Here is a 50,957-nt window from a genome sequence, read left to right as displayed (position 1 = left end):
GGCGGATCTGCGGCAGGCGGTGCTGCGCGATGCCTGCGCTCAGGCGCAGGCTCTGTGGATCGTAGATCGAGAGCAGCGGCTTACCCGGCGTCGCCATTTCGCCGAGTTCGCTCAGTCGCTCGGCGACGACGCCGCCAATCGGCGCGCGCACTGTCGCGTGGCTGACACCGGCGCTCGCCTGTTTGTGCGTTGCCGACGCGGCGTCGAACTCGGCCTTCGCCTTGTCGAGCGCGGCCTGACTGATGAAGCCCTGGCGCTGCAGTCTGAGCAGCCGCTCGTGGTTGGCCCGCGCGTTGACATACGCCGCGGTCGCCGCCGCCGCCGCCTCGCTCGCTTCGCGCGCGTCGATGCGCATCAGCAGCTCGCCCTTGCGCACGCTCTGGCCGGCATCGACATGGACTTCGACCAGCCGGCCGGAGACCTGCGCCGCGACGGTCGCCTGACGCGCCGCCTCGACAAGCGCGTCCGCCGGCAGCGTCGCCTCGACTGCCTTGGTCTGTACGACGTAGTCGTTCGTCGACTGGCTCGACTGGCTGTAGGCAGCGGCTGACGCAGCCACCACGCCGCCGGCGAAGAGCAGGCGGCCGACGCTGACGAGTCGGCGGAAGCGTAGGTAGACGATTCGCCGAGTCATCGGGCTGGAGATGGCTGGAGTGTCGTTTCGCATGAATATTAGTATATACTAATAAAGCGTCTCAGGCAAGTCGGTCGCCAGGCAGAAAATGTCTCTTGACGCGCAGGTAGCTTGAATGAGACAAAGTCGGGATACGTCGACCTGGAGGCCCGCCATGAAACCTGTCTCCCTCCCGCTTCTCTTCCTTGCCGCGCTGCTGGCGGCAGCCTGTTCGAGCACGCCGACGCCGGAGGCCGCGGACAGCGAACTGCGTCCGGCGAAAACCGCGCCCGGCGAGATCGCGCCGACCGGTTGGCGCGGTCGCAAGTTTGCCGTGGCCACCGCGCATCCGCTGGCCAGCGAAGCCGGCCAGCAAATTCTGTACGCCGGAGGTTCCGCGGTCGACGCCGCGATTGCCGCGCAAATGGTCCTCACCCTGGTCGAACCGCAGTCGAGCGGTATTGGCGGCGGCGCTTTTCTTCTGCACGACGACGGGCGCCGCACGCTGGCCTACGACGGTCGCGAAACAGCGCCGGCGGCGGCCAGCGAGAAGCTCTTCCTGAAGCCCGACGGGCAGCCGATGGCTTTTCACGAAGCGATCATCGGCGGCCGCGCAGTCGGCGTTCCGGGCACGCTGCGCATGCTCGAAATGGCGCATGCCGAGTACGGCAGGCTTTCCTGGGGAAGCCTGTTCGGGCCGGCGATCGCGCTCGCCGAGGGCGGTTTCCCTGTCAGCCGACGTTTGCACGAGCAATTGCGCAGCGACCCGTATCTGGCGCGCGACCCGAGCGCCGCGGCGTATTTCTACGGCGCCGACGGCCAGCCGCGGGCAGTCGGCAGCATCCTGCGCAATCCGGAGCTGGCGGAAGTCCTGCGGCGCATCGCGAGCGAAGGCGCACGCGCGCTGCACGAAGGCGAAATCGCCCAGGCGATCGTCGACAAGGTCCAGAAGCACGCCAACCCGGGCCGCCTCAGCCTGGCCGATCTGGCTGGCTATCAGGCGAAAAAGCGGACGCCGCTCTGCCACCGCTATTCGCCGAAGGAAGTCGATCCCCCGCGCACCTACCGCATTTGCGGTTTTCCGCCACCCAGTTCGGGTGGCATCGCGATCGCCCAGATCCTCGGCATCCTCGAGCAGACCGCAGCCGCCAGTCTGAAAGCGGAGGACCCGCTGTGGCTGCACTATTACACCGAGGCCGCGCGCCTCGCCTTCGCCGACCGCGCGCAGTACGTCGCCGATCCGGACTTCGTCAGAGCGCCGGCCGATGGCTGGCAGTCCCTGATCAACCCGGATTACCTGTTCGCGCGGGCGCAACTGATCGGCGAGCAAAGCATGCGCGTCGCGCCGCCGGGGCAACCGCGCGGGGCGATGCTGAGCTACGCGCCGATGCCCGAACAGTTCGAGCACGGCACTTCGCACCTGAGCGTCGTCGACGCCTACGGCAACGCGCTGGCGATGACGACGACGATCGAGGACGCCTTCGGCGCACGTCAGATGGTCAGGGGTTTTCTCCTCAACAACGAATTGAGCGACTTTTCCTTTGCCCCGAGCGACGCCAATGGCGTAGCGATTGCCAACCGCGTCGAGCCCGGCAAGCGCCCGCGTTCGTCGATGAGTCCGACGCTGGTTTTCGATGACGATAGCGGCGATCTCGTGCTCAGCGGCGGCTCGCCGGGCGGCGCGCTGATCATTCACTACACGGCCAAGCTGCTCTATGCCACGCTCAACTGGGGCTTCCCGCTGCAGCAGGCGATCGACCTGCCCAACTTCGGCTCGCTGAACGGACCGACCCTGCTCGAGGAAAAGCGTTTCCCGCCGTCGACCACTGAGGCGCTGCAGGCGCGCGGCCACGAGGTCAAGGAGATCGGCATGGTCAGCGGTCTGCAGGCAATACGCCGGCATCGTGCCGGTGTCCTTTCAGGTGGTGCCGACTTGCGGCGCGAGGGCCGGGTCGCCGGTGAGTAGGCCGAACACGCTGGGGTCAGCCGCGCGCTCGCCCGACGTTCGGTGTCGGCGGCGGAGCCTGATCGCCTGTCTGATGGTCGCCGCCGTCCTGTCCGGATGCGCCAGCGATGGCAGCTTCGAATCGCGACCGTCGCCACCGGTTCGCCCGGCGCCCTCGTCGACGCTGCCACTGCCTTCGCCGCTGCCTTTGCCACCACGCGAAACGGCGAAGCCACTGCCGGTGCCGCAGCCCTTGCCGCCGGCGCGCGCGCCGCTGGTGCTGCTGCCTGCCGATTCTGGTGAGGCACGTGCCCTGGTCAGCCGCCTGCTGCCCGCCAGCGTGGGCGAGCGCTCGGCTTGGGCGGCCGACATCGCTACCGCCTTTGACGCCTTGCAGTTGCCGTTGATACCGGAAAAGCTGTGTGCGGCGATGGCCGTCATCGAGCAGGAATCGGGCTTCGTCGCCGACCCGCCGGTCGCTGGTCTGGGTCGCATCGTCGGGCGGGAGATCGAACGACGACGCACGAGCTATGGGATCCCCAAGCTGGTCGTCGAGCTTGCCCTGCTCAAGCCTTCACCCGACGGACGCAGCTACAAGGCGCGTATCGACGCGCTGCGTACCGAAAAGCAGATGAATGCGCTGTTCGACGACATGATCTCCGAGTTGCCTTTCGGCAAGACCTTGTTCTCGGGCTACAACCCGGTGCGCACCGGCGGCCCGATGCAGGTCAGCATAGAATTCGCCGAGGAGCAGATGCGCCGCCGGCCCTATCCGTATCGGCGTAGCGGCAGCGTACGTGACGAGGTGTTCACGCGGCGCGGCGGCGTCTACTTCGGCATTGCCTTCCTGCTCGATTATCCGACGACCTACCGGCAGATGCTGCATCGTTTTGCCGACTTCAACGCGGGGCGTTACGCCAGCCGCAATGCTGCGTTTCAGGCCGTCGTTGCGCGACTGGCTGGCCGTCCGCTCGAACTCGACGGCGATCTGCTGCGCTACCAGGATGGTCAGCCGTCCGCCGAAAGCAGCGCTACGCAGCGCGCCGTGCTTGCCTTGCGCACGCGCCTGGGGCTGAGCGAGGCGGCCATCGGGCGCGACCTCCTGCTGGAAAAGACGCTGGCCTTCGAACAGAGTGCGCTCTACCAGCGCGTCTATCTGCTCGCCGACACGAGCGGCGGCGAACTGGCGGCGCGTGAGATGCTGCCGCGGATTGCCCTGAAGAGCCCGAAGATCACCCGTCCGCTGACCACCGAGTGGTTCGCTCGCCGGGTCGACACGCGCTATCGCAACTGTCTGGCGAGGGCCTAGGCGGGCCGCCCGAGCGCCGCTTGCCAGCGGCCAGCAAGCCGTGCAGCGAGCAGTCAGAAGGAAAAGGCCGCGCTCGCGCGCGGCTTTTTCCTTCCCTGTCGAGAACCTCTGCCGGCCGACGGAAGGATGTCGGCCGGGATTGTGCGCTTTAGTGGAACTGCTCTTCTTCGGTCGAACCGGTCAACGCGGTGACCGACGATGCGCCACCCTGGATGACCGTCGTCACTTCGTCGAAATACCCGGTGCCGACTTCCTGCTGGTGTGAAACGAAGGTGTAGCCCCGCTCGCGCGCGGCGAACTCGGGTTCCTGCACCTTCTCGACGTAGGCGGTCATGCCGCGTGCCACGTAGTCCTGCGCCAGATCGAACATGTGGTACCACATGTTGTGGATGCCGGCAAGCGTGATGAACTGGTACTTGTAGCCCATTGCGCCGAGTTCGCGCTGGAACTTGGCGATCGTCGCGTCGTCCAGATTCTTCTTCCAGTTGAACGATGGCGAGCAGTTGTAGGCGAGCAGTTTGCCCGGATAGGCGCTGCGCACCGCCTCGGCGAACTTGCGCGCGAACTCGAGGTCGGGTGTACCGGTTTCACACCAGACCATGTCGGCGTATTCGGCGTAGGCGACGGCACGCGAAATCGCCTGCTGCAGACCTTTGCGCGTCTTGTAGAAGCCTTCCGAGGTGCGCTCGCCGGTGACGAAAGGCTGATCGTTGCTGTCGCAGTCGGAAGTGAGAAGGTCAGCCGCTTCGGCGTCGGTGCGGGCAATGACCAGCGTCGGCACGCCGCAGACGTCGGCAGCGAAACGCGCAGCGATCAGCTTCTGCACGGCCTCCTGCGTCGGCACCAGGACCTTGCCGCCCATGTGACCGCACTTCTTGACCGAGGCGAGCTGGTCTTCCCAGTGCACCCCTGCGGCGCCGGCGCGAATCATCGCCTTCATCAGCTCGAACGCGTTGAGCACACCGCCAAAACCGGCTTCCGCGTCGCCGACGATCGGCGCAAAGTAGTCGATATAGCCCGGGTCGCCAGGGTTCACGCCTTTCGAGAACTGGATTTCGTCGGCGCGGCGGAACGAGTTGTTGATCCGCTCGACCACTTTCGGTACCGAATCGACCGGATAGAGCGACTGGTCAGGATACATCGCGGCGTACGAGTTGTTGTCGGCGGCGACCTGCCAGCCTGACAGGTAGATCGCCTTGACGCCCGCTTTCACCTGCTGCATCGCCTGACCACCGGTCAGCGCACCGAGGCAGTTGACGTAGGGTTCGTTATTGACGAGATGCCACAGCTTTTCGGCACCGCGCCGGGCCACGGTGTACTCGATTGGGAAGGAGCCGCGCAGACGGACGACATCGGCAGCGGAATAGCCACGTTTGATTCCCTTCCAGCGGGGATTCTCGGCCCAGTCTTTCTCCAGCTCGGCGATCTGCTGCTCTCTAGTACTCATGGTTTACCTCTCCAAAGATAACGAAGTGCGGTTGGGACTATGGTGACACCCATGCGTCAAACAACCAGCCTTGGCGCGTACTGCGCGGGTGACCAATGGCGAGAAGTATAGAGGGCTTTCTCCACGCAATCAACAGTCTTATATAAGACATAAGAGATATTTTTTATACCAAGAAAACATGCTCTTACTCGTTTCTTTTCGTATTGCGAAAAGGGAAGCTCGTCTGTGAAATTTCCACTCCGACAGTGCAGCCAGCATTCAGCGCCAGCCGGGCGCGCTGTACCCGCTTCCCCGCTGGCTGCCGGCCGGCGCCACCAGGCCGGGCGTGCCGCGCGGTTGCCGCTGGCTGACGAACCACTGTGCCGGGCGCGATGACCGCGGGCGAACGCGGGCTTGTCGTAGTGGATCCATTCAGCGCAGGCGAGCAAATGCCGTCAAGTGTGGAGTAATTGACGCGTGCAGCGGCAGATTGCAGATACTCTGCAGGCATTCGGTGAGGGCTGACGCAGGCGTCCAAACGACGTTGCTTGGCGGGCGATTTCCACTATACTGTCACGCTCTGCATGATATGCCCATAGAACAGGTGCTCGCCGTGCTGGCGGGACAGGCAGCGTGATTCGCTGGCGGCCGAGCACGAATGACGATAAGGAGAGAGTGATGTTGACACGCCTGTGTACAGTGCTGGGCGCCGGACTGCGCTGGGTTGCGGTGGGCGTCTGCGGGGTGCTGCTGGCTGGCTGTGCGAGCTCGTTGCCGCCAGCGCCGACCAGCGCGGCGTCGCCGGACTATCGTTACATCATCGGACCTGGCGACAGCGTCAATATCATCGTCTGGCGTAACCCGGAACTCTCGATGACCGTCCCGGTGCGGCCTGATGGGCTGATTGCAGCACCGCTGATCGAGGATCTGCAGGCAATGGGCAAGACGCCGACAGCTCTGGCGCGGGATATGGAGAAGGCGCTCGGCACCTTCATTCGCGACCCGGTGGTGACCGTTGTGGTGACCAGCTTCATCGGCACGCAAAGCGAGCAGATCAGGGTTCTGGGCGAAGCCTCGAAGCCGCAGACACTTCCCTATCGGCAGAACATGACCTTGCTTGACGTGATGATCGCCGTCGGCGGTCTGACCGATTTTGCCGATGGCAACGGCGCCAAGCTGCTGCGCAGCGCCGAGGGGAATACTCAGTACAGCGTCCGCCTGGCGGATCTGATCCGGCGCGGCGACATTTCTGCAAACGTGGATATGCGACCGGGTGATGTGCTGATCATCCCACAGAGCTGGTTCTGATCTGCCGGCTGCCTCTTGCTCCGTCTGGTCGGACTGTTGCTGGCTTGTGCAGTACGGCACGAGGCGGCAGCGGGTTCCTTTGTCACATCTTCTTGTTAGAGTCTGAATCCGATGGATGAACTGCTTCGACAAGCGACTGCAATGCTGCGCGGCATGTGGAAGCGCCGCTGGCTCGGAGTGGGCGTCGCCTGGATTGTCAGTGTGGCTAGTGTGGCCTTGGTTCTGCTCATGCCGGACAAGTACGAGGCCTCGGCGCGCATTTATGTTGACACGCAATCGATCTTGCGGCCGCTGATGTCTGGCTTGGTGACGCAGCCAAACTTCGATCAGCAGATCATGATGTTGAGCCGCACGCTGATCTCGCGGCCGAATGTCGACAAGCTTATCCGGATGGCCGATCTCGACCTCAAGGTCCAGACCAAGGCCGAACGCGATACGCTGGCAGAGGATCTGATGTCTGCCTTGAAGATTCAGAACACGACGCGCGACAACATCTACACGATCGTCTTCCGCGATAGTAATCCGCAGCAGGCGAAGCGCGTGGTGCAGTCGCTGGTCTCGATTTTCGTCGAGTCCAACCTTGGCGACACGCGGCGTGACGCCGAATCGGCCAAGAAGTTTCTCGAGGAACAGATCAAGACGTACGAGAAGAAGCTGGAAGAGGCCGAGTCGCGTCTGAAGGAATTCAAGTTGCGCAACCTCAACCTGCAGGGGTCCGAAGGCAAAGACCATCTGACCCGAATGGGCGAGCTTGGCGGTTTGCTCGAACAGGCACGGCTCGAGTTGCGCGAAGCGCAGGAGTCGCGCGACGCGCTGAAGCACCAGATCGTCGGTGAAGATCCGGTCGTCCAGTCCGATACCGTCGCTCCCGAATCGGTCGCCGGTGTTTCGGTGCCCGAGATCGACGGGCGCATCGACGCCATGCGGCGTAACCTGGATGCCATGCTGCAGCGCTTTACCGACCAGCATCCGGATGTGGTCAGCACGCGCCGGCTGATCAAGGAACTCGAGGAGCAGAAGCAGCAGGAGATCATTGCCCGCCGCAAGACGGCGTTGAGCAGTCCGTCAACAGCCGCCAGCAGCAATCCGGTTTATCAGCAACTGAAAGTTGCCCTGTCGGAAACGGAAGCCCGAGTCGCCGCCTTGCAGACCCGGGTAAGCGAATATCAGTCGCGTTACGATCGGATGAAAGCGTCGATCAATCTGGTTCCACAGATCGAAGCCGAGTTTGCCCAGCTCAACCGCGATTACGACATCAACAAGAAGAATTACGAGCAACTGGTGCAGCGCCGTGAATCGGCGACCATGGGTAGCGAAATGGACAGCACGGCGGGTGTCGACTTCCGCCTGATCGACCCGCCACGCGTCTCGCCGAAACCGGTGGCGCCGAATCGCACCTTGTTGCTGCCGCTGACACTTCTACTGTCGCTCGCCGCTGGCATTCTCTCCACTTTTGCCGCCAGCCAGATCCGCCCGGTCTTCTTCGACTCGCGTTCGCTGCGCGAGGAGTGCGGCTTGCCGCTGCTGGGAACCGTTTCGATGCTGATCAACGAGGACAGCAAGCGCCGCGAGAAGCGGGATCTGCTTCGTTTCCTCGGGGCTTGCGTGGCGCTCGTTGCGATTTACGGAGCGGGACTGGTCGTCCTGTTCGTGTTTTCCATCCGTAGTGTCTGAGGAAAATCCATGAGCCTCATCGAACAAGCGGCCAAGCGCCTGGAACAACTGCGACGGGCGGGAGTGGATATCCCGCAGTCGGTTGCCGACGCGGCGCCGGCGCCGGCGCCGGTGCAAGCTGACTCGACAGTGGACGCAGCCGTCGCCTTGCCAGGTGCCGGGGCAGAGTCACCCGCCGTGACGCCGCGTCCCGCAGCGGTCGACAGCACGCCAGCTTTGGCCGTCGCCAGCGTGCCACCGGGGGCAATGGTTTCCCGCCGGGTCGACCTCGACTTGGCGGCGCTCGCCGCCGTCGGCCTGATCAGTCCCGATGCGCCACGCTCCCGCCTGGCCGATCAGTATCGCGTGATCAAGCGACCCTTGATCGCCAACGCCATGGGTAGGGGAGCTGCGCCGATCAGGCGCGGCAACCTGATCATGGTCACCAGCGCATTGCCCGGCGAAGGCAAGAGCTTTACGGCGATCAATCTGGCGATGAGCATTGCCATGGAACTGGACAACACGGTGATGCTCGTTGACGCCGATGTACCCAAACCATCCGTACTCAAGATGCTCAATTTGAACGCATCGGCCGGCCTGCTCGACGTGTTGACGCATGAAACCAGCACCTTGTCCGACGTACTCCTGAGGACCAACGTCGAAAAGCTGACGCTCCTGCCGAGCGGTACGCAACACCAGCGCGCCACCGAGTTCCTTGCCAGCGATGCGATGATCGCCTTGCTCGACGAAATGGCCAATCGCTACCCGGACCGCATCATCATTTTCGATTCGCCGCCGTTACTGATGACCACCGAGGCGCGCGTCCTGGCCACCCATATGGGACAGGTCGTCATCGTTGTCAGGGCCGAGAGCACGATCAAGAGCGACGTCAAACACGCCCTGGCTGCCATTGATTCATGCCCGGTCAAGCTCCTGCTCCTCAACCAGGCGCGCGCTACGACGCAGGATGGCTACGGTTACGGTTATGGCTACGGCTACGGGTATGGTTATGGTTATGGCTCCGAGCGCAGCTGATCCTATGCGTGGCGACAAGCGCAGCGCTGGAGAGCCTCATTTCCCAAGCGAGGCCGCGCGTCCTCGCCAGCCGAGACCGCTGCTGGCGGCGTGCGCCTGGCGTGCGGGCGCCCTTCTCTGGGCGGCAGCTTTCCCGACGTACGCCGAGAACTGGCACGTGACGCCGACGCTGGCCGTCAGCGCGACGCTCAGCGACAACGTCTTTCTCTCACCCGGCGGCAACCGGACGAGCGACCTGGTGACCAGCCTGACGCCCGGGATTTTGATCGATGGTAAGGGCGCGCGCGGCAAACTTCGCCTCAGCTACGCGCTGACGCAAAACCTCTATGTGCGCGAGTCGTCGGCGAACAATCACAGGAACGCGCTGAATGCTGTTGGCATGCTCGAAGCCATTGAGGATTGGCTGTTCATCGACGCCATGGGAAACATCTCGCAGCAGTATCTGACCCCGCTCGGAGCCGTCTCCCCAGGCAGCAACGTGAACGTGAACGCCAACCAGACGGAAACCTCGACCTATAGCGTGTCGCCGTATATTCGCGGTCAGATCTTCTCGTCGATGGATTACCTGCTGCGTTACAAGGCAGGTATCACCCGGTCGCAGTCGGGCCAGGGCGACATGGACTCCAGCGAGTGGCAAGGAAAGCTCTCCGGTAATACCCGCTGGGGACCTCTGGATTGGGCGATCGACGTGAGCCGCGAGACAACGGACTACACACGAGGCAGGAATCTCGAGGCAACGCGCTATGCGCTGACTCTGCTCTATCGGCTGAGCCCGCAGTGGCAGGTGTGGCTGAGCAATGGCAGGGAATCCAACAACTATGTCAGCCAGGAGCAGGAGAGCAACACTACCGGCAGTTATGGTTTTGTGTGGACACCCGACCCGCGCAGCAAGCTCGCCGCGAGCAAGACCAGGCGATTCTTCGGCGACGGCTATTCCGTCGAGTTCAGCCACCGCATGCCGCGCTCGCTGTGGACCTACAGTGCAACGCGCGATGTGTCGTTTCAGCCGTCGAACGCGACCAGCACCAGCGTCGGCTCGAACTACGACGCGATTTATTCGCTCGTGGCCGCGATCAATCCGGGAATGGCGCCCGATGCCATTCGTGCGCAGGTCATCCAGTTCCTGCAAAGCCGAGGCTTGCCGGTTGATGGCAGTGTCGTCAATGGCTACCTGAGCAACACCGCCAATCTGCAGAAGCGGCAGCAGTTCTCGGTGGCACTGCTCGGCGCGCGCAATACGGTTACGCTGACGGCAACCCAAAGCGAACAGCAGTCCCTGGGTGTGGTGAGCGGCGCTACGGGAAGCGCGGCCAGCGCGGACGGAACGCGGCAACGCGGAGTAGGCCTCAGTTGGGCGCACCAGTTGTCGGGCCTGTCCGCCCTGTCTCTCCTGCTCAGCCAGCAGCACAGCACGAGTTTTGTTGCCGGTTCGCCGGAGACTACGACACGAGCTGCGTATTTGTTTCTGACCACGCAGATTTCGCCGAAGACGAGCGCCAGCGTCGGCTTGCGCCGGACCGTTGGGAGCGGCGTTGGCGGCTACACTGAGAGTGCCCTCAGTGGCGGACTCTCGCACAGTTTTTGATCGTTTGCCATGTACGAATCCTTCTACGGCTTGACCAGCAAGCCTTTTCAGCTGAATCCTGATCCCTCGTTCTACTACGCCAGCAAGCAGCACCGGCGCGCGATGGCCTACCTCGAATACGGCTTGAGCCAGAACGAAGGGTTCATCGTCGTGACCGGCGAGGTCGGGGCGGGTAAGACGACGATCGTGCGCGGCCTGCTCAACGATCTGGATCAGACCAAGGTTGTTGCCGGGCAGCTCGTCACGACTCAGCTTGGTGCCGAAGACACCTTGCGCATGGTCGCTGCCGCATTTGGCGTGCCGACGAAGAATGCCGGCAAGTCCGACATGCTGCTCTCGCTGGAAGCTTACCTGATCGACGTCACGCGCCAGGGAAAACGTTGCCTGCTGGTGGTTGACGAGGCGCAGAACCTTACTCCGCGGGCGGTCGAAGAACTGCGTATGCTGTCGAACTTCCAGTTTGGCACGCAGGCGCTGCTGCAGAGCTTCCTGATTGGTCAGCCTGAGTTCCGCAAGATCATGCAAAGCCACGAAATGGTCCAGTTGCGCCAGCGCGTGATCGCCGCGTGCCACATTGGACCGATGGACCGCGAGGAGACGCAGGCGTATATCGAACACCGGCTCCGCTGCGCCGGTTCGACCGGTCTGCCGCGCTTCGACAGCGAGGCCTACGATGCGATCTTTCAGGCCAGCGGCGGCGTACCGCGGCGGATCAACGCGCACTGCGATCGGCTTCTGCTTTCCGGCTACCTGAACGGAAAGAGCGAATTCTCGCGTACTGATGTCGAAGAAGTGGCGCGCGAGATCAAGGAAGAGACGCAATCCAGCGTGTCGATGGTGGCGAGCCGGGTGGGCGATGGTGAGCATGCCGCGATGAGCATGCAGTTGAGCGACAGCAACGTCCTCGAAGTCGACCTGTCGCGCCTTTCGCTCGACGCGAGTACTGCCGATCAGGCCTCACGCGTCATCGCCGACATGAAGAGCGGGCAGGCTGAACAGCGCATGATTCGCATCGAGCGCGGCATTCTCCGTCTGGAACGTAACAATGCAGCGCTTCTCTCCTTGCTTCAGCAGCTCATAGACGCTGTCCGGGCAAGGCAACAATAGGCTGAAAAGGAGTTCTCCGGTGGCAGACAAGGAATGGCCCAGCGCTCTGGGACCGGTCGCCTGCATTGTTGGCGCACGGCCGAATTTCATGAAGATGGCCCCGATCCTGCGCGCTTTCAGTGCGCATTGCCCGGTTGTCCCGACGCTGCTCGTCCATACCGGCCAGCACTACGACAAGGACATGAACGATCGGCTGTTCGTCGACCTGCGTCTGCCGCATCCCGATATCAACCTCGAGGTCGGCTCGGGAACGCATGCGGTGCAGACGGCGGAGGTCATGCGCCGCTTCGAGCCCCTGCTCGACGAGTACCGACCGTCATGCGTGCTGGTCGTTGGCGACGTCAATTCGACGCTTGCCTGCGCGCTGGTCTGCGCCAAGAAGCTGGTGCCGGTCGTGCACGTCGAAGCGGGGCTGCGCAGCCATGATCGGGCGATGCCGGAAGAAATCAACCGGGTACTGACCGACCAACTTGCTGACCGCCTGTATACGACGGAGCGCAGCGCACACGACAACCTGGCGCGCGAAGGGGTCGCGGCGGAACGCGTGTCATTTGTCGGCAACGTGATGATCGACTCCCTGCTCGCCAACCGGGAGTTCGCTCATCCACCTGCGCAAACCCTGCGGCAGGCCGGATTTGACCCGGCCCTCATCGGCGCTGCGCAGGGTTATGGCGTCGTCACGCTGCATCGTCCGTCGAACGTCGATCAGGTCGAAACGCTGGCGCCCTTGCTCGCCGTGCTCAGTGAGACCGCGCAGCGCATTCCCTTGGTCATGGCGCTGCATCCGCGGACGCGCGGCAACATCGAACGATTCGGCTTGGCGCATCTGTTAAGCAGCCCGCGTGTCGTTCTGCTGCCGCCGCAAGGCTACCTCGAGATGCTCGGTCTACTCGCCGGTGCTCGCCTGGTCCTGTCGGATTCAGGTGGCCTGCAAGAGGAAACGACGGCGCTGGGCGTTCCCTGTCTGACCTTGCGGGCGAATACCGAGCGGCCGATTACCGTCGACCAGGGAACCAACACGCTCGTCGGCAGCGACCCGCTGGCGATTCGTCAGGGTGTAGATCAGATTCTGAGCGGCGCCGGCAAGAGCGGCCGTCTTCCCGAGCTGTGGGATGGCCGCGCGGCTGAGCGGATCGCCGCCGATCTGGCGCGCTGGCTCCTCGCGCGACATTCGGCAAGTCAGCACTGATCGCGGCAGTCATTGCACGATGGCGGATCAAGCGATCACCAACGCCTTGACGATCGATGTCGAGGACTACTTTCAGGTCTCGGCGCTAGCCCCCTACATTGCCCGCAGCGAGTGGGAGGCGCGCGAATGCCGGGTCGAGCGCAACGTCGAGCGCATTCTGGCCATGCTCAACGAGCAAGGAACCAAAGCGACCTTCTTCACCCTGGGCTGGATTGCCGAGCGCTACCCGCAGCTCGTCCGCCGCATCGTCGCCGACGGCCACGAACTGGCTAGCCATGGTTATGGGCACGAGCGCGCGAGCGATCTGAGCCCGGCCGAATTCGCGGCCGACATCGGCTCGGCCAAGCGCTTGCTGGAAGACCTCTCTGGTCAGGAGGTCAAAGGCTACCGAGCGCCGAGTTTTTCGATCGGCGAGCAGAACCTGTGGGCGTTCGACTGCCTTGAGCGCGCTGGTTATCGCTACAGCTCGAGCATCTACCCGATTCGCCACGACCACTACGGCATGCCCGACGCGCCGCGCTTCGCGCATCGCGTCCGCGCCGGGTTGATCGAGCTACCGGTCACCACAGCGCGCTTTTTCGAACGAAACTGGCCGGCCAGCGGCGGCGGCTATTTCCGCCTGCTGCCCTATGCCCTTTCGCGCTGGCTGCTCCGGCGGGTCAACGCGATTGACCGGCAACCGGCAATCTTCTACTTCCATCCCTGGGAGATCGATGCGCGACAGCCACGCGTTGCCGGCATCGACGCCAAGACACGCTTTCGCCACTACATCAATCTGCACCATATGGAAGGCCGCCTGCAGCGACTCCTGACAGATTTTCAGTGGGGGCGGGTAGACCAGGTGTTTCTCCCCACCGATACGGTAGCGCCGGGAGCTTGTCGGTGACCAGCGGGCAAGCCACCGGCGAAGCGGCTTCTGGATTGGCGCCACTGCATCTCAGGGAATTGCGTGCAGACGATGCGGCGACCGCGGCGCGCTGGGACGCCTTCGTCGACTCCTGTCCCCAGGCGACGTTCTTCCACAAGGCGGGCTGGCAGAGGATCGTCGGTGAGGTCTTCAAGCACCGGACGCATTTTCTTTTTGCCGAGCGGGCTGGCGTCATCGAAGGCGTTCTGCCCCTGGCTCAGGTGAAGAGTCTGCTGTTCGGCAATTCGCTCGTCTCGCTGCCGTTTGCCATGTACGGTGGAATCGCCGCGCTCAGCCAGGAGGCGGTGGAACTGCTCGAGCAGGAAGCGCAGACGCGCGCGCGCCGCCTACGGGTAGACCATCTGGAAATGCGCAACGTCGGTCAGCGTCATGCCGATTGGCCGACGCAGGATCTCTATGTGCGCTTCCGCAAGGAGATTGCCAAAGAAGTTGACGCGAACATGCTGGCCATTCCTCGCAAGCAACGCGCCATGGTCCGCAAGGGAATCAAGAACGGCTTGCGCAGCGAGCTTGACCCCGATATCGACCGCTTCTTCGCCCTTTATGCCGACAACGTTCATCGACATGGCACGCCGGCGTTCCCGCGTCGTTACTTCCAGGCCCTGCGCGAGGTCTTCGCGGCCGACTGCGAGGTGCTCACCGTCGTTGACCCGACGCAGCGGCCACTAAGCAGCGTCTTGAGCTTCTACTTCCGCGACGAGGTGCTGCCGTATTCGGCGGGGGACGAGCTTTCCGCGCGTGAGCTTGCGGCGAACGATTTCAAGTATTGGGAGCTCATGCGCCGCGCCTGCGAACGCGGCGTGAAGGTCTTCGACTACGGTCGAAGCAAGCGCGGCACCGGATCCTTTGCTTTCAAGAAGAACTGGGGGTTTGAACCGCAAGCCCTGCATTATGAGTACTGCCTCTACCGGCGCGACTCGATTCCCCAGAACAACCCGTCAAACGCCAAGTACAGACTGCTCATCGAGACCTGGCGGAAGTTGCCGATCGGCCTTGCCAACCGGCTCGGACCCTTCATCGTGCGCAACCTCGGATGACTCGGCGAGCGTGCCGGGGCCAATGCCGCAAGCGAGCGAAAACCAGGATGAGCGACCGAGTCAGATCAACGAAAGCCTTCCCATGAATCACATCGTTGCAAGTCGGACAATGCAGGCTGACGATCATCAGTGGCGCTTGGTCCTGCCCGTGTTCTTCATCGTCACGATACTGATTCTGCTCATTTTTCGCCACACGTTCCTGGGCATGGCGGGTATCTGGGCGCGCTCCGACACCTACGCGCATGGTTTTGTCGTGCTGCCCATCACGCTCTGGCTGATCTGGCGCAAGCGCTCCGAGATTGCCCTGCTGACGCCTCGGCCGAGCTACTCTGCATGGCTGCTCCTCGCCGGCGTTGGTTTCTTCTGGCTGCTCGGCGACCTGGCAGCGGTGAATTCGTTCACCCAGTTTGCCGCCGTCGGGATGCTCGTCCTGTCCGTTCCCGCTGTACTCGGCTGGCCGGTGGCACGTGCGCTTGCCTTTGCCTTGCTATTCCTCTTCTTCGCGGTACCGCTGGGCGATTTTGCCATGCCGAAGCTGATGGACTGGACCGCCGCGATGACCATTTTCGGCTTACGCCTCACCGGCATACCGGTGCACGCCGAAGGCCTGCGTTTCGTCATTCCAAGCGGTAGCTGGTCGGTGGTCGAGGCCTGCAGCGGCGTGCGCTACCTGATTGCGTCGATCACCGTCGGCACACTCTTCGCCTATCTGACGTATCACTCGCTGAAGCGGCGCATCATCTTCGTGCTGGCGTCGATCATCGTTCCCGTCGTCGCCAACTGGCTGCGCGCCTACATGATCGTCATGATCGGTCATTTGTCGAGCAACCGACTGGCGGTTGGCGTCGACCACGTAGTTTACGGTTGGCTCTTCTTCGGGGTCGTCATGATGGCGATGTTCTGGGTCGGTGGGCGCTGGCGCGAGGACCATCTGCCGCGCCCGGCCAAGCGGCGTCCAGAAGTATCCACCAGTGGTTCAGCCAGCGTTCCGCTGCTGCTCATCGGTGCAGTGGCAACCGTCGTGGTTTCGGCCCTCGGACCCCTGGTCAGGTGGCAACTCGATGACCGTCACTCGGATCCGATCAGCCGACTCGCGCCGCTTCCGTCCATTCCCGGCTGGCAGCCTGCGCCGGAGGGTGCCGTGAATTGGCAACCCAGTTACTCGGGGACCAATGCCCAGACACACTTGGCTTTCGCGAAAGAGGGGCGTGTCGCCGGACTCTTCCTGGGCTATTACCGTCAGCAGAACAACCAGCGTAAACTGGTCACCTCGACCAACGGCCTGGTGCGCAGCGACGATCGGCTCTGGGTGAGGACGGCCGGTGGGGTGCAGCGCATCAGCTTCGACCACCAGGAGCTAAAGGTGCGCTCGGCACAGTTGCGCAGCGGCTTGCACACGCGCCTGACTGTCTGGCAGTGGTACTGGGTTGACGGACGGTGGACAGCGAGCGATTCCCTGGCCAAGGCTTACATGGCCCTCGCTCGCCTGATGGGAAAAGGCGATGACTCGGCCGTCGTGATTCTCTACGCAGCGCACGAGCAAGCTGTGGAGGCGCCAGCGATACTCGATGACTTCGCAGCAGCGGCTGCTGCGCCGATCAGGGATGCGCTGCGGCAGACAGCGGAGAACCGATGAGCAAAGCAGCGAAGGATCGACGTCCGCTGATTGCCCACGTCGTTTTTCGCTTCGATGTCGGCGGTCTCGAGAACGGGGTGGTCAATCTGCTCAATCGTTTGCCGCCCGAAGCGTTTCGGCACGTGATCATTGCGCTGACCGACATCACCGATTTTCGTCAGCGCATCGCTCGCCACGATGTCCAGTTCATCGCCCTGGAGAAGGCGCCGGGACATACTTTCTGGATCTATCCACGCCTCTACCGGCTGTTCAGGGAACTGCAGCCGGCCATTGTGCACAGTCGCAACCTGGCTGCACTCGAGGTCGTCGTCCCCGCCTGGCTGTCCGGCGTCCCGGTGCGCATTCATGGCGAACACGGACGCGATGTCGGCGATCTCGATGGTTCAAGTCGGAAATATCGCTGGGTGCGTCGCTTCTACCGTCCGTTCGTGACCAAGTACATAGCGCTTTCACGCGATCTCGAAGACTATCTGGTCAGCGCCGTGGGTGTTCCGCCGGGCAAGATCGAACAGATTTACAATGGGGTCGATATAATGCGTTTCTATCCGGCTGCATCGCGCCAGGCGCCGGCCGGCTGCCCCTTCGTCGACCCTGGCCTGTGGCTGGTCGGAAGCGTCGGGCGCATGCAAGTGGTGAAGAACCAGACCGACCTGGTGCGGGCTTTCGTGCGAACCTTGCGCGCGCATCCGGCGCTGGTCGAGCGTTTGCGGCTGGTGATTGTTGGTGAAGGACCCTTACGCACCGAGGCGCAGGCGCTGCTCGCACAGGCGGGCGTTGCCGAGTACGCCTGGCTGCCCGGTGCACGTGATGATGTGCCCGAGATCATGCGCGGGTTGGACTGCTTCGTGCTTCCGTCGCTGGCAGAGGGCATATCCAACACCATCCTCGAAGCGATGGCCAGCGGCTTGCCGGTGGTCGCCACCGATGTCGGCGGCAACCGCGAATTGATCGATCGTGGGCGAACGGGTGAGATTGTGCCGGCAGGAGATATCGAGGCGATGGCTGAGCGTATCGCCGCCTACGCGGCTGATCCGCCAGCGGCACGCGCGGCGGGACTGGCTGGGCGGGCTTTGGTTGAGCGCCAGTTCAGCATGCCAACGATGTGCGCAAGATACCTGGCGGTTTATGACGACCAGTTGCGCGCTCAAAGCGGCCGGCACCGGCCGCCATTCACAACCTCTGAGAGCTAGGGTATGTGTGGGATTACCGGGATCTTCGATCTGCGCGGGCAGCGTGAGCTGGATCGCGGCGCGCTGGCGCGAATGAACGAGTCACAGCACCATCGCGGCCCTGACGAAGGCGGAATACATGTCGAGCCCGGCCTCGGTCTCGGCCATCGCCGGCTGTCGATCATCGACCTGTCGACCGGTCAGCAGCCGCTGTACAACGAAGACCAGAGCGTTTGCGTGGTATTCAACGGCGAGATCTACAACTACCAGGAACTCATTCCCGAGTTGCTCTCACTCGGCCACGTCTTTCACACGCGCAGCGACACTGAGGTCATCGTGCATGCCTGGGAGTCGTGGGGGGAAAGTTGTGTGCAGCGCTTTCGCGGCATGTTCGCCTTTGCCTTGTGGGACCGCCATCGGCAAACGCTTTTCCTTGCCCGCGACCGCCTGGCGGTCAAGCCGCTGTTCTACGCCTGCCTGGCCGATGGGCTGTTTCTGTTTGGCTCTGAGCTGAAGTCGCTGCTCGCGCACGGCGGACTGCCGCGCGAGATCGACCCGCTGGCGGTCGAGGAGTACTTTGCCCTGGGCTATGTGGCCGAGCCGCGGACGATCTTTTGCCAGGCGAGGAAATTGCCGCCGGGCCACACGCTGACGCTGCGCCGGGGTCAGCCGCTGGCCGAACCGAAACCCTATTGGGACCTTCGCTTCAGCCTGCATCAACCGCTGTCGCTGGAGGATGCTTGCGACGAACTCAACAGGCGGCTGCGCGAATCGGTCCGTCTGCGCATGATTTCCGAAGTTCCGCTGGGCGCTTTCCTCTCCGGTGGCGTCGATTCGAGCGCCGTCGTGGCGCTGATGGCCGGACTATCGCCGGCGCCGGTGAACACTTGTTCGATTGCCTTCGACGATCCAGCTTTCGATGAAGCGAAGTTCGCCCGTATCGTCGCCGACCGCTACCGGACCAACCACCACTCGGAAATGGTTGCCAGCGACGACTTCGATCTGGTTGACACGCTTGCCCGGCTGTACGATGAGCCGTACGCTGACAGTTCGGCGATTCCCACCTACCGCGTCTGCCAACTGGCACGCCAGCATGTCACGGTGGCCCTTTCCGGCGACGGCGGCGACGAAACCTTCGGCGGCTATCGTCGCTATCGCCTGCACATGATGGAGGAACGCATGCGCTCGGCGCTGCCGCTCGCCTTGCGGCGGCCCTTGTTTGGCCTGCTCGGTCGCGTGTACCCGAAAGCCGATTGGGCGCCACGTGTCTTTCGCGCCAAGACGACCTTCGAGGGAATGGCGAGAACGGCCGTCGAAGCCTACTTCCACTCCGTCTCGATACTGCGTGCTCCGATGCGGCGGCAACTGTTCACCGACCGTTTCCGGCAGCAGATCGGCGGCTATACCGCCGAAGAGGTGTTTCGTGGCCACGCGCTACGGGCGGCCACCGACGATCCGTTGGCCTTGATTCAGTACCTGGATCTGAAAACCTATCTGGTTGGTGACATCAACACCAAGGTCGACCGAGCCAGCATGGCGCACTCGCTGGAAGTGCGCGAGCCGCTGATGGATCACGAACTGGTCGAGTGGATGGCGACCCTGCCCTCGTCGCTGAAGCTGCGCAGCCAGGAAGGAAAATTCCTCCTGAAGAAGGCGATGGAGCCCAGCCTGCCCTACGACGTGCTCTATCGTCCCAAGATGGGCTTTGCTGTACCACTGGCGCGTTGGTTTCGCGGCCCGCTCAAACAGCGGATCCGCCAGGCGGTACTCGGTGATCGCCTGGCCGAGACCGGCTGGTTCGATCAGGCTTATCTGCGTCAGGTGGTCGATGCGCATCAGTCGGGCGCCGCCGACCACAGCGCACCGCTATGGACGGTTCTCATGTTCGACGCTTTCCTGCGCAATGTTCTCGATTCGACCACCGCCTCTGCGCAAACTCGTGCCAATGAGAACGCGGTGGTGTGAACTGACTGGGTTCGCCCTCTGATGAGCAATCTCCTCTATCTCGTCCACCGCCTCCCCTATCCGCCCAATAAGGGAGACAAGGTACGTTCGTATCACCTGCTCAAGCATCTGGCGGCGCGCCACCGCGTGTTCCTGGGGACGTTCATCGACGATCCGCAGGACGAGACCTATGTCGAGACGGTGCGCGGCTATTGCGCCGATCTGCACGTTGCCCGCCTCAATCCCAAGCTTGCCCGGATACTCAGCCTGCGCGGCTTGCTCAGCGGCCAGGCGCTGAGCCTGCCCTACTACCGCAACGCCGGACTGCAAGCCTGGGTCGACCGGACCGTGCGCGCCGAGAAGATCGACGCGGTCGTCGTCTTTTCCTCGGTCATGGCTCAATTCGTCGAGCGCCACACGGACATCACCAGCCTGGTCGACTTCTGCGACGTCGATTCGTACAAATGGACGCAGTACGCCGGGCGTCACCGCTGGCCGATGTCCTCGCTCTACCGACGCGAAGGCGAGCGCCTGCTTGCCTTCGAGCGTCTGGTCGCCGCCCGTTCCAGCCGCTTGTTCTTCGTCACGCCGGCGGAAGTCGAGCTGTTCGTCGGCCTCGCGCCCGAGTGCGCCGGGAAGATCGAAGCGATGTGCAACGGCGTGGACGCCGACTATTTTTCGCCCGCGCACGAACTGCCCTCACCGTTTGCCGTGGGCGAATTGCCGATCGTGTTCACCGGCGCCATGGACTACTGGCCGAATATCGACGGGGCAAGCTGGTTCGCCAAGGAGGCCTTGCCACAACTGGCGCGCGACTGGCCGGAGCTGCGTTTCTTCATCGTCGGGAGAAGTCCGACGCCGGCGGTGCAAGGCTTGGCCAACAACCGTATCGTCGTCACCGGAACCGTTCCGGACGTTCGCCCGTACCTGCGTCACGCCGCGCTCGTCGTTGCTCCCCTGCGTCTGGCGCGCGGCGTGCAAAACAAGATTCTTGAAGCGATGTCGATGGGCCGACCGGTGATCGCCTCGGCCGAATGTGCGACACCGATTGACGCGGTCGCCGAGCGTGACTTTCTGACCGCGGGCGGCATCGACGATTTCGTCGCACAAGCCGGCGCCTTGTTGCGCGCACCGGAGCGCGCTGCGGCGATCGGTGCGGCCGGGCGAAAGCGCGTGCTCGAGCGCTACAGCTGGGATGCGCACCTGTCGACCATCGACCGCCATATCGGGTTGACCGCAGGCGGCAGGGAGCCGGTCCGATGAGCCTGCGTATTCTGCACATCCTCGATCATTCGATTCCGCTGCACAGCGGCTACACCTTTCGCACGCTGTCGATTCTGCGCGAGCAGCGCAAGCTCGGCTGGCAGACGTTTCATCTGACGACGCCGCGGCATCTGGCCGGTCGTGCGCTCGAGGAGGAGGTCGATGGCTGGCATTTCTTCCGCACGCCCGTCAGCGAAGCGGGTGGCCGGCGTTGGCCTGGCCTCGATGAACTCGCCTTGATGCGGCGTGTCGAGGAACGCCTGCTGGAGGTGGCGCAAAGGGTGAGGCCGCAAATCCTGCACGCGCATTCGCCAGTGCTCAACGCCATCCCCGCCTTGCGCGTCGGTCGGCGGCTTGCTCTGCCGGTGGCCTACGAGGTGCGCGCTTTCTGGGAAGATGCTGCCGTGGACCACGGTACGACGCGCGAAGGAAGCCTGCGTTACCGCCTGACGCGCGGCTTGGAAACCTGGGCGCTGAAGCGCGCCGATCAGGTGTTCACGATCTGCGAAGGACTGCGCAGTGACATCGTTCAACGCGGGATATCCGCTGAGAAGGTTACGGTCATTCCGAACGCCGTGGACATCGAATCGTTTGTCGGCGGCGGGCCGGTCGACGAGGGGCTGAAGAGCAAGCTTGGTTTGGGCGGCGCGACGGTGATCGGCTTCATCGGATCGTTCTATGCCTATGAGGGGCTCGATCTGCTGATCGATGCCCTGCCCGAAATCCTGCGTCACCGGCCGGACGTGCGCGTCCTGCTCGTCGGCGGCGGACCGCAGGAGGCAGCGCTCAGACAACAGGTTGAGCGTCTCGCTCTCGAGTCGAAGGTGGTCATTGCCGGACGCGTGCCGCATAGCGAGGTGCAGCGTTATTACGACCTAGTCGATGTGCTGGCTTACCCGCGGCATTCCATGCGGCTGACCGATCTGGTCACGCCGCTCAAACCGCTCGAAGCGATGGCGCAGGGTCGCCTGCTCGTTGCCTCGGACGTCGGCGGACACCGCGAGCTGATTCGGCACGGCGAGAACGGCATCCTCTTTCGTGCTGGCAGCAAGGAGGCTCTGGCGGGAGCCATTCGGCAACTCCTGTCCGAGCGCGAGCGCTGGCCGGCGCTGCGCGCGGCCGGGCGGCAGTTTGTCGAAAGTGAGCGCAACTGGACGGCGAGCGTGGCGCGCTACGCCCAGGCGTACGCCCGCATCGTCCAGACCGGAAGCGCTTGATGCCCCCGGCCGCGCGCTCACCCAGCCCCCTTTTCTCGTCGACCAATGCCTGACCCTTTCCCGAACCTCATCCGTCGCCAGCGGGGCGACGGGGATGCCGGTCACGGGCAGCGTGGCCGGCCCGATGGCGAAGGTGCCTGATGCGCGATCTGCTGCTTTCCGCAATCGTCTTCGGCTCCTTGCCGCTGATCCTTTACCGGCCGCATATCGGGGCCCTGATGTGGGTGTGGATCGGCATGATGAATCCGCACCTGCTGACTTTCGGTTTCGCCGCACGCATCCCCTTCGCTCAGTTGGTTGCTTTGGCGACCTTGATTGGCTTTGCCTTCACTCGGCGCAAGCAGGCGTTTCCCCTCAACACGATCACCGCCCTGCTCATTTCGTTCTTTCTCTGGATGTGCGTGACACGGATTTTCGCGCTCAATGCGGACGACATCGTGAACGAAATGTGGGGCCGCGTATTCAAGATTCAGTTGATGCTGTGGGTCACCTTGATGTTGATTTCCGGTCGCCAACAGATCGAGCAGTTGATCTGGGCGATCGTCATTTCAATTGGCTACTACGGGGTCAAAGGGGGCATCTTCACAGCGCTGACTGGCGGTGCGTATCGCGTGTGGGGACCCCAGGGCTCGTTCATCGGCGGCAACAACGAACTGGCGCTGGCCCTGGTCATTCTCATCCCGCTGCTGTATTACCTGTGGTCGACCAGTACCCGTCGCTGGTTGCGCTATGGCTTGCTTTTTGCCATGTGTACCTGCGCGCTGGCCGTGCTCGGCAGCCATTCGCGCGGCGCGCTACTGTCGATCAGCGTCATGGCAGCCTTCCTGATCGTGAAAAGCGGCCGGCAAGTAAGACTCCTTCTGCTCGCGCCGATACTTGCTGGCGTTCTGCTCTTTGTCATGCCAGAGAGTTGGTGGATGCGTATGGAAACGATCGAGTCCTACGAGCAGGACACTTCGGCGATGTCGCGCCTGCACACCTGGCGAATGATCTGGACGTTGGCGCTCGACCGCCCGATCGTTGGCGCCGGTTTCGATCTGAGCAATCCCCTCCTGTACCAGCTCTACGGTGAAAACAAGGAGGTGACCGCACACGCTGCGCACAGCATCTATTTTCAGGTTCTGGGCGAACACGGCTTCGTTGGCCTCGCCCTCTACCTGTGCCTGGGTTACATCAGTTGGCGCTGGGCAGCCAAGCTTGCCCGGAAGACGGGCAACGCGGAGACTGACTTGTGGGTACCGCAACTTATGCGCATGGTACAGACGAGCATGATAGGCTTTGCGGTTGGCGGCGCCTTCCTGGGCTTGCTGCATTTTGACCTTCCCTACTATCTTGTCGGCCTGATCGTGCTGACTCACCGCGAGATGCGCGCTACCACCGCGGTCGGCGCTGCACCTGCGGCAAAGCCTCCCACGACTGGTCCGACCCATCATGGAGATCAGCTCAAATGAGGGTGTTTCGTCCCCGCTTCGTGCTCCGGCAATGGCGAGCGTGCGGCCGTTTGGCCACCGCGTTTGCTCTGAGGCGAGTGTTGGTCGCTGCAGCCGTAGTCGCCGGCTTGCTCGGCGGTTCGCGTGTGCTGGCGGATACGCAAAACGACATGACGAAGGAAGAGTACGCGCTGTTGCCCGAGATGTGCCACCACAAAGCATGGGTCTGGGCCCAGAATATGCTCCCGTCGGGCTCGGAGAAATGGGAGAACTATTTTGGCAAGTCCGATTTTCTGCCCGTCCATCACTATTGCTGGGCACTCGTTTCCCTGGCACGCTCGTACCGCGTCGGACTTACGACACAGGAGCGAGAGTTTTACTTGCGCATAGCCGATGCGGATATCGTGTATGTCATCAACAACAGCAGTTCGAAGACGCCCTTGCTGGCCGAACTATGGACCCGGCGTCTGCAGGTCGCCGTGCTGCAGCGCAACAATTCGGCCGCGGCCGATGCGTTTCGCGCTGCTGTGCAGGCCGATGCCAAGTATTGGCGGGCTTACTGGTGGTGGGCCTACTGGCTGAACAAGAACGGCAAGAAAGGGGAAGCGATCAAGGTGATTGAAGAGGGGCAACGCAACGCTCCCGGGGCGCGTGGGCTGGAGAAGCTGCTGCTCGAGATTCGCGGCTCTGGCAAGGCGAAGGCGAAGTAGCCGATGGCGCTCTGGAAGACAGCGTATCGGATGCTGGCCCCCGGCGGGCGGCGCAGCAAACTCCTGATCTTTATCTTTCATCAGGTTCTGGCCGAACCCGATCCGCTGCGTCCCTACGAGCCGGATGCCGAACAGTTTGACTGGATGGTTCAGCACATCGCACGGAACTTCAGCGTTCTGCCGCTCGCGGAAGCTGCCGCTCGCCTGGCCGACGGGTCGCTGCCGCCGGCGGCTGCCTGCATCACGTTTGATGATGGCTACCGCAACAACGCCGAACTCGCTTTGCCGATTCTGCTCCGGCACGGAGCTGTGGCGACATTCTTCGTCGCGAGCAGCTTTCTCGGGCAGGGACGCATGTGGAACGATGATCTTATCGAGGCAGTGCGCCAGCTCGGCTCGACGGAAGTCGACTGGCACGCGTACGGCTTGGGTGCACACCGTCTGGCAACACCAGCCGATCGCCTGCAGTGTCTGGAGACCGTTCTGCCACGCCTCAAGTATTTCCCGCATGGCGAGCGCGCTCGCGTCGCCCGCGCGATCGCACGTGCGGCCGGCGTCGCCGATGAGAGCAGGATGATGATGGAAGCCGACCACCTTGCGCGGCTGATCGCCGGCGGCATGGAAATCGGCGCGCACACCTGCAGCCATCCGATCCTCAGCCAGATCGGACGCGAGGAAGCGCGCGATGAGATTGTCCGTGGTCGAAGTGAACTCGAGCGAATGACCGGCCGCCCGGTCCGCCTGTTCGCCTATCCAAATGGCGATACACGCCGCGATCTCGGGCAACGCGATGTAGATCTGGTGCGCGACCTCGGCTTCGCGTGTGCAGTGATCACCGATCCCGGTTTTGCCGTTGCGGCGACGAACCCGCATATGCTACCCAGATTCACTCCCTGGGACCGCACGCCAGGACGCTTCGCAATGCGTTGTGCGATGATTCTGGCCGGCCGTCTGTAACTTTGGCTGCGCGCAGGCGAGCCGCCTGCAGCGAGGGGGAGAGCACATGAAGGCGATGCTGCTTGAAACGCCAGGTCGAGCGCTGCGGCTCGTCGAATGGCCTCGGCCGCAGCCGGATGCGGGCCAGATTCTGCTCGCGGTACGCGCGTGCGGCGTCTGCCGGACGGACCTGCACGTGTTCGACGGCGAGTTGCAGCAAGCCAGGCTGCCACTTGTCCTGGGGCACGAAATCGTTGGCCGGGTAGTTGAGAAAGGCGCCGGTGTCGAACGCTTTGCGCTCGGTCAGCGGGTGGGCGTTCCCTGGCTGGGCCGCACCTGCGGCCACTGCCCTGAGTGTGCGCGCGGTTGCGAGAATCTGTGTACGGAGGCCGAGTTCACCGGCTATACGCTCGATGGCGGCTACGCCGAATTCGCTCTCGCCGATCAACGCTATTGCTTCGCTCTGCCTGATTGCTATTCCGATGCCGAGGCGGCGCCCTTGCTCTGCGCCGGGCTGATCGGCTATCGTTCGCTGATGGCTACCGGCGAAGCACGTCGTCTCGGCATCTATGGCTTTGGCGCGGCGGCACACATCATCGCCCAGGTGGCGCATTGGCAGGGGCGGGAGCTGTACGCCTTTACCAAGCCGGGCGATCTTCCCGGGCAGGATTTCGCCCGCCAGATGGGTGCCGATTGGGCAGGCGGGGCCGACCAGGCGCCGCCGGAGGAACTCGACGCTGCGATCATTTTCGCCCCGGCGGGCGAACTCGTCCCGCAGGCGCTGCGCCATACGGCGAAAGGCGGAACGGTTGTCTGCGCCGGTATTCACATGAGCGATATCCCGGCTTTTCCTTACGCGATTCTATGGGGGGAGCGCTGCATTCGCTCGATCGCCAATCTGACGCGCCAGGATGGCGAGGCGTTCTTCGCCGTCGCCCCGCGGGCCGGCGTGCGTACCGAAGTGACGACATTCCCGCTCGCCTCGGCGAACGAAGCGCTGCAGCGCCTGCGCGCCGGTCAGGTACAGGGTGCCGCAGTCCTCGTCGTAGACTGAGCGCGCAAGCATGTTTTCAGAAGCTGTAGCGCAACTCGGTATAGACCCGATCCTTGCGGTCGTAGCGGCCAAAGAAGCCGCTCGCCGGACCTTTGAACCAATCGGCGCCAAACGCCAGGCGCCAGTTCTTCTCGAAGTTCCAGAGGATACGCGGACGCAACAGCCAGTCCGTCCGGTTCAGGCTGGCAATCCACAGCGCCTGGGCTTCCAGCCGATCACCAAACTTGCGGTTGAGCAGCACGCTGACGCCATTTTCATTCCGGTCGGGAATGATCGCGGAGTTGTGATCCATGACATGGCTTTGGAACAGTTGCAAATTGATGCGCGTGTCGGCGAGCTCGGTGTAGTCGAGCCCGAGAATCCAGTTGAGTGTGTTCTGGCGCACCACCCCGTCGGCATCGCTGAAGTCCTTGACTTCGTAGCGTTGTCCGCGGGTGTAGACGGCTTCGGCCTTGATCACCACACGCCCGAGATCCTTGCCGAGCGTCGCTCCGAACTGTTCGATGCGTTCGTGCCGCGCCTGATACACCGGCGTCGGTTGCGGCGCGCTGACCATCTGGCGGTAAAAGGTCGGCGCGGTGTTCATGCTGCTGTAGGCGAAAGCAGCAAGGTCCCAGCCCTCGCGCAGGACTGACAGGCGCAAACCATAGTTGGTGTGCGACAGATTGCGCGTCGGCCTCTTCTCGTTACGGAATACTGCACTCCCCGGCGGTACCAGTGTATGGGCGAAGAACTCGGAATAGGGCTTGCCGATTTCGTCGTAGCTGGCCACTGGAATCCAGAGGAACTCGGCGTGGAAATCGTCCTTGAAATACTCGGCGCGCGCTGCCCATTGCGGAATGCGCAGGATATCAAACTCAGGCAGAATGAACTGGCGCATGTCGCGCGCCGAAACGACATCAGCGAAAAAAAGCCCGACCATCTCACCCCAGACGACGTGCTGGCGGCCAAGGCGAAAGTCCCAATCGCCCGCACCGATATCGAGATAGTTCTCGCGCAGCAGGAAGTTGGCCCTTTGATCGCGCGCCACCGCATGCGGGTAATAGTCGGTCAGCGCATAGGTCGCGTCATAGTCGACACGCGCACCCAGCTTCCACTTGACGTTGCTCGCCAGATTCCCTTGGGCAGTCACGTCGGCGCGCGTCATCATTGCCGACCAGTGTCGCGGTCTGGCCGTGGTGTAGGCCATCTCGTTCTGGATGAAACCCCTGATCCCGGCCGGCGCGGTCGGCGCGCTGCGGCCTCCGGAGGAGGCTTTCGATGCCGTTGTCGGCTCATCGTCGCCAGGCAGAGTCTGCCGCTGGGTCGGGGTCCCGCTCTCCTCGCCTGCGTCGTCGTCGAACAGCGCGTCCTTGCTCTTCGGCAGAGCGTCGCCGCCTGCCGCGGCCAGAGTTTCTGCGCTTGCCAAGGTGCGCCTCGCATGATCGGCGGCCAAAGCCTTGCCGTCGTTCTCGGCGGTCAGTACGTCGGCCATCGCCGGCCGCGAAAACGCTGCCAGGATAAGCGCGAGCTGGCAAATGAAAGATCGGTCAGGCCGCATCGGCATTGCTGTTTTCTCCAGAAGGTGCTGACTCGGCGGTTGTCTGGCTGTCAACATGGTTATCGGCATGGGGTTCTGACGGAGGCTGGCGGACGACCGACCAGCGCGTCTGCGAGCGGCGGCGGATGCCGAGCAGGGCAATTTCACCGTCCTCAATGCGGACCAGGCGGTCCGCTTTGGCAATCACACGTTTGTCGTGCGTTGAAAAGATGAACGTTGTGCGCAGCGACGAGCGATTGATGCTCTTCATCAACAGAAGGATTTCTTCGCCGGTCTTGTGGTCGAGATTGGCGGTTGGCTCGTCGGCCAGAACGATCGCTGGCCGGATCGCCAGGGCGCGGGCAATCGCCACACGCTGTCGCTGGCCGCCGCTCAACTGATTGGGCCGATGGCTGGCGAATTTCGACAGGCCAACCACGTCGAGGAAGAACGCAACCCGCTTCTGACGTTCGGCAGGAGACAGATCGCGGCGATGCAACAGCGGGTATTCGACGTTCTCGGCGGCGGAGAGAACGGGCAACAGATTGAAGGTCTGGAAGATGAAGCCGATCGTGTGGGCGCGCAGATCGGCCAGTTGATCGGGGGTTCGACCACTGACATCCTGTTCATTGATGTATATTTTACCGCTGGTCGGCGTGTCGATACAACCGATCAGATTGAGCAAGGTGGTCTTGCCGCTACCCGACGGACCGGCAATCGCGAGGAAAACGCCGGGGTCAAACGACAAAGTAATGTCCTTCAGGGCTTGGACTTTCTGCTCGCCGAGCAGATAATCCTTATATACGTGTTCTATGCGGACAACGGGCGTTTTTTCGAAGTCAAGGCTCATGCGCTGGCAATCGGTGGAGACCTGTCCTGCCAACCGCATCAACGATCGGCACTATGGAGTGAAAACTATGGAAATCATGACCAGCCGTCATTGTCGTGTCAACACTGCGCTGCTTGCCACGGCGCTTGCCCTCTTCGCTGGCACGGCGGCGCTTGCCGCGGCGCCGGTCGGTGCGGACGACACCGAAGCCCGCCAGATCGTGGAAAAGGCAGACCAGGTGCGCTTTCCGACCGAGGGCTTTCAGGTCGATGTCACGATCACCACGACCGCCAGCGACCAGAGCAGCGATGTGCGCAAGTATCGAGTTCTCGCCAAGGGCAACAACAACAGCATCGTCCGGGTCACCGAGCCGGCTTCCGAGCGCGGTCAGATTCTGCTCATGAAGGGCCGTGATCTATGGGTTTTCATGCCGGACGTGTCGCAACCCATTCGTCTCGCCCTGTCGCAGCGGCTGACCGGGCAGGTGGCCAATGGCGATCTGGCGCGCGCGAACTTCGCCGCTGACTACAATCCGACCCTCTTGCGCAAGGAGAAGATCGGCGGCGAGGAGCACTACGTACTCGAACTGACGGGCATCGACCGCGGGGTGACCTACCAGCGCGTGGTGTATTGGGTGCGCGAAAAGGATTTCGCGCCGCACAAGGCCGAGTTCTACTCGCTGTCGAACCGCTTGTTGAAGAGCTGCAAGTACGAGAACTTCAAGACGATGGAGGGCCGGAAACGACCGACTCGCCTGGTCATGGAGGATGCCCTGCGGGGAGGCGAGCAGTCGGTGCTGGAGTACGCGAGCATGAAGCTGCGCGATCTGCCGGACAAGATCTTCACCAAAGACTATCTCAAGAAGCTTGATTAACCCAACGCAAGGAAGATATCACGTGTTTCTTTCCAGTTTGACCGAACGGGCGATGAGCCAGGGGTATCGGCGCTTTTTCCGGGTCGTTCCAGCGACGACCGAGGCGCTGCGGGCCGAGAACTATCGTGTCCGCCATCAGGTGTATTGCCGCGAACTCGGGTTCGAACCAGTGCGTGCCGATGGCCTGGAAACCGACGCTTTCGATGCGCAGTCGGTTCATTGCCTCGTCCAGTCGGTAACCACCGGCGAGTATGTCGGCTGTGCGCGCCTCGTTCTGACCAGGCCGGCGGAACGGCAGCGTCCGCTGCCCTTCGAGATTGCCTGTGAGGCTGTCCTCGACCGTTCGCTGGTCGACCCGCAGACCCTCGATCGGTCGCGCATTGCCGAGATCTCGCGCTTGGCGGTGATCGGCAACTATCGGCGTCGGCGAGGCGAACAGGACAAGCCGATCTCGCTCTCCGAGGAAGATTTCGGCACTCCCGAGCGACCGCGCCAGCCCTATCTGGCGATGGCCGTGTACCTTGCGCTCATCGCGCTGGCCCGGCACCACGGTATCACGACGCTCTTCGTTCTGACCGAACCGCGTCTGGCGGCGAACCTTGCCCGGCTTGGTGTGCGCATCGAGCGTATCGGCGGCGAGATCGAACACCGCGGAGTTCGTGTACCGTCGATGATGTCCGTGTCCGAGATCATCGACGGAATGAACTTTCTCGTCCGCGCGGTCTTTTCCGTGATCGCCGACGAAGTCGAGGCGGGCCTGCGCGCAACCGGATAGATTTCGATACCGACTCCGGCCAGGGCGCTGACCGCTCGCGCGCCGGTACCTTCCTCTCCCTGGATCGCTCCGGAGGACTGATCAACGCCATGCCAAACGTCGATTTTCGCCCACAGATTCCTGCTTGTGCGCCTTTGCCGCCGAGCGACAACATCCTCGTCGTCGGTGACGAGGGATTGAGCAGCTTTGCCTACGATCATCTACTTGTCGCCAAGGAGCGTCATGTCGAGGGATGCCACACCGGTCACGAAGCGTTCGCGCGTCTCGACCGTGGCGATATCGACCTGCTGATCCTCGATCTCGACCTGCCCGACATGCACGGGAGCGAGATCATGAAATGGATGCGGCAGAAGGAGATCCCGACCGCAGTGATCATTTTCAGTCGCCAGCCGACCGTCGAGTCGGCGATTGGTGCGTTGCGGCACGGTGCCTGCGAGTTCATCCGCCAGCACGACGAACCGGCGGAAGTCGTCGAAAGCGTCGAACGTGCCTTGCTGCGCCGTCGGCGCGAGCGCGAGTGCGCGCTGATGGTGGTTCGTCTCGAACACTCGGAGCGTCTTTATCGCCTGCTCGTCGAGCAGTCGCCGGATATCATTTACACGCTCGACGAAAAGGGTTGTTTTCTCTTCGTCAATGGTCGGGTGCAATTCCTGCTAGGTCACTCGCAGGAGGAACTGGTTGGCCAGCATTACTCGGTGATCGTACATCCCGATGATGTCGAGCACGCACGCTTCGCCTTCAACGAGCGGCGTATCGGCGACCGCGCCAGCACCAACGTGGAAATTCGTCTGCAAGGCAAGGTTCCGGGCGTTCGCCACTTCGAGAACCGGACGATCGTTACCGTGCTCAGCGCGCGTGGTCTGTATGCGCGCCAGAACGAACTCGCGGAACCGCATTTCATCGGTACCTCAGGCGTTGCGCGCGACATCAGCGAACGCAAGAAGAGCGAAGAAGCGATCAGCTTTCAGGCCTTCCATGATTTGTTGACCGGGCTGCCGAATCGGGTCCTCTTCAAGGACCGCCTGACGGTTGCGCTGCGCCAGGCGAAGCGGCAGGGCCGAAGGCTGGCCGTCATGTTCATCGACATCGATCGCTTCAAGCTGGTCAACGACACCTACGGTCACCATGAGGGAGACGAACTGCTCAAGTGCTTTGCCAAGCGCGCGCGCGCCTGTTTGCGTTCGGGCGACACGCTGGCCCGCCAGGGGGGAGACGAGTTCACCATTCTGCTGCCCGATGTCCATTCGGGTGAGGACGCTGGAGCGATCGCCGACAAGATCCTGGGCGAGCTGAAGCGTCCCTTTACCATCGCCGGCCAGCCGCTGCACGCCACGGCCAGCATTGGTATCGCCCTCTTCCCGGACGACGGCGAGACGCCCGATGCGCTGCTCGGCAATGCCGATATCGCCATGTATCAGATCAAGGGCCGCGGCAAGAACGGCTACCTGCAGTACCAGCCGGAAATGCGTAGTGGGCGTAGTCATCGGGTCACGCTCGAGCGTGATCTGCGCTTGGCGCTCTCGCATGGCGACCAGTTCGAGGTGTACTATCAGCCCTTGATCAGCATGAGTCGACAGCAGACGATCGGTGTTGAAGCGCTGCTTCGCTGGCATCACCCCGAGCATGGGCTGATGTCGCCGGATCTCTTCATCCCATTGGCGGAAGACAGCGGAATGATCGTCGAACTGAGCAACTGGGTCCTCAACCAGGCTTTGCGCCAGCTCTCGCATTGGCGTGGTACGGGCCTGAGCGAGTTGCGACTGGCCCTCAACATCTCGCCCCGGGAGTTCTCCGGCAGCGACCTGTACGAACGACTGATGCGTGGACTGCAGGTGCACGCGGTGCCGGCTGATGCGCTCGACATCGAAATCAGCGAACATCTGCTGACCGAGGATGCCGAGCGTCACATCGATATCGTCAAGCGCCTGCACCATGAAGGGCTGCGCGTATCGATCGATGACTTTGGCACGCGCTACTCGTCGCTCAACCACTTGCGGCGTTTTCCGATCAGCAGCCTGAAGATCGACCAGTCGTTCATCCGCGACCTCAATCCGCACAACATCAAGTCGACCGCGATCGTCGATGCCATTTTTGGCATTGCGCGCAGTTTCGGCCTGCGTACGCTCGCCGAAGGCGTCGAAACCGACGTGCAGAAACAACTGCTGCGCGGACTGATGTGCGACGAAATGCAGGGCTTCCTGTTCAGTCGTCCGCTGTCCGCGGCCGAGTTCGAGGAGTTTCTGGCGGCTGGGGCATTTCCATCGACCGCGCACTGAGGCATCGCGTGGTACGCCCTGCCCAGCGTCGTGGTGGCGAGCGGGCGCGTATGGCCTGACCGAGCGTCGCCGGCGGATTTGCCGGCCGGCGCCGGCGGCGGCTGCTAGAATCGCCGCCTCCGATTCCGCGAGTGCTGTTTCCGCCATGTCCACCGATTACCTGGAAAGAATCCTCAACGCTCAGGTCTACGATGTTGCGGCCGAAACGCCGCTCGATCCAAGCCCGGGGCTGACCGCCCGTCTGGGCAATCGCCTGTTGCTCAAGCGGGAGGATCTGCAGCCGGTGTTTTCGTTCAAGCTGCGCGGCGCGTACAACAAGATCGTGCGCCTGGCGCCGGACAAGCTGGCGCGCGGAGTGATTTGCGCTTCGGCCGGCAATCACGCGCAGGGGGTAGCGCTGGCGGCGGCAACGCTGGGCTGCCGGGCGGTGATCGTCATGCCGACGACGACGCCGCAGATCAAGCTGCAGGCGGTCCGCGCGCGCGGCGGCGAGGTCATTCTCGCCGGCGAATCCTACGACGAGGCTTACCGGCATGCGATCGAGCTCGAGCTAGCGGAAGGGCTCAGCTTTGTTCACCCTTTTGACGACCCCGATGTGATCGCTGGCCAGGGAACGATCGGCATGGAAATCCTCCGCCAGCACGCGAAACCCATTCATGCCGTTTTCTGCGCCGTCGGTGGCGGCGGTCTGATCTCCGGCGTCGCCGCCTTCATCAAACGCGTCAGGCCGCAGACCCGGATCATCGGGGTCGAATCTGCCGATGCAGATGCCATGGCGCGCTCCCTGCGCCAGGGTGAGCGGGTTAGACTCGAGCATGTCGGCCTCTTCGCCGACGGAGCCGCGGTGAAATACGTTGGCGAGGAGACCTTCCGGCTTTGCCGGATGTACGTCGACGAAATGGTGCTGGTCGATACCGATGCCATTTGTGCGGCGATCAAGGACGTCTTCGAAGACACGCGCGCCGTTCTCGAACCGGCGGGCGCGCTCGCCGTGGCGGGCGCCAAGGCTTACGTTCAGGCGCACCAACTGCGCGAGCAGACGCTGGTTGCCGTCGCTTCCGGTGCCAACCTCAACTTCGATCGACTGCGTTTCGTTGCCGAGCGCGCAGAGATCGGCGAGCAGCGCGAAGCCGTCTTTGCCGTGACCTTGCCCGAGCAGCCCGGCGCCTACAAACGCTTCGTGTCGCTGCTCGGGCCACGGCACATCACCGAGTTCAACTATCGCTACAACGACGCTCGTCAGGCGCACGTCTTCGTCGGTGTGCAGGTTGCTTCGCGCGGCGAAGCGCAGCAACTCCTGGCACGCCTGGCCGAGAACGATTACCCGACGCTCGATCTGACTGACGACGAGATGGCCAAAGGGCACATTCGGCACTTGGTCGGTGGCCACTCGCCACGCATCGACAACGAGTTGCTCTACCGCTTCGAGTTTCCCGAACGTCCGGGTGCGCTGATGAACTTTCTCAACCGGATGAGTTCGGGTTGGAACATCAGTCTCTTTCACTATCGCAATCACGGTGCCGACTACGGACGCGTGCTGGTCGGTATGCAGGTACCCAAGAACGAGATGGGCGAATTCGCCGACTTCCTTGACTCGCTGGGTTACGCGTACTGGGATGAGAGCAGGAACCCCGCCTACAAGCTCTTTCTGGGCTAGTTTATTTCGAACTGGAATACCATTCTAACTATTTATTCTTTCTTGGAATAAAGAATTCCGCATACACTGCGCTGCGTGTTCATTGCTTGATGCGCCGGAGTCGCCGTGTTCAGACTGCCTTTCCCTATTCTTGCCGGTCTTCTCGTCTGCGCGGTCGGCGCTTCGCCGGTGCTTGGTCAGAGCACGCTGCTCAATGTGTCGTACGATCCGACGCGCGAGTTCTATCAGCAGTTCAACGCCGCTTTCGTCCGCCAGCACAAGGCGAACAGCGGGGAAAGCGTTTCCATCCGGCAATCTCACGGCGGTTCGGGCAAACAGGCGCGCGCCATCGTCGATGGACTTGAGGCCGACGTAGCGACCCTTGCGCTGGCCTACGATATCGATGCGCTGGCGCAGCGCGAACTGCTGCCGACGAGTTGGCAGAAGCGGCTGCCGCACAACTCGGCGCCCTACACTTCGACGATCGTCTTCCTTGTTCGCAAGGGCAATCCGAAACAGATTCGCGACTGGGCCGACCTTGTCCGTCCGGGCGTTGCGGTCGTCATGCCTAACCCGAAAACCTCCGGTGGGGCGCGTTGGGCGTACCTTGCCGCCTGGGGCTACGCGCTGCGCCAGGCAGCCGGCGACGAAGGAAAGGCGCAGGAGTTCGTCGGCAAGCTGCTGCGCAATGTTCCCGTCCTCGATGCCGGTGCGCGCGCGGCGACGACGACCTTCGTCGAGCGCGGCATCGGTGATGCGCTGCTTACCTGGGAGAACGAAGCCCATCTGGCAGTGAAGGAACTCGGGCCGGACAAGGTCGAGATCATCACCCCATCGTTGTCCATCCTGGCCGAGCCAGCGGTAGCGCTGGTCGACAAGTACGCCGACAAGCACGGCACGCGCAAGCTGGCGGAGGCTTACCTGGCCTATCTCTACTCGCCCGAAGGACAGGAAATCGCCGCGCGCAATTACTATCGGCCGCGCGAGGCCAGGATTGGCGCGCGCTACAGCGGGAACTTCCCGAACCTGCGCTTGTTTACGGTGGACGAGGTGTTCGGCGGCTGGATCAAGGCGCAGCGGGTGCACTTTGCCGATGGGGGCACATTCGATCGACTGTTTGGTCGCCGCTGAGCGTGCATCACCCGTTCGTGCCGGGATGGCCGGGCTCCGGTCCCGTTCGGCGGGATGGCGTACGCGCAGTGCATCACGCAGTGCACCAGGATGAACCGGGCACGCAACATAGCGCAATGGCGATGCCGGACAGCCGTCAACGGCGCCCTTTTTTCCGGTTTCTGCGATTGCCTGCTAAGCTAGCGACTGGTGGCCAGCGAGCAATCGTTTGATCGCACAACAATCCAGGAGGTCCGCAGCATGCCCATGAATATCGCCGGAAACGTCAGCGAACTGATCGGTAACACGCCGCTGGTTCGCCTCAATCGTCTCGCGCACGGAATCGAAGGCACGATCGCCGCCAAGCTCGAGTTCTACAACCCCGCACACAGCGTCAAGGACCGCATCGCAGCTGCGATGCTCGACGCCGCACAGGCGGCTGGCCGGCTGACGCCCGAGACCATCGTCCTTGAGCCGACCTCGGGCAACACCGGAATCGGTCTGGCGATGGTCTGCGCTGCGCGTGGCATCAAGTGCTGCTTTGTCATGCCCGAAACGATGAGCCGCGAGCGGCGCCTGCTGCTCAAGGCCTACGGCGCTGACCTGGTCCTCACGCCGGGACCGGATGGCATGGCCGGAGCCATTCGCCGGGCCGAGGAAATGGCCGCCGCCGACCCGCGTTACCTGGTGCCTCAGCAATTCGAGAACCCCGCCAATCCTGCCATTCACCGGGTGACGACGGCCGAGGAAATCTGGCGTGACACCGACGGTCGGGTCGATATCTTCGTCGCCGGTGTCGGTACGGGGGGTACGATCACCGGTGTTGGCGAGGTCCTCAAAGCGCGCAAACCCGAAGTGCAGGTGGTTGCGGTCGAGCCCGACGCGTCGCCAGTGCTTTCGGGCGGTCAGAAAGGCCCGCATCCGATCCAGGGAATCGGTGCCGGCTTTGTTCCCCGCGTCCTGAACACCGCGGTCTTCGATGAGGTGTTGCGCGTCAAAGCCGATGATGCGTTCGCCATCGCCCGCCGAATGGCGAGCGAAGAGGGTTTGCTGGTCGGCATTTCGTCGGGTGCTGCCGTCTGGGCGGCGCTCGAAGTCGCTCGGCGGGCGGAGAATGCCGGCAAGCTGACCGTCGTCGTGATTCCTTCGTTTGGCGAACGCTATCTGTCGACCCAGCTCTACGCTCACCTCGAGGCCTGATTCAGTCGTCGAGACGCCCGCCAGGTGGGTCACAGCAGCACAGGAGGCAGCATGCCGACCGACGATCCTCCGGTGGCGGCTGCGGCTCCGTGGCCGGTTGGCCTTGCCCAGCCCGGCCGGCAGCGCTCGACACGCCCGCGTGTGCGGCAGATCCGCGCATCCGAGAACAACCGGTAGAGGGCGATGGCCCTGATTTCACGCATTCGCAGCCGATCAATCGGCGCCGGGGGAACGCTTCTCGCTGGCGTTGGCCTTGCCCTGCTGCTGCTCGTTGGATCGATCGGCAAACTGCTCTACGACGCCGACGACGAACTCGTCGCCGAGCGCTTTCGGGCGGCGGCGACGCACCGCGCAGCACACCTCAGTCGGCAGCTGCGTGCTCAGGTCGACCAGCTTGTCCCGGCACAGCGCCTGTTCGCCGCAGATCAGTCGCCGAGCGCCGAGTCCTTTCAGGCGTTTGCCGAACGCCTGCTTCTGGTCGATGAGGCGACCACCCACCTGCTCGCCTGGTTGCCCGCCGCCAGTGCCGAGCAGCGCGCACGCGACCCGGGAAAAACGTCTGCTCCTCGTTTTCCGCTTTCCTATCTGGTTCCGCAGGGAGCCAACCGATGGGCGGTCGACCAATCAGGCGAAGCCCTTGTCGAGCATCCGGCGTTGCTCGGCCAGGCGATCGATTCCGGGCTACTCGCCTTCTGCCGATTGACCCCGGCGATCGCTGCGCGCTGGCCAGGGGGTGCCCTTGCCGTGGTCGTCCCCGTCTATCGTCCGGAAGGTGCGGCCGCGACGGTCGAGGCACGGCGTTCGACCACCCACGGCCTGCTCATGGCGATCGTCAGCCCGGTGCAGGCCTTCGAACAGGCCAGCTTGCGCGCCGACGAAGCCGGTTTGCGTGTGCGCCTGCTCGACCAGAGCCTGCCGCCAGAACAGGGCCTCATCTACGCCTGGCCGGCTGGCGACGGCGCGGCCGATCCCTCTGCCAGCACCGCGTACAGCTACGAATCCGACCTGGTGCTCGGCGGGCGACGCTGGTCGATCATCGTCGAGGCCACCGACGTCTGGCGCGCCGACCACGCGTCACTGGCGATACGCCATGCGCCGCTTGTCGGCGGCCTGCTGGCACTCCTGCTGCTGATTCAGATCAGCCTGCTGCTCAAGCGGCGCACCCTGGCCAGCCGGCTTCTGCGTGAGCTGGGCGAGCGACGCACGGCCGAGGCATGGACGCGCAAGCTTTCTCTCGCCGTCGAGCAGAATCCGGCAACGATCATCATTACCGACCTGCAGGGAAGAATCGAGTACGTCAATGAACGCTTCGTGCACACCACCGGCTATACCAAAGCCGAGGTGCTCGGCCGTAACCCGCGCATTCTGAAGTCAGGGCGAACTGACGCGACAACCTACGCCGACCTGTGGACGACGATCAAGAGCGGCCAGGTCTGGCGCGGCGAGTTCGAGAACCGGCGACGCGACGGCACACGCTATCTGGAACGTGCGATGATCGCGCCGATTCAGGACGCTTTGGGAAAGACGGCAAACTACCTGGCGATCAAGGAAGACATCACCGAACTGCGCCAGATGATCGATCGCCTGCATGAAAGCGAAAGCCGCTTTCGCAGCGTCGTTTCGGTGATGGCCGAGGGTCTGATGGTCTGCGCCGACGACGGCAGCCTGATCTTTGCCAATCCTGCCGCAGAAGAGATTTTTGCCAAGGCGCAAACCCGGCTGCAGGGTGAAGCGGCGGACGAATGGGGCGGCGAGAAGCTGCGCGAGGACGGGTCAGCTTTTCCTCAGGAGGAACGGCCGTGGCTCGTCGCCATGCGCGAAGGGCGCGATGTGCGCGGCGTGGTCATGGGTTTACGTTCGTCCGATGGCAGCCTGCGCTGGATCCTGATCAACGCCTCGCCGCTGGCCTCGAGCGAGGCTACGCCGCGCACTGCGGCGGTGGTCACTCTTACCGACATTACCGAGCGCAAGGCGGCGCAGCAACGGGTGGAATTTCTGGCTCACCACGACGCGCTGACCGAACTGCCCAATCGCATCCTGCTGCGCGACCGGGTCGAACAGGCAATGGCCGCGGCGAAGCGCACGCATAGCCGCCTGGCCTTGATGTTTCTCGATCTGGACCGCTTCAAGACGATCAACGACTCGCTCGGTCATCCCACCGGCGACAAGTTGCTCAGGGCGATCGTCGAGCGCTTGCGATCGTGCGTGCGCCAATCGGACACGATCAGCCGGCAGGGCGGCGACGAGTTCATCATCCTGCTCAGGGACGCGCGCGACGGCGACGCTGTATCGCGCCTGGCCGACAAGATCCATCGCCGAATGTCCGAGCCTTTCCTGATCGACACGCACGCCTTGTCGACCTCGTTTTCGATCGGCATCGCGATGTTTCCCGACGATGGCGACAACTTCGACGATCTGACGCAGAAAGCCGACACGGCGATGTATCACGCCAAACAGGCCGGGCGTAGCGCGCACCGCTTCTTCACCGAACAGATGAACGTGCAGGTGGTCGAGCACATGAAGCTCGAGACCGACCTGCGGCAAGCGATCGAACGCAAGGAGTTCATTCTCCACTATCAGCCCCAGATCAGGCTGGAAAGCGGCGAGATCTGCGGTGTCGAAGCACTGGTGCGCTGGTGCAGCCCCGAGCGCGGCATCGTCGGGCCTGGTCGCTTCATTCCGATCGCCGAGGAAACAGGGTTGATTGTGCCGATTGGCAACTGGGTTATCGGCGAAGCCTGTCGGCAGGCGCGCGCCTGGCAGGACGCCGGTCTGCCGCCGTTCACCGTCGCCGTCAACCTGTCGGCGATGCAGTATCGCCGCAGCGATCTGGTCGATACGGTGATCAATGCGCTGGTCCTCGCCGACCTCGATGCGCAGTGGCTCGAACTCGAACTCACCGAGTCAATACTGATCCAGGACAGCGAAGCGGCGCTCGACACGGCGCGTCGCCTGAAAGCGATCGGTGTCCGACTGTCGGTCGACGACTTCGGTACCGGATACTCCAGTCTGGCCTACCTCAAACGCTTCGCGGTCGACAAGCTGAAGGTCGCCCAGCCCTTCGTGCGCGATGTGGTGCGCGACGCCGACGATGCCGCGATCGTTCGCGCGATCATCCAGATGGCGCACAGCCTGAAGCTGTGCGCTATCGCCGAGGGCGTCGAAACCGTCGAGCAGGCAGAGCAGTTGGGCGCTTTTGCCTGCGACGAGATCCAGGGCTACTGGCTGGCCAAACCGATGCCGGCTGACGATCTGGCCGCCTTCGTGCGCTCCCATCCGGCGCCCTGAGTGTCCTCGCGTCTGCCCGGAAAGACGCCGGCTTCGCTGACGATGGCGTCGAGCGGCTGATCATGCGTGGCGGGGAATATCGAGTCGACCCGGGCGAGTTCGAAGCCGACGCCGATCGCCAGCGGACGCGGTGACATCGTTGCCAGCGTCGAGTCGAAGTGCCCACCGCCGTAACCGAGGCGGTAGCCGGCTGCATCGAAACCGACGAGCGGAATGAGCAGCGCTTGTGGCAAGACGAAATCGCCGGTGGGCGGCGCTGGAATTCCGTAACGGTCGGGACGCAGCAGCGTATCCGGTTGCCAGGCGCGAAAGACCAGCGTGCGTCGTCCGGCAAGGGCCACCGGGAGCAGAGCGCGAAACCCGGGATCGGCAGCAGAGCACCATTCGGCGAGCAGCGGTCGCAGGTCAGGTTCATTGTGCACCGGCCAGCAGAAGCCGACGCGCATTGTGCGCAGATCGGGAAAGCTCTGTCGCAAATGCGTGCGGATCAGTTGTGAAAGGCGGGCCCACTCGCTCGCCGGCAGAGCCCGGCGAGCAGCGAGGAGCTCGCGTCGTCGCAGCCGACGACATTCGTCAACGGCTCCGTCTGTCGGTGGCGAGGCGCCGAATTCCGCCGTCAGGCTCTCCTGCATGTGCTATCGTCCACCTGCGTCAATTTCCAGAAATCCAGCATAACATGAAGTTTTGTCGAACGATCCTGCTTTTCCACTGGGCATTCTTCGGGGTCGCTACACTGGCTTTCGGCGTGCCCTCGGACGAGCAGTTTCTCGCTGCGCGCGAGGCCGCGCGGAGTGCCGACAAGGCAAGACTCGAGCGTCTGGCGCCTGCCCTTGAGGACCATGACCTCGCTGCCTATGTCGATTACTGGCGTCTCCTGCTCGACCTGAAGGACGCCGACCTCAGTAGCGTCAGTGCCTTCCTCGCTCGTCACGAGACGACCTACGTTGCCGAGAAGCTGCGCGCCGATTGGCTGCGTCAGCAGGGCAAGAAACAGCAATGGGCCAACTTCGACGGCGAGTACGCGCGTCTCGCGCAAGCCGACCAGGAACTCGCCTGCTATGCCCTGCAGAGCCGGCGGGCGCAGGGCGACAAGCGTGCCGCCGACGACGCGCTGCCGCTCTGGCTGACGCTGCTCGAGCCGCCCGAGTCCTGCTATCCGGTGCTCGAAGCCTTGATCGTCGACAAGCGCGTCCTCGCCGATTCGGTCTGGCAGCGCATTCGCAACCAGTTCGAGGCCAACAAGATCGCTGCTGCTCTGTTCAGCATGAACTATCTTCCGGCGAGCCAGACACCCGACAAGAAGCTGGCGCAGGCCGTCGCCGAGACGCCGATGCCCTGGCTGAGCCGCTTGCCGAGTGACTTCGCGGCCAGCCGCATGCAGCGCGAGTTGGCCGCGCTGGCCATCCAGCGCGTCGCGCGCAATGATCCCCGCGTGGCGGCCGAACAGTTGAGCCGGCTGGCCGGATCGCTTGGCGCACGCGAAAAAGGCTGGGCGTGGAGTCAGGTCGGCTGGCAGGCGGCTCAGCGCCATTGGCCTGAAGCCTTGGACTGGTACCGCCAGGCGGGCGACGCTCCCCTGTCCGACGAGGCGGCGCAGTGGAAAGTGCGGGCGGCATTGCGCGCGCACGACTGGGCCAGCGTCCGGCTGACGATCGAGCGCATGCCGGCGCCGCTGGCCGCCCAGCCGGCCTGGGTCTACTGGCTCGGGCGCGCCTATCGTGCCGGCGGACGCCTCGAAGAAGCCAACGCGCTTTTTGCAAAGATCGCCGGACGACACGACTTCTACGGCAATCTGGCCAACGATGAACTGGGTCGGCCGACGAGCGCACCCGTTCGAGCCACACCGCCGACCGCGGAGGAACTGACCAGACTGAAGACCAACGTCGGCGTGCAGCGCGCGCTCGCCTTCTTCCGCCTCAACCTGCGTACGGAAGGTGTGCGCGAATGGAACTGGGCGCTGCGCGAGATGAGCGACCGCGAACTTCTCGCGGCCTCGGAGCTTGCCAGGCGTGCCGGAATTTACGATCGGGCAATTGCTGCCGCTGATCGCACGCGCGAGGAACACGACTTCACGCTGCGCTATCTCAGCCCATTTTCCGAGCAGGTGCGACCGGCGGCGCGTAATCAGGCGCTTGACGATGCCTGGGTCTACGGCTTGATGCGGCAGGAGAGCCGTTTCGTCAGCAGCGCACGCTCTTCGGTCGGCGCTTCCGGGCTCATGCAACTGATGCCCGCGACGGCAAAATGGGTCGCCAACAAGATTGGCCTGAAAGACTTCAGTCCATCCAGGGTCAACGATACCGAGACCAACGTGCTGCTGGGCACGACGTACATGCGGCTCGTTCTCGACAGTCTGGACAATCAACCGGTCGTCGCCTCGGCGGCCTACAACGCCGGACCCGGGCGCGCCCGTCGCTGGCGCGCTGAGCGGCCTCTGGAAGGCGCCATCTACGCCGAGACGATACCGTTCAGCGAGACGCGCGACTACGTCAAGAAGGTGATGAGCAACGCGGTTTATTACTCGGCCTTGTTCGACGGCAAGCCGCAAAACATCAAAGGGCGACTGGGCGTCGTCCCGCCGCGCAGCGGCAGCGAGACGGAGGCTGAAGAATTGCCGTAAAATGGTATTTTTCCGACACTTGAGCGAGCGGTAGGAGGCTATGGAACTGGAAAACGTGCTGTTGATCGGCGGCAGCGGCTTTGTCGGCGGATGGATCGCCAACTGTCTTTCGGGACGCGGTGTCCGGGTGACGATCCCGACCCGGCGTCGCGAGAACACCAAGCGCTTGACGACCGTCCCCATGGTCAGCATGGTCGAGGCGAACGTGCACGACGCGCCGACGCTTTGCCAATTGATGGGGGGCCAGGATGCGGTGATCAACCTGGTCGGAATCCTCCACGACGGAGACTCGCGACTCCCATACGGCAAGGGATTTGCCGCCGCGCATGTCGAACTGCCCGGCAAGATCATCGCTGCGATGCAGGCGACCGGCGTTCGCCGTCTGGTGCACATGAGCGCGCTCAAGGCAGCAGGCAACGCGCCGTCCGAGTATCTCCGTTCCAAGGGCGATGGCGAAGCGCTGGTCAAGGCAGCCATGGGTGATCTGGATGTGACCGTCTTCCGCCCATCGGTGATCTTCGGTCCGGGCGATGCCTTTCTCAACATGTTTGGCAAATTGCTCAGGGTCTTGCCGATCCTGCCGCTGGCGGGCGGCGAAGCGTGCTTCCAGCCGGTTTTCGTCGGCGACGTGGCGCAGGCTTTCGCCGACTGCCTGACCCAGGGCGCGACTTTCGGACAAACCTACGACCTGGCTGGGCCACGGGTCTACACCCTGCGCGAACTGGTCGATTACACCGCGCAACTGGTTGGCAAGCAACGCCGGATCATCGACCTGGGAACAGGTGGCTGGGCCTATCTGCAAGCCGGCCTGATGTGGCTGCTGCCCAACCCGCCGCTTTCGCCCGACAACCTGCGGTCGATGGAGGTCGATAGCGTCAGCGATGGCGAGCACAACTTTCCGGGATGGCAACCGACCTCACTCGAAGCGGTCGCTCCCAGCTACCTCTCGCCCGACGAGATCGAACAGTTTCGCCTTGACCGTTACCGCTATCGGGCCGGGCGCTGAGCGATTCGCCACGACGGTCGGCAGCGCATAGCATGCAGGTCTTCGTGGTCGGCGGCGCTGTCCGTGACGAACTGCTCGGGCAGCCCGTGCAGGACCGCGACCATGTCGTCGTCGGAGCATCGGTCGAGGAACTTCTGGCGCTGGGCTTCAAGCCGGTGGGCAAGGATTTCCCGGTCTTTCTGCACCCGACGACACGCGAGGAGTACGCGCTCGCCCGCAGCGAGCGAAAGGCCGGCCGAGGCTACAAGGGGTTCACCGTTGATGCCTCGCGCGAGGTCAGCCTGGCGGAAGATCTGGCGCGTCGCGATCTGACGATCAATGCGATCGCACGCGCCGCTGACGGCCAGCTGATCGATCCCTACGGCGGGCGCGAGGATCTCGCCGCGCGCGTTCTGCGCCATGTCGGGCCGGCCTTCGTCGAAGACCCGGTACGCGTTCTGCGCCTCGCTCGCTTCGCAGCCCGCTTTGCCGACTTCAGCGTCGCGCCGGCAACGCTCGACCTGATGCGCAGCATGGTCGACCAGGGCGAGGTCGACCATCTGGTCGCCGAGCGCGTCTGGCAGGAGCTGGCCAAGGGCCTGCTGGAGACGAAGCCCTCGCGCATGTTCGACGTTCTGCGTCAGTGCGGTGCGCTGGCGCGCCTGTTGCCGGAAGTCGATCGCCTGTTTGGCGTTCCGCAGCGCGCCGACTACCACCCGGAGATCGATACCGGCAAGCACGTCATGATGGTCGTGGATCGTGCAGCCGAGCGTCGCGCCGGCTTGCCGGTGCGCTTTGCCGCGCTGCTGCATGATCTGGGCAAGGGGACGACACCGGAAAGCGACCTGCCCCGCCATCCGGGGCACGAGGCGCGCAGCGCGGACCTGGTCCATGCCGTCTGCCGCCGCTTGAAGGTGCCGGCCGACTGCCGCGATCTGGCTCTGCTCGTCGCTCGCCACCACGGTACGATTCACCGCGCCGGAGAAATGACTGCGGCGAGCATCGTTCGCCTGCTCGAAACGACCGACGCCTTGCGCCGGCCGGAACGCTTCGAGCAACTGCTCGAAGCCTGCATCTGCGACTTCCACGGCCGTCTGGGTTGGCGCGAGGTGCCCTATCCGGCAGCGGAACTTCTCCGCCAGGCGCGCCATGCGATGCGCAGCGTCGACGCGGCGGCCATCGCCGCCGCCTGCAATCAGCCGCAAGCGCTTGCCCAGCGCCTGCACCAGGCACGCGTCGCGGCAGTCAAGGTGAGGTTCGCCGGCGAGTGACCGGCGGCAGCGGAAAGGACGCCTGTACGGTCAGCGTCCGGAGGCGGCGCCCAAGGTCAGCGCGCGCCGGGCAGCGCCACGTTCGCTTGCGCCAGAAGTTGCCTGACGAGCACCATGCTCTTGATGGCGTGCCGATTGATCCTTTCGATCGGCCTGTTGCCCTCGCCGGCGCCGCCGTCACCGCTGGCGCCCTCGGTAGCGCTGACCGATGAGTCGGACGAACCTGGAGCGCCGTCACCGCCCGAGGAACCGGCGCCGTCGCCACTCGCAGAAGATCCGCTGTGTCCATCCGAACCGCTGTTCTGGGCCAGCGCAAAAGGCGTTGCAAGCAAGCCCGCGAGCAGCAGGGTGAGCGCAAGCCGACTTTTCATGGTCATCTTCATTCCTTCAGCGCACTATTCAACACATCCTCGATCAGCCGCAGCGAGGATGGGCTGGCGATTACTCGGTCATTGACAATCAGACTGGGCGCGCGCGTGACGCCCCAGGTATTCGTCGCAGTCCGGCGCAGCGCCTCGATATGCCCGATGATCGCCGTATTGCGCATGCACTTTTCAGCTTTCTCAGGTGTGATGTCGAAATCCTTCAACACGCTCCAGACGCGCGCCGGCGTTGCCATGTACGAACCCCGTTTCATCCCGTCGGCCAACGACGGATAGCGCACAGCGGCCTGCATGGCGGCCAGATGCTGTTCGGCGGGCAGGCAGCGAAAGCCGGCCAGTGCCTGCATGTCGTGCCAAGTCAGCGGAAAGTCGTAGACGATCAGGCGCAGCTTGCCGGTATCGACGTACTTCTCCTTGAGGCGGGCAAAAATTCTATCCATCAGATAGGAAGTGTCGCCGGACAAACCATAGACCAGCACCGCTGTGACCTTCGCGTCGGCCTTGCCGAGAACGACCAACTGGTCGTTGAACGGGATGGCTTCGTCGTTGAAGGTCGCGACCAGCTCCACCAGATCGGTCGGGAGCTTGGCCGCTGCGGGCGCCGGCTGGGCCGCCGCCAGGGTGGCCGTCAGGGCGGCCACAGCACCCGCCAACCAGTGTCCTGCACTACTCACCGAGTGCTTTCGGGTATTCATCGGCCTCGTCCAAAATGAAAAGGTGACAAAAAAATTATAATCAGTTTTTTTCGCTTTGCGAGTCTTTTCGGAGGCCGGCCGGAAAATGACAAATGCTTTGAACGCAGTTTTCCCACGGCTGTTTCGGCGTGCCCTGGCGCGTACCGTGTGCGGCCTGACGTGGTGGTTCGCTGGCCTGCGCAGTCGGCCTGTCGCCTCGCTGATTGCCTGCGGCGCCCTCTGCCTGAGTAACGGGCTGTCTTTCCCGGGCCGCGCTGTTGCCCAGGAGAGTGACCGCTGGGACGAGTTGATGGAAAAGGCGTCGGTCTCCCTTGTTCGGGAGGATCTCGCCGCGGCACGTCAGGCGACGACGCAGGCCGCCCGGCTCGCCGAGTACGAGAATGCCGACCGGCTGGTGAGCAGCCTGGCGCTACTCGCCCGCATCGAACACGAGGCGGGCGACCTGGCTCAGGCAGAAAGGGCGCTGCGCCAGGCAATCGAGGTGATCGATCGCATTCCCGGCCAGCTCGCCGAAGAAAAGGCAACCTTGCACAATAACCTGGGCACGGTGCTCGATCTGCGCGGCGACCTTCCCGGGGCCGAGCGCAACTACCTCACCGCGATGAAATTGCGCGATTCGCTACCGGGCGCGCAGACGCAGGCACGCTTTGCCCTCTTGTTGAATCTTGCCGGTCTGGTCGACCGCCGCGGCGATTCAGCCCGGGCGCTTGAACTGTATCAACGTGCCGAGCAATATCTACCGGCGGATTCCCCGCTTGCCCGGGCGCAACTCGCCAACAACCTGGGCACGCTGCTCTACCGTCTGGGTCGCGTGCCGGAAGCGCGTCAGCGCCTGATCGAGGCGCTGCAGGCCCTCGACGCGGGCAGCAGCGCGCTGCTGACCGCCTCCTTGCAGCACAATCTGGGGACCATCGAACTGCAGGCCGGCGAGCTCGAGAGCGCCGGCCGCCGTTTGCGCGAGGCCGAAGCGCGGCGCCGGGCACTGCTTGGCGAGCAGCATCGTGACACTGCACGCACGCTGCTTGCGCTGGCCCTCCTGCTCGAGCGGCAGGGCAACGCGGAAGCCGGCCTGGCGGCTGCTCGAACGGGTACTTCCAGCATCACGGCAAATCTGGCGGCCGGCGCCGGAACTTCGGCGGCAAGCGCCCTGGCGCAGGAGCGACGCGAGTGGCGGGAGGGTTTTGTCACCCACCTGAGCCTGCTGGCGAAGGCCGAAAAGGACCCGCGGCGGCGCGCTGGCGAAGCTTTCCAGTTGATCCAGGCAAGCAAACACGGCGAATTGGCGCGCGTCTTCGCCGACTCCGCGGCTGGCGTCGGGGCGCCGGGCGACCTTGGCCAGCGGACGCGCGACATTCGCGCCCAGATGTCGCGCTACCAGCAGAAGGAGCGAGAGCTTCTGCAGCAGTTGCAGGACCCGCGCTCGCTCGGCGACCGGCAGCTTGCACTGCGCAATCAACTGGCGAGCGAGCGTGCGACGCTCGAGCGGATGCAGGAGCAACTGGCGCAGGCGCATCCACGCTACCACGAGCTCGTTTCGGGACGCGTCGTTGCCGCCGAGGCCTTGCCCGCACTGCTGCGTGATGATGAGGCGCTGCTCGCTTTCCTGGTTGGCGAACAGCAGACGTTTCTCGTCGTCGCGACGCGCAGCGAGCTGCGCTTTCTCGCTTTGCCGATCGGTCGGTCGGGCCTCGACGGTCTGGTTCGCCGCATTCGGTCCACGGTCGACCCGGAAAGCGACGAACAGGCAACCTTTGCCTTCGCGGAGGCGAGTCAACTCTACCAGCAGATCATCGCGCCCGCCGCCGACGTTCTGGCCGAGAAGAGCACCTGGTTCGTCCTGCCGGACGGCCCGCTGGAAAGCCTGCCGCTCAGCTTGCTGCTGAAAACGCCCAGTCCGCCAGCGCGCAGCCACGCCGACTGGTTGCACCTGCCCTGGGTCGGGCGACAGCACGCCTTGGCTACCCTGCCTTCGGTCAGCGCGCTGGCGCTTGCCCGTACACAGAGCGTACCCGCTCCAGCGCCCGAGCCCTTGCTGGCGTTTGCCGACCCGGCGCTCGGAGCACCCGGCCCAGGGGCGACGCGCGCCACCCGCCGACCGCTCAACCGCGGCCTGTGGGGAGAGCGTCGCGTCGCCGACCCGGCCAGGATACGGGCACTGGCGCCCTTGCCGGAAACCGCCGACGAAGCGCGGGCAGTGGCTGCCGCGCTGGGCGGCGGGCGCATCTTCCTGCGCGAGGAAACCCGCGAAAGCAAGGTAAAAGGCATCGATCTGTTGCCTTATCGAAACGTCCTCTTCGCGACGCATGGGGCGATGGCCAGCGACTTCGTGGACTTCGGCGAGCCGGCGCTGGTGATGACCCCGCCAGAAGTGGCCAGCGAGCTCGACGATGGTTTGCTGTCGGCCAACGAAATCGCCAGCCTGCGGCTGAACGCCGATTGGGTTCTGCTTTCAGCGTGCAATACGGCGGCGGCTGACGGTGCGCCAGGGGCAGAAGGGCTCTCCGGCCTCGCCAAGTCATTCTTTCACGCCGGTGCGCGCAATCTGCTCGTCTCGCACTGGGCGGTCGTCTCCGAGTCTACCGTCCTGATCACCACCGGCGCTTTCCGCGCGCTGGCGGCCGAGCCGCAACAGGGCAGGATCAGGGCGCTGCAGAAAGCGATCGTGCAGGTGATGAACGACGAGCGCTATCACCATCCGGTGTATTGGGCGCCGTTCGTTCTCGTCGGCGAGGGGCGCTGACGCCAGATCGGCGCCAGGCGCGCCAAGCGCGAGATTTTCTCTCCCCCGAGACTGGCGAACAGCGTATGCTTGGCACTTCCTTGGCCGGCCGGCCGACCGCCTCAAGGCAAGCGTGCCAACTCTGGTGCGGGCGTTGAAACTGAAGTGGGTTGGCCGCGGTCGGAACGTGTATCGAGTGGTTTGCACTGGGAGGAATGGAGATGAAATACCGTGAAGTTCTCGCTTTGGCGCTGGGCACGCTGTTGCCGGTGGTCGCACTTGGACAGACCGAACGTCTGCTGAAGCCGGACGAGATCAATGAAAAGGCACTCGTCGAACTGCTCGCTCCGGAGGAAGCGGGAGCCCCCGTCAAGCGGCGGACGCGGTCGATCAACGTGACGCGCGAGGAGAGTGCGCAAGCGTCGGCCAAACCGGCAGCAGCTTCCCTGTTGATCACCTTCGAGACGAACTCGGCCGGCCTGACGCCGGCCGGCAAGCAGTCGCTGGACGTCGTCGGTCGCGCCTTGAGTTCGGAAAAATTGTCTTCCTACCGCTTTGCCATCGAAGGGCACTCCGATCCGCGCGGTGGCGAGGCGTACAACATGCGCCTGTCGCAGTCGCGTGCCGAAAGCGTCGTCGGTTATCTCGCCGAGAATCACCAGATCCAGCGCGGCCGCCTGACGCCGGTCGGCAAGGGGCCGACGCAACTGCTCAACCCGGCGCGTCCGGAAGCACCGGAAAACCGCCGCGTAACCATCAAGCGCCTGGATAATTAGCGCACGCACCCGGTACGGCGCGCGCGGGCGGGTCAGTCGATTTCTTCGATGGTGAAGACGGCAGCGCCGTAGCGCGACGAGCACTTCTGGCTGGTGGGACAGATCACCTTGCCGGCAAACGGATTGCCCGCGCCGGGCGGAGCCTCGGCGGCGATCTTGGCCGCCTGTTTGAGCGGAAACTCGGCAAACGGATCGATCTTCTTCAGTCCGGCGGCGGTGAAGTCGCGTCGGTTCTCCGAGACGAAGGCGACGAAACGGTTGGTCCCGGCGGGTCCGGCAGCGGTCATTGCCCAGCCCGAACGAGGCAGGTTGAGCTCACCGTCGCCGGCGATCGCGTTGTCGGCATCGATCGCGTTCGGGAAGAGCAGATTGAAGTGACTGCGATCGGTTCCCACCATCAGGATGTAAAGGTAACCGGGTTTGAGCGAAGTCACCCGGAAGCGCAGCTTGTCCTGACCGATCCTCACCTTCGCCTTTTCGGGCAGAACGGTGACCAGGTGCTCGGCATCGCGCTGCCGGTGAATCTCTTCCAGCATGTCGACCGGATCAAAGGCTTTGCCGCCACGTCCGGCAGCGCCGTTCTTGCCCAGCAGCAGATCGACCAGTTCCTTCTCAGTGACGCCCTGGCCGCCTGCCGTCGCCACTTTCGTCGGCTCAGACGGTGTCGGCTCGTCGGCGCGCGTCGGTGAGCTGCCGGCCGGACTGGTCGCTGGCTGAGCCGCCGTCGCCGAGGCGGCTGGCGTAGGCGCGACCGGCGACGGGGTTGGGGCGACTGGCGTCGACGAATGCGGGCGCAGCGCGTAGTACGCCCCCGCGCTGACCAGCAGCGCAGCGCCTGCCAAGCCGGCAAGCAGTGCTGTCGGCTTCTTCGCGGTTGCCGGCGTGGCTTCCCGGCCGGCTTCCGGGGTTGGCGGCGAGGGCTGGGCAGGCGTCGCTGCGGCATCCTTCTGCCCCAGGAGCGTTCGCCATTCGCCGATCGTCTGCGGGCGATCGCCCGGCTTGACGGCCAGTGCGCGGTCGATCGCGGCGAGGAAGCCGGCACTGTAGCGACCGGCCGCCACCTTGCTCAGCGGCGGCATCGTATCGTTCATCGAACGGGCGACCGAGGGCATCGGCGGCCGCCCGGTGATCGCGTTGTAGACGACGGCCGCCATCGCGTAGATGTCGGTCCAGGCGCCCTGTTTGACCTGCGGTACTTCGGCGTACTGTTCGAGCGGCGCGTAGCCCGGCTTCAGAATGACTGTCAGCGCTTGCGTGCGGTCACTGATGACCCGCCGCGCTGCGCCGAAATCCAGCAACAGCGGACGGCCGTCGGCAAGCAGCAGGATATTGTCCGGGGCGATGTCGCGGTGGAAGCAATTGTCGCGGTGAATGACTTCGAGTGCGTCGAGCAGCGGATTGATGATCGCGCGCAGCCAGTCTTCGCTCGGTGCTTGCGGCATCTTCTGCAAAGCCTGCTTGAGCGTGATCCCTTCGTAGAACGGCATCACCATGTAGGCTGTGCCGT

General features: G+C 63.6%; 39 protein-coding genes. 31 read left to right on the top strand and 8 right to left on the bottom strand.

Annotated elements, in window-relative coordinates; translation table 11 throughout:
* A partial coding sequence (locus tag RKP46_RS02130) for an efflux RND transporter periplasmic adaptor subunit (protein ID WP_311105099.1) occupies positions 1–634 on the bottom strand: 634 nt, incomplete at its 3' end.
* Positions 635–788: 154 nt separating this feature from the next.
* Here RKP46_RS02130 and ggt point away from each other — a divergent pair.
* Both ggt and RKP46_RS02120 read left to right on the top strand, forming a co-directional pair.
* Complete coding sequence (ggt, locus tag RKP46_RS02125; RefSeq protein WP_311105098.1) at positions 789–2,579, top strand: gamma-glutamyltransferase; 1,791 nt, start codon at positions 789–791, stop codon at positions 2,577–2,579.
* A gap of 220 nt (positions 2,580–2,799) precedes the next feature.
* Positions 2,800–3,867 (top strand): DUF1615 domain-containing protein, encoded by a 1,068-nt coding sequence (locus RKP46_RS02120; RefSeq protein WP_311105097.1) that lies wholly within the window; start codon positions 2,800–2,802, stop codon positions 3,865–3,867.
* A gap of 148 nt (positions 3,868–4,015) precedes the next feature.
* Here the strand turns inward: RKP46_RS02120 and aceA are convergent, their stop codons facing one another.
* Positions 4,016–5,314, bottom strand: coding sequence for an isocitrate lyase (gene aceA, locus RKP46_RS02115; protein ID WP_311105096.1), 1,299 nt, complete (start codon positions 5,312–5,314; stop codon positions 4,016–4,018).
* Positions 5,315–5,971: 657 nt separating this feature from the next.
* Here aceA and RKP46_RS02110 point away from each other — a divergent pair.
* The 17 genes from RKP46_RS02110 to RKP46_RS02030 all read left to right on the top strand — a co-directional run bounded on the left by RKP46_RS02110 (position 5,972) and on the right by RKP46_RS02030 (position 26,494).
* Entirely contained in the window at positions 5,972–6,601 is a 630-nt protein-coding gene (locus RKP46_RS02110) for an XrtA/PEP-CTERM system exopolysaccharide export protein (RefSeq protein ID WP_311105095.1), read from the top strand.
* A 111-nt stretch (positions 6,602–6,712) separates the two neighbouring features.
* On the top strand, positions 6,713–8,275 hold the full coding sequence (locus RKP46_RS02105; protein WP_311105094.1) for an XrtA system polysaccharide chain length determinant: 1,563 nt from the start codon (positions 6,713–6,715) through the stop codon (positions 8,273–8,275).
* Positions 8,276–8,284: 9 nt separating this feature from the next.
* The gene (locus RKP46_RS02100; RefSeq protein WP_311105093.1) at positions 8,285–9,289 is read left to right on the top strand and encodes an XrtA-associated tyrosine autokinase; all 1,005 of its coding nucleotides are present in this window, start codon (positions 8,285–8,287) and stop codon (positions 9,287–9,289) included.
* Positions 9,222–10,874 (top strand): TIGR03016 family PEP-CTERM system-associated outer membrane protein, encoded by a 1,653-nt coding sequence (locus RKP46_RS02095; protein WP_311105092.1) that lies wholly within the window; start codon positions 9,222–9,224, stop codon positions 10,872–10,874. Before RKP46_RS02100 ends, RKP46_RS02095 begins: the two co-directional genes overlap by 68 nt.
* Positions 10,875–10,883: 9 nt before the next feature.
* Positions 10,884–11,981, top strand: a complete 1,098-nt coding sequence (locus RKP46_RS02090) for an XrtA/PEP-CTERM system-associated ATPase (protein WP_311105091.1) — start codon at positions 10,884–10,886, stop codon at positions 11,979–11,981.
* Positions 11,982–12,069: 88 nt separating this feature from the next.
* On the top strand, positions 12,070–13,170 hold the full coding sequence (wecB, locus tag RKP46_RS02085; RefSeq protein ID WP_409194090.1) for a non-hydrolyzing UDP-N-acetylglucosamine 2-epimerase: 1,101 nt from the start codon (positions 12,070–12,072) through the stop codon (positions 13,168–13,170).
* Between the two features lie 19 nt (positions 13,171–13,189).
* A complete protein-coding gene (locus RKP46_RS02080; RefSeq protein WP_311105089.1) occupies positions 13,190–14,056 on the top strand; it encodes an XrtA system polysaccharide deacetylase in 867 nt (288 codons plus the stop codon).
* Between the two features lie 44 nt (positions 14,057–14,100).
* Complete coding sequence (locus RKP46_RS02075) at positions 14,101–15,135, top strand: FemAB family XrtA/PEP-CTERM system-associated protein (RefSeq protein ID WP_311105104.1); 1,035 nt, start codon at positions 14,101–14,103, stop codon at positions 15,133–15,135.
* Positions 15,136–15,217: 82 nt separating this feature from the next.
* On the top strand, positions 15,218–16,771 hold the full coding sequence (gene xrtA / locus RKP46_RS02070) for an exosortase A (protein WP_311105088.1): 1,554 nt from the start codon (positions 15,218–15,220) through the stop codon (positions 16,769–16,771).
* Positions 16,768–17,961 (top strand): TIGR03088 family PEP-CTERM/XrtA system glycosyltransferase, encoded by a 1,194-nt coding sequence (locus RKP46_RS02065; protein WP_311105087.1) that lies wholly within the window; start codon positions 16,768–16,770, stop codon positions 17,959–17,961. The genes xrtA and RKP46_RS02065 overlap by 4 nt, the downstream gene beginning before the upstream one ends.
* 3 nt (positions 17,962–17,964) lie before the next feature.
* On the top strand, positions 17,965–19,905 hold the full coding sequence (locus RKP46_RS02060) for an XrtA/PEP-CTERM system amidotransferase (RefSeq protein WP_311105086.1): 1,941 nt from the start codon (positions 17,965–17,967) through the stop codon (positions 19,903–19,905).
* Positions 19,906–19,926: 21 nt separating this feature from the next.
* Positions 19,927–21,147, top strand: a complete 1,221-nt coding sequence (locus RKP46_RS02055; protein ID WP_311105085.1) for a TIGR03087 family PEP-CTERM/XrtA system glycosyltransferase — start codon at positions 19,927–19,929, stop codon at positions 21,145–21,147.
* Positions 21,148–21,149: 2 nt separating this feature from the next.
* A complete protein-coding gene (locus RKP46_RS02050) occupies positions 21,150–22,364 on the top strand; it encodes a TIGR04063 family PEP-CTERM/XrtA system glycosyltransferase (protein WP_311105103.1) in 1,215 nt (404 codons plus the stop codon).
* 140 nt (positions 22,365–22,504) lie between these two features.
* A complete protein-coding gene (locus tag RKP46_RS02045) occupies positions 22,505–23,815 on the top strand; it encodes a putative O-glycosylation ligase, exosortase A system-associated (RefSeq protein ID WP_311105084.1) in 1,311 nt (436 codons plus the stop codon).
* Positions 23,812–24,504: a hypothetical protein gene (locus RKP46_RS02040; protein ID WP_311105083.1), complete on the top strand. Its 693-nt coding sequence runs from the start codon at positions 23,812–23,814 to the stop codon at positions 24,502–24,504. Before RKP46_RS02045 ends, RKP46_RS02040 begins: the two co-directional genes overlap by 4 nt.
* A gap of 3 nt (positions 24,505–24,507) precedes the next feature.
* Entirely contained in the window at positions 24,508–25,461 is a 954-nt protein-coding gene (locus RKP46_RS02035; protein WP_311105082.1) for a polysaccharide deacetylase family protein, read from the top strand.
* A gap of 46 nt (positions 25,462–25,507) precedes the next feature.
* Entirely contained in the window at positions 25,508–26,494 is a 987-nt protein-coding gene (locus tag RKP46_RS02030) for a zinc-dependent alcohol dehydrogenase family protein (RefSeq protein WP_311105081.1), read from the top strand.
* A 16-nt stretch (positions 26,495–26,510) separates the two neighbouring features.
* Here RKP46_RS02030 and RKP46_RS02025 read toward each other — a convergent pair whose 3' ends face one another.
* Together RKP46_RS02025 and RKP46_RS02020 are read right to left on the bottom strand one after the other, a co-directional pair.
* Entirely contained in the window at positions 26,511–27,968 is a 1,458-nt protein-coding gene (locus RKP46_RS02025) for a DUF1302 family protein (RefSeq protein WP_311105080.1), read from the bottom strand.
* 55 nt (positions 27,969–28,023) lie between these two features.
* Positions 28,024–28,863, bottom strand: coding sequence for an ABC transporter ATP-binding protein (locus tag RKP46_RS02020; protein ID WP_311105079.1), 840 nt, complete (start codon positions 28,861–28,863; stop codon positions 28,024–28,026).
* 67 nt (positions 28,864–28,930) lie between these two features.
* Here RKP46_RS02020 and RKP46_RS02015 point away from each other — a divergent pair, with 67 nt between their 5' ends.
* From RKP46_RS02015 to RKP46_RS01985, 7 genes are all read left to right on the top strand, one after another.
* Positions 28,931–29,716, top strand: coding sequence for an outer membrane lipoprotein-sorting protein (locus RKP46_RS02015; RefSeq protein ID WP_311105078.1), 786 nt, complete (start codon positions 28,931–28,933; stop codon positions 29,714–29,716).
* A gap of 22 nt (positions 29,717–29,738) precedes the next feature.
* Positions 29,739–30,491: a PEP-CTERM/exosortase system-associated acyltransferase gene (locus RKP46_RS02010; protein ID WP_311105077.1), complete on the top strand. Its 753-nt coding sequence runs from the start codon at positions 29,739–29,741 to the stop codon at positions 30,489–30,491.
* A gap of 89 nt (positions 30,492–30,580) precedes the next feature.
* Complete coding sequence (locus RKP46_RS02005) at positions 30,581–32,767, top strand: EAL domain-containing protein (RefSeq protein WP_311105076.1); 2,187 nt, start codon at positions 30,581–30,583, stop codon at positions 32,765–32,767.
* Between the two features lie 109 nt (positions 32,768–32,876).
* Positions 32,877–34,424, top strand: a complete 1,548-nt coding sequence (gene ilvA / locus RKP46_RS02000) for a threonine ammonia-lyase, biosynthetic (protein ID WP_311105102.1) — start codon at positions 32,877–32,879, stop codon at positions 34,422–34,424.
* 114 nt (positions 34,425–34,538) lie between these two features.
* Positions 34,539–35,534, top strand: coding sequence for a sulfate ABC transporter substrate-binding protein (locus RKP46_RS01995; protein ID WP_409194091.1), 996 nt, complete (start codon positions 34,539–34,541; stop codon positions 35,532–35,534).
* A 246-nt stretch (positions 35,535–35,780) separates the two neighbouring features.
* On the top strand, positions 35,781–36,713 hold the full coding sequence (gene cysK / locus RKP46_RS01990) for a cysteine synthase A (protein WP_311105100.1): 933 nt from the start codon (positions 35,781–35,783) through the stop codon (positions 36,711–36,713).
* A gap of 183 nt (positions 36,714–36,896) precedes the next feature.
* The gene (locus RKP46_RS01985) at positions 36,897–40,001 is read left to right on the top strand and encodes an EAL domain-containing protein (protein ID WP_311105075.1); all 3,105 of its coding nucleotides are present in this window, start codon (positions 36,897–36,899) and stop codon (positions 39,999–40,001) included.
* Here RKP46_RS01985 and RKP46_RS01980 read toward each other — a convergent pair.
* Positions 39,932–40,633 (bottom strand): 5-formyltetrahydrofolate cyclo-ligase, encoded by a 702-nt coding sequence (locus RKP46_RS01980; RefSeq protein ID WP_311105074.1) that lies wholly within the window; start codon positions 40,631–40,633, stop codon positions 39,932–39,934. The genes RKP46_RS01985 and RKP46_RS01980 overlap by 70 nt on opposite strands.
* Before the next feature lie 44 nt (positions 40,634–40,677).
* On the opposite strand from RKP46_RS01980, the gene RKP46_RS01975 reads away from it, so the two are divergent.
* Genes RKP46_RS01975 through RKP46_RS01965 form a run of 3 tightly spaced genes read left to right on the top strand, consistent with a single transcriptional unit; the run spans position 40,678 to position 44,877 of the window.
* A complete protein-coding gene (locus RKP46_RS01975) occupies positions 40,678–42,621 on the top strand; it encodes a transglycosylase SLT domain-containing protein (RefSeq protein WP_311105073.1) in 1,944 nt (647 codons plus the stop codon).
* 40 nt (positions 42,622–42,661) lie between these two features.
* Entirely contained in the window at positions 42,662–43,627 is a 966-nt protein-coding gene (locus RKP46_RS01970) for a complex I NDUFA9 subunit family protein (protein ID WP_311105072.1), read from the top strand.
* Between the two features lie 32 nt (positions 43,628–43,659).
* Positions 43,660–44,877, top strand: coding sequence for a multifunctional CCA addition/repair protein (locus RKP46_RS01965; RefSeq protein WP_311105071.1), 1,218 nt, complete (start codon positions 43,660–43,662; stop codon positions 44,875–44,877).
* 56 nt (positions 44,878–44,933) lie between these two features.
* Here the strand turns inward: RKP46_RS01965 and RKP46_RS01960 are convergent, their stop codons facing one another.
* A complete protein-coding gene (locus RKP46_RS01960) occupies positions 44,934–45,254 on the bottom strand; it encodes a hypothetical protein (protein WP_311105070.1) in 321 nt (106 codons plus the stop codon).
* A 2-nt stretch (positions 45,255–45,256) separates the two neighbouring features.
* Entirely contained in the window at positions 45,257–45,955 is a 699-nt protein-coding gene (locus RKP46_RS01955) for a thioredoxin domain-containing protein (protein ID WP_311105069.1), read from the bottom strand.
* 145 nt (positions 45,956–46,100) lie between these two features.
* Between RKP46_RS01955 and RKP46_RS01950 the strand changes: the two genes are divergently transcribed.
* Both RKP46_RS01950 and RKP46_RS01945 read left to right on the top strand, forming a co-directional pair.
* On the top strand, positions 46,101–48,695 hold the full coding sequence (locus RKP46_RS01950) for a CHAT domain-containing tetratricopeptide repeat protein (RefSeq protein WP_311105068.1): 2,595 nt from the start codon (positions 46,101–46,103) through the stop codon (positions 48,693–48,695).
* Positions 48,696–48,895: 200 nt separating this feature from the next.
* On the top strand, positions 48,896–49,450 hold the full coding sequence (locus tag RKP46_RS01945) for an OmpA family protein (RefSeq protein ID WP_311105067.1): 555 nt from the start codon (positions 48,896–48,898) through the stop codon (positions 49,448–49,450).
* 32 nt (positions 49,451–49,482) lie between these two features.
* Here the strand turns inward: RKP46_RS01945 and RKP46_RS01940 are convergent.
* A partial coding sequence (locus RKP46_RS01940) for a protein kinase domain-containing protein (RefSeq protein WP_311105066.1) occupies positions 49,483–50,957 on the bottom strand: 1,475 nt, incomplete at its 5' end.

Origin of the sequence: Accumulibacter sp. (assembly GCF_031732815.1) — a bacterium.
Taxonomy (GTDB): Bacteria; Pseudomonadota; Gammaproteobacteria; order Burkholderiales; family Rhodocyclaceae; genus Accumulibacter.
Note: the sequence above shows the minus strand (reverse complement) of the source record. Positions and strands in the feature narration are given on the sequence as shown.

Coding starts and splice junctions, on each gene's coding strand:
- RKP46_RS02025 (WP_311105080.1), bottom strand. CDS start 27,968: ATGGCCGACGTACTGACCGCCGAGAACGACGGCAAGGCTTTGGCCGCC.
- RKP46_RS01960 (WP_311105070.1), bottom strand. CDS start 45,254: ATGACCATGAAAAGTCGGCTTGCGCTCACCCTGCTGCTCGCGGGCTTG.
- RKP46_RS02095 (WP_311105092.1), top strand. CDS start 9,222: ATGGCTACGGTTACGGTTATGGCTACGGCTACGGGTATGGTTATGGTT.
- ggt (WP_311105098.1), top strand. CDS start 789: ATGAAACCTGTCTCCCTCCCGCTTCTCTTCCTTGCCGCGCTGCTGGCG.
- RKP46_RS02080 (WP_311105089.1), top strand. CDS start 13,190: ATGGCGGATCAAGCGATCACCAACGCCTTGACGATCGATGTCGAGGAC.
- cysK (WP_311105100.1), top strand. CDS start 35,781: ATGAATATCGCCGGAAACGTCAGCGAACTGATCGGTAACACGCCGCTG.
- RKP46_RS02100 (WP_311105093.1), top strand. CDS start 8,285: ATGAGCCTCATCGAACAAGCGGCCAAGCGCCTGGAACAACTGCGACGG.
- wecB (WP_409194090.1), top strand. CDS start 12,070: ATGAAGATGGCCCCGATCCTGCGCGCTTTCAGTGCGCATTGCCCGGTT.
- RKP46_RS02105 (WP_311105094.1), top strand. CDS start 6,713: ATGGATGAACTGCTTCGACAAGCGACTGCAATGCTGCGCGGCATGTGG.
- RKP46_RS01970 (WP_311105072.1), top strand. CDS start 42,662: ATGGAACTGGAAAACGTGCTGTTGATCGGCGGCAGCGGCTTTGTCGGC.
- RKP46_RS02065 (WP_311105087.1), top strand. CDS start 16,768: ATGAGCAAAGCAGCGAAGGATCGACGTCCGCTGATTGCCCACGTCGTT.
- RKP46_RS02020 (WP_311105079.1), bottom strand. CDS start 28,863: ATGAGCCTTGACTTCGAAAAAACGCCCGTTGTCCGCATAGAACACGTA.
- RKP46_RS02110 (WP_311105095.1), top strand. CDS start 5,972: ATGTTGACACGCCTGTGTACAGTGCTGGGCGCCGGACTGCGCTGGGTT.
- RKP46_RS01955 (WP_311105069.1), bottom strand. CDS start 45,955: ATGAATACCCGAAAGCACTCGGTGAGTAGTGCAGGACACTGGTTGGCG.
- RKP46_RS02055 (WP_311105085.1), top strand. CDS start 19,927: ATGAGCAATCTCCTCTATCTCGTCCACCGCCTCCCCTATCCGCCCAAT.
- RKP46_RS02060 (WP_311105086.1), top strand. CDS start 17,965: ATGTGTGGGATTACCGGGATCTTCGATCTGCGCGGGCAGCGTGAGCTG.
- RKP46_RS01980 (WP_311105074.1), bottom strand. CDS start 40,633: ATGCAGGAGAGCCTGACGGCGGAATTCGGCGCCTCGCCACCGACAGAC.
- RKP46_RS02040 (WP_311105083.1), top strand. CDS start 23,812: ATGAGGGTGTTTCGTCCCCGCTTCGTGCTCCGGCAATGGCGAGCGTGC.
- RKP46_RS01945 (WP_311105067.1), top strand. CDS start 48,896: ATGAAATACCGTGAAGTTCTCGCTTTGGCGCTGGGCACGCTGTTGCCG.
- RKP46_RS01985 (WP_311105075.1), top strand. CDS start 36,897: ATGGCCCTGATTTCACGCATTCGCAGCCGATCAATCGGCGCCGGGGGA.
- RKP46_RS02035 (WP_311105082.1), top strand. CDS start 24,508: ATGGCGCTCTGGAAGACAGCGTATCGGATGCTGGCCCCCGGCGGGCGG.
- RKP46_RS02030 (WP_311105081.1), top strand. CDS start 25,508: ATGAAGGCGATGCTGCTTGAAACGCCAGGTCGAGCGCTGCGGCTCGTC.
- xrtA (WP_311105088.1), top strand. CDS start 15,218: ATGAATCACATCGTTGCAAGTCGGACAATGCAGGCTGACGATCATCAG.
- RKP46_RS02005 (WP_311105076.1), top strand. CDS start 30,581: ATGCCAAACGTCGATTTTCGCCCACAGATTCCTGCTTGTGCGCCTTTG.
- RKP46_RS01965 (WP_311105071.1), top strand. CDS start 43,660: ATGCAGGTCTTCGTGGTCGGCGGCGCTGTCCGTGACGAACTGCTCGGG.
- RKP46_RS02090 (WP_311105091.1), top strand. CDS start 10,884: ATGTACGAATCCTTCTACGGCTTGACCAGCAAGCCTTTTCAGCTGAAT.
- RKP46_RS02045 (WP_311105084.1), top strand. CDS start 22,505: ATGCGCGATCTGCTGCTTTCCGCAATCGTCTTCGGCTCCTTGCCGCTG.
- RKP46_RS01975 (WP_311105073.1), top strand. CDS start 40,678: ATGAAGTTTTGTCGAACGATCCTGCTTTTCCACTGGGCATTCTTCGGG.
- RKP46_RS02015 (WP_311105078.1), top strand. CDS start 28,931: ATGGAAATCATGACCAGCCGTCATTGTCGTGTCAACACTGCGCTGCTT.
- aceA (WP_311105096.1), bottom strand. CDS start 5,314: ATGAGTACTAGAGAGCAGCAGATCGCCGAGCTGGAGAAAGACTGGGCC.